A 57,671-nucleotide genomic window follows, 5' to 3' on the forward strand; every position below is an offset into this window, starting at 1 on the left:
GAAAACCTCGACGAGTGCCTGGATGATGCCCGAGCGTATTACCGAAGCCAGCGGCTCGATCTCTTTGCCGCCGTGGTTCCTCTAGGCAGGGCCGCCAAGGGGGCCAAGGGGCTCGCCGACTGCAAGTGCTTCCTGGCCGGCACCGACGTCCTCATGGCCGATAGCACCACCAAGGACATCGAGGACATCAAGGTCGGCGACAAGGTCCAGGCCACCGACCCCGAAACCAGCGAAACCGGACCACGCCAGGTGACCCGCCTCATCATCACCGAGGACGACAAGTACTTCAACGAACTCTCCCTCGCCACGGAAGACGGCGTCGAACACCTCACGGCAACCCACGAACACCCCTTCTGGTCACCATCCGAAGGCGACTGGATTGAAGCCGGAGCCCTCACCCCCGGCATGACCCTGCTCACCGACGACGGCGACACCGTCATCGTCACCGCCAACCGCCCCTACACCCAGCACGCCACCACCTACAACCTCACCGTGGACGACCTGCACACGTACTATGTGCTGGCGGGAAAGACTCCGGTCCTCGTTCATAACAGCAACTGCAATCTCAACGGGCTCACACGCGCGCAAGCCGACGACATTGCCAAGTACTTGGGATACACCAAGACCAAGCAAGTGTCCGCAGGTAAGACCGCAATCTGGGAGAATAAGAAAGCGGGGGGTGGCCAGCCTCGATACATCACCTTCGACCGGACCGGTCACAATAGGGATGCCGTGTTCAAGGGGGCGAATTTCCGGAACCCCTTCCAGTCGACTAAGGACTCGGCTCGAGATGGAACCTATGGACTGGACATCGGGCCTAATGGAGAGCTGCGGGGGCTGACATGGCTGGCAAAATGAGCAGGGAGTTGATCATCAGCCCTCGCAGTGAGCGAGTGAGAGAGGAGCTGGCAGACGCAGGTGCCTGGCGTTCGTATGCCGCGACACTGCGCCAGGTGCTCGGAGCGGTGATCGCGAAGAGTGGAATTGACTTCCTGGAGGTCGGCGATCTACTGGTGAGTGAACCCCTTCCTGACAGGCACCTCGGCCTTCGCAACGGCGCGGAGGTTCATTTCCCGCAAGCAATTGACCTTGTCGAGGGAATGGCAGCGGGGCGCGGGCCGTATTGTCAGCTTTCCATCCCGGGGCGGCTTCAGATCGAGTCGGGATGGGACGGGGCTATACACCTCTACATGACGCGAGCGGTAGCCGCTGATCTGGCAAGACTCCATTACCAGGACGCGATTCTTCAGTGGCGCGACGCAGCTCCTGAGCCCACAGCGATCTCGAAGCCCGTTGGTGCCGTAGCGGACGAGAGTTTCTGGGAGACGGTGGCGAAGGCCTCCGAGCGCTTCACCTTGTTGTGCGAGCGCTGGGCGGGCGGCGCCTACGGGTGCCGATGGTTCCGCGTGACTCGGGAGAACGTAGCCGAGCTGGCCCGACTCATGCGACCACGTTCACTGGTATGCGTGGCTAGCGATCCGGCGTTGCAACCCAGGTCTGAGCTATTGGAGGACGACTTCACGGCATTCAAAGCTCCGTTGCTGCCCGGCGAGTTGCTTTATCGGGCCTACCCCGGTGGCGCCGATGCGCTCTCTGAGGTCACGGGTGAGGGTTTCTCACTCATGCTGGCGGACAGATTGATGGGCGATTGGTGCGCCGTGGTGCCGGACTCAGACGGGGTGAACAGGGCGCAGTGGGAGAGCCCAGGGGAACCGTAGTCCGATTGCCCCCACCATAGGCCAACACGCCAAGCCAGCATCCCCAGCCAAATGCTCAACGTCGGCCTGACATCGGGTCGTAGCGGAGTGAGCCGGGTGGGATGTTCCGAATTCTTCTCCGTGACATCCGACTGGGTTGCCGAAGACTGATGGGAGCGCGACAGAGCCCTCATCGACAGCGACGTCGATGAGGGCTCTGCGACGTTTGAGGGCAACGCTGACGCTGCGGTTGAAAGGGTGGGTGTCAGGGTTACGGGGCTTCCAGAGCGATGCTCAGGACCTTCCCGAGTGATTGTAGTGAACGACGACGGCACAACCGCCAGCGGCTCCTCCTTGATCGACGAGATCCTCAGAAGGAGGGACGAAGGATGCCGGCCGTCGCGCTGGAAGCCGAAGTTAACCTCAATCTTTCGTGAGGCTCCGTCAGCTTGCCGGCGGGGTCGTTGTGCTCGGTCGGCGGGGGGATTTCCGTCTGCGGGCATACTTAGGGCCCGGCTGTCGCGTCGGGTGGGCGACGGGTTCCACGGTTCCGGTCAGGGTGCTGCTGGTGGTAGGGACGGGGCGTTGCTGGTCAGCCGGGATTCGGCAGGGCTGTGAGTCGTTATAGGGCATCGGTGATCACTTCCGTCCAGGGCCAGTGTCCGGCGAGGCGGAGGATCCGGCGCCGTCCGGTGATGACGAGCTGGCCGGCGGCGGAGAAGAGCCGCATCCGCAGGCGACGGGGCTCCCACCGGCGGATTTGGCCGCTCAGGGCAAGCATCGGCATCCAGGCCAGCAGGTCGAGGGCGAGCTGGACGATCTCCAGCCAGATCTGGTTCTGCGCGGCCTCGTGCAGGGCAGGCTACGCAGGCCGGTGGCCCGGGCGGCGCGAATGCGGTCCTCGGCCCTCGCGCGCTGGCGGTGCCGCAGTTCTAGTGGGCGATCGCCTCGCCTGTGGTGTTGGGTGGCGAAGCAGGTCAGCCGCAGTCCGTCGGCGTCGGTGAGGCGCAACTGCACGCCGGGATGCGGGCGTTCCTTGCGCACGATCAGCCGCATCCCCTTCGGCCAGCCCTTCAGGACGTCCCCGGCGAGCTCGGCGACCCAGGCGCTATGGCGGATCTCGCCGTTGCCTTCGACGGCCGGCGTCCAGGCGGAGGGCGGGATAGTGAGGACGGCCTGGTGGATGGCGTCGGTGATGGTCAGGCCGACCGAGTACGACAGCCACCGTCCGCGCTGGGCGAGCCAGGCGACGAACTCGTGGGTGCCGGCCCCGGAATCGGTGCGGATCAGCGTCTGCCGTCCGCGCCGGTACTTCTTCGGCAGCTGGGCCAGGGCCAGTTGGACGGTCGTGATGTAATCGGCAGCGGTGTTGGAGCCCGTGTTGCCGGGCCGTAACAGGGCGGCCACGGGTTCCCCGGATCCGCCCGGTCCGTGGTCGACGAACGCCATCAGCAGGTGATGAACGAAGGACTTCTTCCAGGTCACGGCCACATCCTGCTCCTCGGAGTGCGCCAGCACGAGGACCGCGTCGATGTCCACGATCACCGGGGCGTCGGCGTCCGCAGCTGCCACGCCGGCCAACTACCACACACGTGTGCGGACTTCGGCACGGGCCGCCCGGAGCGCGGCCAGCGCCCGCTGTCCGCCCGAGGCGAGGGTGTCGATCAGGCGGGAGACTGTCGGGTCGGAGGTTACCGGCCCGAACACGGACGGCTCGGCCCGCAGCACACCCACGTCCGCGAGGCAGTCCCCGCCCAGGGCTACCGCGAGTGCCACGTCCAGCAGGACCTTGCCCGGATCGTGCACCGCTCGCGGCTTGCGCCAGGGTGCGAGTGCCGCTGATATCGCGGCATCCAGGCCGGTCTTGCGGAGCGTCTCGACCTAGGAGGACCGCCCCGGCCTGCGAGGCGACGCCGCGACCGCCGCCCTCGACGCGGGCATGCGGATAGGACCCGATACGCTCCTTCACCTGGGAAGTGCCTCCGACGGCGGCGGGAACAAGGACCTCGATAATCCTCATTCTCGCTGGTCAGAGGCACTTTCTGCTGTTGACCACCTGCCGGACAGCCCGCTTCATGAAAGCCCGAGGTTAACGTCTAAATAGCCGAGTTGGCCGACGAGCGGAACGATCGCGGCCGACGGCTCGTGGTCCACAACGGCTATCACCAGCCCATGAAGGTCACCACCGCAGCCGACACAGTGGAGGTGAGGCGCCGCGCGTGAACGACAAGCGCCGCCGAGGCAGGTGTCCGGATCACCGGCAGGCGACCGATGGGACCCCGCGCCAGATGCGGACCGCCGTTCATGAACGGTTTGCCCCGCGCATGGTCTCCGGGTCGGGCCCGGTGCCCGCACCGCCGCTCAGCGCGCAGTCACCACAGCCACCGCCGCCGGGGCCGGCGCCGTACGGTCGTTCTTCTCGTCGTCGCCGTAGTCCACGACCCCACTGGCGATATGGCCGCCCACACCGAGCAGCAGGAAGAGGACGACGAGGACCTTGGCCGTGGTGTCCAGGAGGAGGGGCCGGGTGCCGGAGCGGACGGCTTCCCGCGGAACCGGCTCATCGCCGAAGAGCCGCTTGGGGTAGGCGGGGGTCAGCATCGTGGCATAGGCCGTGAACCGCATCTGATAGCGGGCGACGGCGGCCGTGGCGGCGAAGACCGGGGCGGGCAGCCGTCCCAGCACGATGCCGATGAGCCAGAAGATCCAGCCGATCGCGAACCAGCCTGCCTGCGCGAGGTTGTTGATGATGCCCGCCGGGATCATCAGGATCAGGCGGAAGAACACCGCGAGCCGGTTCAGGGGCGTGGCGCGCAGTTCGATCTGCACGGGGTGGTCGGGTGCGGAGAACGCGAACGGCGGATAGCGGTCGACCAGGAGCATCGAACTCACGCCGACCCGTGTCCGGTAGACGAGGACGGAGCCGAGGAAGGAGAAGATCCCCTCCGGCAGCCGTCCCATGAACAGCGCGGCGAACCATCCGACGACGGTCACGAAGAACGCCGCGATCGAGAGCAGGCACACCACCACGAACTGCGGCAGGAGCAGCAGCCAGCGCAGCAGGACGGTCCAGCGCCGCTGCCGCGCGGCAGGGGGGATGTCCAGGACGGGCAGCCACTCTCCGCCCTCGGAAACGGCACGAGGATCCCAGCCCGTCGCCATGAGCACTCCCAGTCGTCCCGGTTCCGCCTGACCTCTCCATGCTGTTCCGCCGCGGCGGAACCCGCGCCCTGCAGAGGCCCAAACGGAGGTAGCCCGCCTACCGGGAGGTCCGCGGCCGGGTGGACCACGCCTACAGTGAGGGTTCGAACCGCTGAGCAATCGCGACAATTCGAACGAGTGCGCTCTCATCACACACAGTTCCGGTCGATTATGATCTTCCAGGCGATGCCGTGACGGTGGCACCGTACGGTGATCGGTATGCAGCTTCGTTACCAGTACCGCGCCTGTCCGACACCGGGTCAGCGCATCCGCGCCGCCCGGGTGTTCGGCTGCAAACGCGTGGTCTGGAACGATGCGCTCGCGATCGTTACGCCGCGCAAGGCGTCGAACAAACGGCTCGGCAACCCGAAGAACCGTCTCGTGGCCGGCCCGTACTGGGGGATTCCGAAGGCTGCCGAGCTGGGCAAGCTGCTCATCACCGAGGCGAAGAGAACCACTGGGCGGTCCTTTTTATCGGATGCCCCAGTCGGCGTGCTCCAGCAGACCTTGAGGGACTTGGATGCGGCGTGGAAGGCGCACGAGGATTCCAAGACGGGCAAGCGTCCCGGGCCGGGGGTCGCGCCACCGAAGCGCAAGAGCCGCAAGGACAACCGGCAAACCGCCCGGTTCACCCTCTCCGACCGGTTCAGACTGCTGGACGACGGCAGGCTCCGGCTGCCGAAGATCGGCGACGTGCGGATCAGGTGGACCCGCGATCTTCCCTCACCGCCGTCATCCGTGACCCTGGTCAAGGATGCCTCCGGCCGGTACTGGGTGTCCTTCGTCGTCGAGGCCGAACCTGCAGCCGACGTGCTCCCGCCCGTGGACGCGGATCAGGGCATCGACCTGGGGCTGACCAGGTTCGCGGTCCTCGCGGACGGCTCGCACATCGCCTCGCCGAAGTACCTGCGGCGTGCGGAGAAGAAGCTGAAGAAGCAGCAGCGGGAGCTGTCGCGGAAAAAGAAAGGATCGAACAACCGGGACAAGGCCCGCATCAAGCTCGCTCGTGCCCACGCTGCCGTGGCCGATGCGCGCCGGAACTTTCACCATCAGTGGTCCCACAAGCTGACGCGCGAGAACCAAGCCGTCTACTGCGAGACTCTGAACGTGAGAGGGCTGGCACGCACACGGCTGGCCAAGAGCATCCACGACGCTGGCTGGGCCCAGTTCGTGACGCTGTTGGAGTACAAGGCGACCCGGCGCGGACGGCGGTTCGCCCGCGTCGCCCGGGACTATCCCAGCTCCCAGACATGTTCCGCCTGCGGACACCGCGACGGGCCCAAGCCGCTCCACGTCCGCACCTGGACCTGCCCGAACTGCGACATCCGACTCGACCGGGACTGGAACGCCGGTCGCAACATCCGCTATGAAGGGCGCCGCATCCTCGCGCCCTCACCAACCGAACCATCCACCCCCGGACCGGGGGCCCGAGGCCGGTAACGGCTGCGGTAAACGCCTGCGGAGCGCGCGTAGGACCTGGGGATGCCCTGGCAGTGCGCACAACCCCCACCCCACGTGGGGCGGAATCAGGAACCCACGCGGAGTGGGTGGCCCCGATCCAAAGAGGACCACCCACAGACGGAGAATCCTCACCCTCCAGGGTGACGGAGGAGGTCAACTCTACGCCCCGTATACCCTCACCGAGTCCCGGGTCCTGTACGAGCTCGCGCACTCCCCGCGTACGGACGCGGCCGACCTGCGGGCCGAACTCTCGCTGGACGCCGGGTACTTGAGCCGGATCCTGAACAAGTTCGAGCAGGACGGGCTCATCGAGCGCACCGCCTCCCGGGAGGACCCCCGGCGCCGGCGCGTCACGCTCACCGCGCGCGGCCGGGAGACCGGCAAGCTGCTGGAGGAGCGGGCCACCGAATCGGTCGGCTCGCTGCTGTCGACCGTGCCGGCCGCCGAACGGCCGCGCCTCGCCGAGGCGATGACGACCGTCCGTACGATCCTGTCCCACGGCCGCCCTCCCCCACTCTCGAATTCGCTCGAGCGGGGGGACCCCCATCGCCGCGAGGACGTCCTGCTGCGCGAGCCCGGCCCCGGCGACCTCGGCTGGATCGTGCAGCGCAACGCCGCGCTGTACGCCGCCGAGTACGGCTGGAACGCCGACTACGAGGGCCTGGTGGCGAGGATCGTCGCGGACTTCGCGGAGGACCACGACCCGCATCTGGAGCGGGTGTGGATCGCCGAGCTGGACGGCCGGCCGGTGGGCTGCGTGATGTGCGTACGGGACGAGGTGCCCGGCACGGCCCGGCTGCGGCTGCTGCTGGTCGAGCCCGACGCGCGCGGCCTCGGCATCGGCGACCGGCTCGTCGGGGCCGTCGTCGACTTCGCCCGCGGCGTCGGCTACCGCGACCTCGTGCTGTGGACCAACGACGTCCTGGCCGCCGCCCGCCGCGTCTACCAGCGACACGGCTTCGTCCTGGCCGCCGAGAAGCCCCACCGTTCCTTCGGCAGGGACCTGAACGGCCAGGACTGGCGCCTGGATCTGCACGGCACCCAGGAGTGAGGCCCCGCCCGTGCGCCTGCCGGATGGGCGCGCCCGCGTTTCCCTGGCAAGGTGGGGTGCATGAAACTGGCGTTCTCCACCCTCGGCGTCCCCGGTCTCCCCCTCCCCGACGTGCTGCGGCTCGCGGCCGCGCACGGCTATCACGGTGTCGAGTTGCGCACGCACCCGGAGGAGCCGGTCCACCCGGGCCTCGGGCCCGCCGAACGGGCCGACGTGGCGGCCGAGTTCAAGTCCGCCGGCATCGAGCTGCTGGGCCTCGCCGGGTACGCCCGGGTCGCCGCGCCCGGTGACGACGGGCCCGTGATCGAGGAGATCCGCACCCTCGTCGACCTCGCCCACGACCTGGGCGCGCCCTTCGTCCGCGTCTTCCCCGGCGCCGACCCCGAGCAGAGCCGGCAGCGGGCGGACGCCATCGCCGCGCGGCGGCTGGGTACGGCCGCGGAGTACGCCGCGGACATGGGCGTACGGATCCTGCTGGAGACCCACGACTCGCACCGCACCGCGGCCGACGCGATCCGCGTCCTCGGCATGGTCGGCCACCGCCACGTCGGCTCGCTGTGGGACGTGATGCACACCTGGCTGGGCGGCGAGCAGCCCTCGGAGAGCTACGCCGCGCTCGCCCCGTTCCTCGGCTACGTCCAGGTCAAGGACATCGCCTCCGCCGACGACACGACCCCGCTGCCGCTCGGCGCGGGGGTGCTGCCGCTCGCCGACTGCGTGGAGGTCCTCTCCCGGCACGGCTGGGACGGCTGGCTGTGCTGGGAGTACGAGAAGCGGTGGTACGAGGAGGCCGCGCCGCTGGACGGGCTGCTGGACGCCGGCAGGGAGCACTTGTCGCGGCTGCTGAACGAGTCGGCCTAGCGCCGGGGTCGGAGGCGGGGCGGGCGATCGGCGAGGCCGTCCTCCGCCCCGGTAATTCGGTGGTCCCGGGCGGAGCCCTCGGTATAGCGTGCCCCCTCGTGCCCGAGCCCCGTCCCGCCCTCCGCCCCGCCATGCCCTCATGAGCCTCGCCCGTACGTTCATCGACGTACGGCCGCTGCGTACCTCCCCCGTCTTCCGGCGGCTGCTGATCGGGCGGACGGTCTCCGTGCTCGGCGGCTTCATGACCTTGGTGACCGTCATGTACCAGGTGTGGGACATGACGCACAGCCCGGTGTGGAGCGGTGCCGTCGGGCTCGCGCAGGCGCTGCCCCTGGTGGGCGTGGGGCTGTTCGCCGGCTCGTGGGTGGATCGCGGGGACCGGCGGCGGATCTTCCTGGTGGCCACCGTCGGGCAGGCGGTCTGCGCGGCCCTGCTCGCGGTGCAGGGCTTCACCGGGGGCGTGCCGGTGGCCGGGGTCCTCGCGCTGGTGGCGGCCGGTTCCTGCTTCGGCGCGGTCGGCGGCCCGGCGGCGGGCGTGTTCGTGCCGCGGCTGCTGCCGAAGGAACAGGTGGCGGCCGGGCTGGCCCTCAACCACGCCAGCGGCCAGGTGATGATGCTGCTCGGCCCGGCGCTGGGCGGGCTGCTCCTCGGCTGGTTCGGCATCGGCCTGTGCTACCTGCTGGACGCGCTGAGCTTCGGTCTCGCCTTCTACGGCGCCTTCGGGCTGCCCGCGCTGCCGCCGGAGGGCGAGCCGTCGCGGGCCGGGCTGCACGGGGTCCTGGACGGACTGCGCTTCCTGGCCGGCCACCGGGTGGTGCGCGGCGCGCTCGTCACCGACCTCGCCGCGACGGTCCTCGCCATGCCGGTCAGTCTCTTCCCCCTGATCAACGCCGAACGCTTCGACGGCAACCCCCGCACGCTGGGCCTGTTCATGTCGGCCGTCGCGGTGGGCGGCATGGCGGCGACGGCCCTGTCGGGTTCGGTCACCCGCCTGGGCCGACCGGGCCTGGTGATGCTGTGCGGGGCGGGCATCTGGGGGGCGGCGCTCGCCCTCTTCGGCCTGACGACCAGCCCGTGGCTGGGATTCGCGCTGCTGATGGCGGCGGGCGCGGCCGACGCCCTCTCGGTCGTCTCCCGCGGCACGATCGTCCAGACCCGCACCCCCGACGCCCTGCTCGGCCGGGTGACGGCCGCCGAACAGATCGTCGGCCAGGCGGGCCCGCACCTCGGCAACCTCCGCGGCGGCCTGGTCGCCGGCTGGACCTCGGGCCCGGCCGCCCTGGTCACGGGCGGGCTGCTGTGCGTGCTGGCGGTGACCTGCGTGGGCACGAGTACGCCGGAGCTGCGGGACGGGAGGGTCACGCCGGACGAGGCGTGAGCGGCGCCGTGGGATCCAGACACCACCCCAGCACAGCCGGCCACGGCCCGTACCCGGCGTCCAGATCGAGGTGCGCGGCGCCCGGGAGGATGTCAGTCGGGAGCGCGAGCGGGGTGCCGTACAGGGTGTCGGCGCCCTCCTCGCAGTACGGGTCGTCGTCGCCCGCCACCAGCCGGGTCGGGCCGGGGAGGGTGAACTCCAGCGGCGGCGGGGCGAATTCGGCGACCTCCGGGTGCCGGGCGAGTACGGCACCGGACGGCGGGGCGACCAGCAGCACCCGGTCCACGGCGTCGAGCCCGGGCAGCCCGCGCGCGACCGCGTGCAGCCACAGCACGGCCGACAGGCTGTGCGCGACCACGACCCGTTCCGCACCGGCGTCGAGCGCGTCGAGGTGCCGGGCCGACTCCGCCAGCCAGACGTCGAGTTCGGGGTCGTCCGGGTCGGGCAGCTGCGGGTAGCCGACCTGATGGCCGATCGCGGTGAGACGGTCGGCGAGCCAGTGCTGCCAGTGGCCCTCGGGGCGGTGGTTCTGCCAGCCGTGCAGGATGAGGTAGGCGGTCATGGCACCGATGGTTTCCGATCATCGACGGGCCGGTCCAGCCCCACCGTCGGCCGGCGGCTCGGGTCCCGCGTCACCACCGTGCGCGCAGCGCCCCGAACTCCTCGTGGAAACCCGGGAAGGTCTTCCGTACACACCCGGGGTCGTCGAACGAGATACCCGGCACCCGCAGCCCGGTCACCGCGAAGGACATGACGATGCGGTGGTCGCCGTACGACTTGATCTCGGTGCCTGCCGGCGCGTCAGCGGCTGCCGGCTGCACCTCGATCCAGTCCGGGCCCGTCGTCACCCGCACGCCCAGCCGCCGCAGGTTCTCCGCGCAGGCCTCCAGCCGGTCGCACTCCTTGACCCGCGTGTTCGCCACGTCCTCGATCCGTACCGGGCCGGAGGCGAAGGGCGCGATGGCGGCGAGGGTCGGCATGGTGTCGGAGATGTCGCGCATGTTGACGGTGACGCCCCGCAGTTCGCCGGTGCCCCGGACCGTCGTCGCGTCCCGGCCCACCGTCACGTCCGCGCCCATCCGCCGCAGTACGTCGACGAAGCCCAGGTCGCCCTGGAGCGCGCCCTCGCCCAGGCCCGGGACGGTGACCTCGCCGCCCGTGACGGCCGCCGCGGCGAAGAAGTAGCTCGCGGTGGACGCGTCGGGCTCGACGGCGTAGGTCGTGGCGCGGTAGCCGCCCGGCGGAACCAGGAAGGAGTTGCCCTCCCGGCCGACCTCCACCCCGAACGCCCGCATCATCGCGATCGTGATCTCGACGTACGGCACGGAGACCAGGTCGGTGACCGTGATGCGCAGGCCCTCGCGGGTGAGCGGGCCGAGCAGCAGCAGGGCCGTCAGGTACTGCGAGGACTGGCCCGCGTCCAGGGTCACCTCGCCGCCCGCCACGCCGTCCGCCGTCACGGTCAGGGGGTGGTGGCCCTCCTGCGCCTCGTGGCGCAGGTCCACGCCGAGGTCGCGCAGGGCCCGGGTCAGCGGGAGCAGGGGGCGGCGACGCATCTGGGGCGAGGCGTCGAAGCGGTATGTGCCGTGGCCGGCGGCCGCCAGCGTGGGCAGGAAACGTGCCGTCGTCGCGCCGTCGCGGCAGTAGACGTCCGCCTCCGTCACCGCGGGGCCCTGCGGGCGGCCGTCGACCTGCCAGGTGTCCGGCGTCCGGCCGACCCGGTAGCCGAGCCGGGCCAGGCCCTCGGCGAAGCCCTCCGTGTCGTCCGAGCGCAGCGGCCGCACGAGCGTGGTGACCCCGTCGGCCGCGGCCGCCAGGAAGAGGGCGCGGGCGGTGACGGACTTGGATCCGGGGATGTCGACTACGGGCATGCCGCCATGATCGCCCGGCCCCGCGCTCCCGCGCCGCGCCGTCCACGAGATGGACCCGCCCCCGGCCGCCCCTACCCGTCCCATACCTGGGGGCTGCCGCCCCCCAGACCCCCGCTTCGGCCCTGCGGGCCTCGTCCTCAAGCGCCGGACGGGCTGAACAGCCCAGCCCCTCCGGCGTTTGAGGAGCGGGGTCTGGGGCGGAGCCCCAGAAGGATGGGACGGGTAGGGGCGGCGGGGGCGAGGAAACGTGGTCCCATCCACCCCACCCACCCCCGCCCTACCGACTTCGCCGATTCCAGCCATCCCCGGGAACCCTCCCCCACCCCCGCCCGTCCAACCCGCGAGCTGCCGGAGAGTCACCGTGGTGCGGTGTCGGCCCTCGCTGCTGGCTGCGATCGCTGACCAACCCTCTCCGCCGCACCCCGGCCGGCAGCCCGCCGTCATCGGCGCGCCCCCCTCCAACTGCGCCGATGGCGGCCCCTCCTTGGTTACGGTGCACTCCCTTGACTGGCAGAAACTTCCCCGTTATTGGTGACTTCTCGGAAGTTTCCTTCAGCGCACCACCTCCGGAAGGAGCGCACGTGCCCGACACCAGCACAGGAGACACCGCAACGCCCTCCAGACGTACGGTCCTCGCCGCCACCACCGGCCTCACCACCGCCCTCGCCCTCGGCGGCACCGCCCACGCCTCCGCCCCCGACGACAAGAGGCTGCGCGCCCTCGTCGCCCGGATGACCCTGCCGGAGAAGGTCGGCCAGCTCTTCGTCATGCGGGTCTACGGCCACTCCGCCACCACTCCCGACCAGGCCGACATCGACGCCAACCTCAAGGAGATCGGTGTCCGCACGGCCGCCGAGCTGGTCGCCAAGTACCGGGTGGGCGGCGTCATCTACTTCACGTGGGCGCACAACACCCGGGACCCGCATCAGATCGCCGACCTGTCCAACGGCATCCAGCGGGCCTCCCTCACCCAGCCGCGCGGCCTGCCCGTCCTCATCTCCACCGACCAGGAACACGGCATCGTCTGCCGCGTCGGCGAGCCAGCCACCCTGTTCCCGGGCGCCATGGCCATCGGTGCGGGCGGTTCGCGCTCCGACGCCCGCACCCTCGGCCGGATCGCCGGACAGGAACTCAGGGCGCTCGGCATCCGGCAGAACTACTCCCCCGTGGCCGACGTGAACGTCAACCCGGCCAACCCGGTCATCGGCGTCCGCTCCTTCGGCGCCGACCCGGACGCCGTCGCCGGCATGGTCGCCGCCGAGGTGGCCGGATACCAGCGCTACGCGCACGACCGGCAGGTCGCGGCCACCGCCAAGCACTTCCCCGGGCACGGAGACACGGCCGTCGACAGTCACTACGGCTTCCCGGTCATCACCCACACCCGTGCGCAGTGGGAGAGCCTGGACGCACCGCCGTTCCGGGCCGCCGTCCGCGCCGGCATCGACTCGATCATGACCGCCCACATCATGGTCCCGGCCCTCGACGACTCCGGCGACCCGGCTACCCTCTCCCGCCCCATCCTCACCGGCATCCTGCGCGAGGAACTCGGCTACGACGGACTGGTGGTGACCGACTCGCTCGGCATGGAGGGCGTCCGCACGAAGTACGGCGACGACCGCGTCCCCGTCCTCGCGCTCAAGGCCGGCGTGGACCAGCTCCTCAACCCGCCGTCCCTCGACATCGCCTGGAACGCGGTCCTGAAGGCCGTACAGGACGGGGAACTCACCGAGTCCCGGCTCGACGAGTCCATCCTGCGCATCCTGCGGCTGAAGGCGAAGCTGCGGCTGTTCGAGGAGCCGTACGTCAGCCAGAGCGGCGTCGAGCGCAACGTCGGCACCCGGTCCCACCTCGCGACCGCCGACCGTGTCGCCGAGCGGACGACGACGGTGCTGGTCAACGAGGGTCCGCTGCTGCCGCTGTCCCGCCGCAGCCACCCCAAGGTCCTCGTCGTGGGCGCCGACCCGGCCTCCCCGTCCGGCACGACGGGCCCGCCGACCGGTGTCCTCGCCGCCGCCCTCACCGAACTGGGCTTCACGGCGACCGCCCTGTCGACGGGCACCTCGCCTTCCGCCGCCACCATCGCCCGCGCCGTCGAGGCGGCCCGGACGGCGGACGCCGTGGTGGTCGGGACGTACAACGTCACCGCGAGCAGCACACAGAAGACGCTGGTCGAACAGCTGCTCGCGACGGGCCGACCGGTCGTGGCGGTCGCGATCCGCAACCCGTACGACGTGGCCCATCTGCCCACCGTCCGGGCCTGCTTGGCGTCGTACTCCTGGACCGACGTCGAGCTGCGCGCGGCCGCCCGGGTGATCGCCGGCCGGGTGGCACCGCGCGGAAGGCTGCCGGTACCGGTGCAGCGGGCGGACGATCCGACGCGGGTGCTGTATCCGGTCGGGCACGGGCTGTCCTACCGGAGCAGTTAGCACGGGGTAGCACTTGGACGTAGCGCCCGTACGTCACACAGCGGGCGCACTCACCCCCAACCGACGCAAAGGACCCCACACGTCTGGCGTGCGCCCGTTGTCGCGGGTCACGCTGGACGGGGGTACCAGGGGGGAGTGCGATGCGCGGGAGAAATGGTGCGGGGCCGGCCTGTGCGCTGCTGGTGCTGCTCAGCGCGTTGTTGACGGGGTGTCAGAATGCCTCGGCGGCGAAGGACGACGGGCGGCTCGACAGGACCGCGAGCCAGCAGCAGGTGGCGCCGACCCGGGCCGCGGGCTACGGCACGGTGTTCCTCGGCGTGGACGAGTGCAGCTCCTTCGGTACGACGAGCTTCACCGAGGTGTCCTGCACCAGCGAGCGGGCGGCGGCGCGGGTCGTGGCGCGGCACGAGGGCAAGGTGGGCGTGGGGCCGCTCTGCCCCGGGACCACGGACTTCGTGCTGCACATCAGCGAGCAGAGCCGCGGCTCCGACGAGGACGGCGACGGCACGGTCCCGCAGGGCTACGCCTGCATGCGCAACCTCGCCGCACCCCACCCCGGCGACCCCGGCGGCGGAGGCGGCCCCCGCACCATCGTGGGCGACTGCGTGTACAGCTCGGGCGACGGCCAGGTCCGCGAGACGTCCTGCGACGGCACGGCCGAGCGGAAACCGCAGTACAAGGTGACGAAGGCCGTCGACAAGCGAGCGGGATGCCCCTTGTCGACGGCCCTGTACGTCCAACTGGGCGGCGAGAAACCGGTGGGTTGCGCGCGGCCCGTGTGAGACGCACGTCAGCGCCGCGGCTGACGTACGGAACGCAGGGCTACGGGCGCAGGGTCGGCTCCCGCTCCACGTCGCGCACATCCAGCTTCGCGTCGTACTTCGCCAGCGGCTCCGCCCGGTTCACGGCGGTGGCCGGGACGCCCGCCCACTGCAGGATGCGGGCCGTGGCGAGGGCCTTCTCTTCACCGACCAGGCCGTCCACCCGGGCGCCGTGGTTGGCGCCGGGGGCGGTGAACACGTACGAGTCCTTCGCACCCTTGCCGAGGCGGAACGGCTCGGCGCCCCACGGGTCGTTCTGCCCGTAGACGAAGAGCATGTGGCGGGCGTTGTGCTTCACCCAGGTGTCCACGTCGCGCATGGCCCACGGCCGGAACTTCGTCGGGATGTCGCTCGGGACGAAGTTCCGCGGGGGCTGGTAGCCGTAGCGGAGGTACTTCTTCTCGATGTGCGGGAAGTGGATCGTCGGCGCGCCGAGCTGGGTGGCCGCCTGGTAGTAGTACGGCGTGTACGGCTCCAGGCCCTGGTCGGTGTAGAAGGAGAAGCCGGAGACCGTGTCGATGGACGTCCAGATCTGGTCGTCGGTGGCGTTCTTCGCGTCCGGCGGGATCAGGGTGTCGTTGACGCAGTTCTGGAGCAGGTTGTACTGCCAGAAGCCCCAGACGTAGTCCAGGACGACCGCCTCGTACGCCTTGTCCAGGCTGCCGATCGTGCGGAAGGTGTAACCGTTCTCGGCGGCGTACGCCGCGTACTTCTTCTCCAGCGGCTCCCGGCGCACCAGCGCCTCGCGCTGGACGGCGTTCAGCCGGTCGCGGCACTCCTTGGTGCCGACGCCCGCGAAGAAGCGGTCGTAGGCGGAGTCCTCGTGGTTCACCACGTCGTTGGGCGCGACGTAGGCGACGACACCGTCCATGTCCCTCGGGTAGAAGCGCTCGTAGTACGTGGCGGTCATGCCGCCCTTCGAGCCGCCCGTGGAGATCCAGTTCCGGTCGTAGACCTTCTTCAGCGCCTTGAAGATGCGGTGCTGGTCGCTGGCCGCCTGCCAGATGTCCAGCTTGGTCCAGTCGGCCGGGTCGGGACGGGACGGGGTGAAGAAGCGGTACTCCATGGATATCTGGTTGCCGTCCACGATCTGGGTCGGCTCGCGGCGGCTGGGTGTCGTGGAGACGTCGTAGCCGCTGGTGTAGAAGACCGTCGGCCGGCTGACGTCCTTGTGCAGCACGGTGACGCGCTGCTGGAACGTCCCCTTGGACGGGTGCCGGTGATCGACCGGCTGGGTGTAGTTGAGCACGAAGAAGCGGTAGCCGGTGTACGGCTTCTCCTCGATCAGGCTCATCCCCGGTATGGAGAGCAGCCGGTCCTTGATGTCGGTGGTGGTGGCCGCCGCCCGGGCGGTGGTGGCCGCCCCCGCGGTGCCCGCCGTTCCCGCCGTTCCCAACGTGCCGATCAGCACGCCGAGCGCCAGCAGCCATCTGAGCGCCTTCCGCATGCACCCTCCCTTGTGAGTCAGATGTGCGTGCGGAAGCTATCGGAGCAACTCCCCGACACACCAGGGGAGATGGAGAATTCCCGGAAGCCAAGGCGCGGCGGTGGCTCGGCAGGGGCGTGAATCAGCCGGTCAGCACAGGATCCAGCCCTTGCTCACCGACCCGCTCCCCACCCGGCCCTTCACCCACACGCACCGCTGGCCGGCATGGACGGTGACCGGGCCGGCCCGGCGGGTGTACAGGCCCTCGTCGGTCACCGGCTTGGCCCGGTACGCCTGCACACTGACCTTCATCGTCTGCTGTCGTCCGGGGCGCCTGGGGGTGACGATGGCGCAGACGTGGCCGCTCTTCTTGTAGACGTACAGGGTGCCGGTGGAGAACGGGTACGTCTTGACCTTGCGGCCCTCGCAGCGCGTGGGGGCCGCGGCCTGCGCCTGCGTCGGGGCCGCGACCGCGATAAGGCCGGACGCCGTCAGCACCGCCAGCCCGACGGCCAGTCGTCGGCGTATCGCACCACTGTCCACTTGGTTGTCCTCCCCGTACACCGGCAATGAGCGTACTGGTGTACGGACGCACGGCGTACGCCGGATGGTTGCACGGCAGTGCCCTCACGCCGCGGCGGCTTCGGCCTCCCCGGCGAAGGTCCGCCACAACTCCGCATACCGCCCGCCCCGCGTCAGCAACTCCTCGTGCGTCCCGTCCTCCGCGACCCGGCCGTGATCCACGACGACCACCCGGTCCGCGCGGGCGGCGGTGGTGAGGCGGTGGGCGACGACAAGCGTGGTGCGGCGGCCGGCGACGCGGTCCGTGGCCTGGTTGACCTGGGCTTCCGTGGCCAGGTCGAGGGCGGCGGTCGCCTCGTCGAGGAGCAGGATGTCGGGGTCGACCAGTTCGGCGCGGGCGAGGGCGATCAGCTGGCGTTGGCCGGCGGAGAGGTTGCGGCCGCGTTCGGCGACCTCGTGGAGGTAGCCGCCGTCGAGGGTGGCGATCATGTCGTGGGCGCCGACCGCACGGGCCGCCGCCTCCACGTCGGCGTCGGTGGCGTCCGGCCGGCCGTAGGCGATGGCGTCACGGACGGTGCCCTGGAAGAGGTACGCCTCCTGCGGGACGACGCCGAGACGGTGGCGGTACGACGTGAGGTCCAGGGCGCGCAGGTCCGTGCCGTCGACGGTCACCCGGCCGCCGGTCGGGTCGTAGAAGCGTGCCACCAGCTTGACCAGGGTCGACTTGCCCGCACCCGTCTCGCCGACGAACGCGACCGTCTGTCCGGCCGGGATGCGCAGGTCGACGCCGCTCAGCGCCTCCTCGTCCGCCCCGTACGCGAAGCGCACGTCCTCGAACGCGACCTCGCCGCGCAGCGACGGCACCTCCAGCGGCTCCTCGGCCGCCTTCGTCGAGGTCGGCTCCCGCAGGAGTTCCTGGATGCGGCCGAGCGAGACCGTGGCCTGCTGGTAGCCGTCGAAGACCTGGGAGAGCTGCTGGACCGGGGCGAAGAACAGGTCGATGTAGAGCAGGTACGCCACCAGCGCGCCGGTCGTCAGCGTCGCCGCCTCGATCCGGGCCCCGCCCACGATCAGCACCGCCGCCGCGGCCCCCGACGACAGGAACTGCACGAACGGGAAGTAGATCGAGATCAGCCACTGACCGCGGATGCGGGCCTGCCGGTAGCTGTCGCTGCGCTCGGCGAACCGCGCGCCGCCGTCCCGCTCGCGCCGGAAGGCCTGCACGATCCGCAGCCCGGACACCGACTCCTGGAGGTCGGCGTTGACCAACGACACGCGCTCACGGGCGAGTTCGTACGCCTTCACGCTCGCCCGGCGGAAGAAGTAGGTCCCGACGATCAGCGGCGGCAGCGTCGCGAAGACGACGAGCGCGAGCTGGAGGTCGAGGACCAGCAGGGCGACCATGATGCCGAAGAAGGTGACGACGGAGACGAAGGCGGTGACCAGGCCCGTCTGGAGAAACGTCGACAGCGCGTCGACGTCCGTCGTCATCCGGGTCATGATCCGGCCGGTCAACTCCCGCTCGTAGTAGTCGAGTCCGAGCCGCTGGAGCTGGGCGAAGATCTTCAGCCGGAGGGAGTACAGGACGCGCTCACCGGTGCGCCCGGTCATCCGCGTCTCGCCGATCTGCGCCACCCACTGGACGGTGACCGCGAGCAGTGCGAGCAGGGAGGCCGCCCAGACCGCGCCGAGGGCGACCTGCGTGACGCCGGAGTCGATGCCGTGCCGGATCAGGACGGGCAGCAGGAGACCCATCCCGGCGTCCATGGCGACCAGGCCGAGGCTGATCAGGAGCGGCAGCCCGAAGCCTCGCAGCAGCCGTTTCAGGCCGTACGACTCCTCCGGCCGGACCGCCTTGGCCTCGTCGATGTCGGGAGTGTCGGTCGCCGGTGGCAGCGCCGCCACCTGGGCGAGGAGCTCGGGGGTGGCCGGGGACTCCGTCAGCGCCAGGTCCTTGGGTTCGCGGTCGCCGGTCCACAGCCTCGGCGTCACCCCGCGTTCGGCGTCGAACTCGGCGTCCAGTTCGTCCCGTACGGAGGTGTCCTCCTGGGGGCAGACCGGCTGGGCGTGGCCGGGTGAGACGCCGCCGAGCTCGTCGGGGTCGGTGAGCAGGCGGCGGTAGAGGGCGGAGCGCTGCTGGAGTTCCTCATGGGTGCCGATGTCGGCGAGGCGGCCGGCGTCGAGGACGGCGATGCGGTCGGCGAGGTTGAGGGTGGAGCGCCGGTGGGCGATGAGGAGGGTGGTCCGGCCCTCCATCACCTGCTTCAGCGCCTCGTGGATCTCGTGCTCGACGCGGGCGTCCACCGCCGAGGTCGCGTCGTCGAGAACGAGCAGCCGGGGATCGGTGAGGATCGCGCGGGCGAGCGCGACGCGCTGGCGCTGGCCGCCGGAGAGGGTCAGGCCGTGCTCGCCGACCGTGGTGTCGTAGCCGTCGGGCAGCTCGGCGATGAACCGGTCCGCCTGGGCGGCGCGGGCGGCTGCGCGGATCTCCTCGTCGGTGGCGTCGGGGCGGCCGTACGCGATGTTGTTGCGGACCGTGTCCGAGAAGAGGAAGGAGTCCTCGGGGACCAGTCCGATCGCGGCCCGCAGCGAGTCGAAGGTCAGCTCGCGGACGTCGTGGCCGCCGACGAGGACGGCGCCGCGGGTGACGTCGTAGAAACGCGGCAGGAGGAGGGAGACGGTGGACTTTCCGGAGCCGGAGGAGCCGACGACCGCGAGGGTCTCGCCGGAGCGGATCTCGAAGCTGAGCCCGTCGAGGACGGGGCCGGAGGAGTCGTCGTAGCCGAAGGACACGTCGTCGAACTCGACGGTCGCGGGCGCGTCGGCGGGCAGCGTCCTGGTGCCCTCCTTGATCGACGGCTCGGTGTCGATCAGCTCCAGGACGCGCTCGGTGCCCGCCCGGGCCTGCTGCCCCACGGTGAGGACCATGGCGAGCATGCGCACCGGGCCGACCAGCTGGGCGAGGTAGGTCGAGAAGGCGACGAACGTACCCAGCGTGATGTGCCCGCGCACCGCCAGCCAGCCGCCGACCGCGAGCATGGCGACCTGGCCGAGCGCGGGGACCGCCTGGAGCGCCGGGGTGTACTTCGAGTTGAACCGGATGGTGCGCAGCCGCCCGGCGAAGAGCCGCCGGCTGACGTCCCTGAGCTTCCCGGTCTCCTGCTCCTCCTGCCCGAACCCCTTCACCACGCGTACGCCGCTGACGGCGCCGTCGACCACTCCGGCGACGGCGGCGGCCTGGGCCTGGGCGTACCAGGTGGAGGGGTGAAGCTTGGTCCGGCTGCGCTTGGCGATCCACCACAGCGCGGGGGCGACGGCGAGGGCGACCAGCGTGAGCGGCAGCGACAGCCACGCCATGACGACCAGGGATATCAGGAAGAGCGCGAAGTTCCCGATGGTCATCGGGAGCATGAAGAGCAGACCCTGGATCAGCTGGAGGTCGCTGGTGGCCCGCCCGACGACCTGCCCGGTGGACAGCTCGTCCTGCCGCCGCCCGTCGAGCCGGGTGATCGTCCCGAACATGTCGGTGCGCAGATCGTGCTGGACGTCGAGGGCGAGCCGGCCGCCGTAGTAGCGGCGGATGTAGGTCAGGACGTACACGGCGACGGCGGCGGCTATCAGCAGGCCGGCCCAGAGGGCCATGCCGCGGGTGTGGTCGCCGATCACGTCGTCGATGATCACCTTGGTGATCAGCGGGACGACGGCCATGACGGCCATACCGGCGAGGGAGGAGCCCAGGGCCAGGACGACGTCCCTGGGGTAACGCCACGCATACCCGGCCAGCCTGCGCGCCCAGCCCTTGGTCTCCCCCTGATGCGCTGCCACGCGGGTGCCCTCCGTTCGTCCTGATCTGCCGGAAGTCACCAACGCCGACGAGCGCCGATTTCATCCCGCAGCAACAAACGGGGGCGGTGCGCTCAGATCCGTACGCGCAGGTGGTAGAACCGTGTCGTCTGTACGGCGTTCTGGTTGTCGTCGCTGACCAGCAGCACCTTCAGGCGGTCGCCCGCACGGCGCGTGATCACCATGCCCTCGATGTTGTCGAGGAGCGGGTTCGGCTGGGGCTGCTCGGCGGTCGCTCCCAGTGACGGGCAGTTCACGATGTCGGCGAGCAGCGTCTTCTTGATCAGCCGTACGCCGTCCTGCCCGGTGAGGTGCTCGACACCGCTCGTGTCCGTGGCCCGGCGCGGGTCGGCGAGGTAGAGGCGGACCGTGTTGCCGACGCCCGCGGTGAAGCCGCGTTCCAGGACGAGGAGGCGGCCGTCGGGGGTCGCCTGGACCTCGGGGACGCCGAGGCCGGCGTCGGTGCGGTAGGCGTACTGGCGGGAGAGCCGGAAGTGACCGCTCTCGGTCCGCCGCCAGGTCTGGAAGCGGACGATGCCGGTGCCGTCCCCGGCGAGCGCGTACTCCATCGAGGCGAGCAGGGTGCGGCCGCCGGGCAGCAGGGTCAGACCCTCGAAGGTGCCGTTGGAGACGGCGCGGCCGGCCGGGGCGACCTTCAGGTCGTCCGGCACGGGGAGGCGGTCGAGGATCCTGCCGTCGCGGGAGTGACGGCGTACGGAGGGCTCGGTCTCGGAGGAGACCAGCCGGGTGCCGTCCCGGTCGACGACCAGGCCCTCGGAGTCGAGGGCGGCACCGCTCTCGTCGGCGAGCGGGACGACGGCCCGGGGCATGAGCGTCTTCCCGTCCAGGCCGAACAGGGCCGAACGGTCGGAGACGGCCGCGAGCGAGCCGTCCCGGTCCACGGCGAGGGCGGAGAAGTTCCCGACGAAGGTGCCGTCGTACGTCGTCTTGTCGAGCGCGTCGGAGAAGCGGTCGATGGAGACGGCGGGCGAACAGGCATGGCTGTCCGGCGTGTTGGCGGTGACGGCGGCGGTGACGGCGTGGACGTCGGCGTTCGCCGGGCCGGCGACGGTCAGGCAAGTGGCCGCCGCCAGGCCCGCGGTGGCGGTGGCGAGTACGGTTCTCAGGCGCATGGGGTCACCGTAGGACGGGTGGGTGACGCCAGGTGGGCCGCCTCGTGAAGCCTCAGCTCGCGGCCAGGTCCTTGTGGATGACCTTGGCGACGCCCTGAATGGTCGTGATGCCGTAGTTCATGGTGCTGTTGCCATGGGTCAGCACGGTGATCACGTAATCATGCCCGCGCCCCTTGAAGGCGCCGACGCTGTGCACCCGCCAGCCCTGGGTGGCGCGTTGCAGCCAGCCGTTCTTGACGGCGACGGTGACGCCGGACGGCACTCCGTACGGGGTGCCCCAGCGCTGCGAGGAGACGACCTGCCCCATCAGCTTCAGGATGTAGGCACGGGAGTTGTCGCTGAGTATGGCGTTCTTGGCCGTGATGAGCTTCAGCAGCTTCTGCTCGTCGGTGACGGTGATCTGGGTCAGGCCCCAGTAGCCGTTCGCGCCGGGCTTGGTTTGGGTCATGCCGGCGGCGCTGAGGAAGCCCTTGATCTTCGTCATGCCGAGCTGCTTCCAGAGCGTGCTGGTCGCGGCGTTGTCCGACTTGGTGATCATGGCCTTGGCGAGGGACGCCTCCCGGTCGGTGAGGTACCGGTTGTGCTTCTTCGCGTCCCACAGCAGCGCGGCGAGCACGGTGACCTTGACGACGCTGGCGGAGTCGTAGGCGCTGGAAGCCCGCAGCGCACAGGTCGTGTTGGTGGAACGGTCGTACAGGCCGACCGCGATGGTCCCCTTGCGGTTGGCCAGGGCGGCGGTGATGTCCTTCTTCAGCTTGGCGGCGAGTCCGGCCTTGGCGGACGTACAGCTGACGGTGGGGGCGGGGGCGGCGACGGCGGGGGTGGCGACGGCTATGGACGCCATGGCGACGCCGACGCCCACACCAGCCGCGACGCCCGCTCTCGCGCGTCCGCAAACGCGCCCTGACTTCTCGCTCTTGCTCGTTCTCCCGTGGGTCATGTCCCTCTGACCAACGAGCACGCATGAAAGGTTGTACGCATGATGACTGCTGACGGCGCACTGAGCCCGCGCCCTCGACCCGACTCGCCCCTTCCACCACCCCGCGTCGGCGTTCGTGACGGGCAGCATCGCGGGACGCCGGTCCCGTGTCTGTCGGCAGAACAGCAGGTCCAATTCCACCAGGGCTACGAGCCGGCGGACCGCGACTGGCATGACATGGCTCAGCTGCGGCGGGTGTCCGGGGTCGCCACGCATTTCTGATCCGTCCCGCGCTGTGCGGCCCCTCCGGACTACGGGGCTATGCGGTCCGTACAGGGGCCCTGAGGATCTCCGTCAGGGCGGAGACGCTGTGGTCGCCGTGGCCGGCTTCGACCGCACGCTCGAGCAGATCGTGGAACGGCCTGTGCCAGGCCATGTCGAGGTTCGCTTCCTTGCCGAGTTCCTCGTCGTGGGCGGCTCCGGCCAGGAAGAGGTTCACGGAGGAGGCGGGCCTGGTGTAGTCGCCGCGGTCGATCTCCTCGGCGAAGACCGGCAGTACCGAGTTGATCATTTCGAACCACTTGACGCTGAACCGGACCATCGAGGCCGCCGTGAGGCCCCGGGCCTGCAGGGCCGCAGCGCCCTGGAAGAAGCCGACGAGCGCGGGTAACAGGGTGCCGCCCACCGCCATCTCGTACAGGGCGGCGAGGTCGGGGTCCGTACCGAGATAGACGGTGTCGCCGCCCAGGACACGCAGCGTCGGGGCGAACTCCTCGAACACGCCGATGTCACCGCCGTAGTACAGGAGGGTGTCCTCGGCGCCCACGGCCGACGGCACGTTCTTGATCGCTCCCCCGAGATAGCGCGCTCCGCGCCCGAGCGCCCACTCGGCCAGCTGCCGGGCCCCGGCCGGTGAGCCGCTGTTCAGGGTCACCAGGGCCCGCCCCTTGAGCCCGGCGGCGGCCGGTTCGAGGGCCTCGACGGTGTTCTCGAACGTGGTCAGACAGGCGACGACCAGCGGACTCACCGCCACCGCCTCGTCCACGGTGCGCGCGTGAACAGCACCCCTGGCCACGAGGGGCGCGGCCTTGCCAGGTGTCCTGTTCCAGACGGTGGTCGGGTGCCCGGCGGCGATGAACGCCTCGGCCAGCGCGCTGCCCATCGAGCCCAGCCCGACGACGGTCACGGGAGTGCGGTGATGCCCGGTCATATGTTGCTCCTGCCTGGAACGGATCTTTCTGAGCACCTGAGGTGACGTCAAACACGAGTCTTGGGCGTGGAGTTGCCGCCATCCCGGTGCGCTGACTGCTCCATGCTGTGGGCGTACCACCACATCTGCAAGTACCTACAATTTTGTCGGGTACCCACATTTTTGTTAGGGAGGGCAGATGACGAAGCGGAGCTACACCTGCGGGCTGGACGCCGCCATCGACGTCATGGGAGGGAAGTGGAAGGGACTGATCCTGTTCTGGCTCGGCGAAGGACCACTGCGCTTCGGCGAGTTGCGCCGGACCGTGACCGGCATCAGTGAACGGATGCTGATCCTGCAACTACGGGAACTGGAGGCCAGCGGCCTGGTGCACCGCGAGGTCCATCACCAGGTCCCGCCGAAGGTCGAGTACTCACTGACCGACTTCGGCCGCTCGCTCATCACCGCTCTCGTCCCGCTCGGGCAGTGGGGGGAGGAGAACATGGAGCGTCTCGAAGGGCTCCGGTGAGGGGGCCCACGGCCTCCTTTGCCGACCCCTTTGCGAATCCACAGGAAAGATCCAGGTCCGGCACAGCCCGCACCCACCCCCGCCGCACACGATGCGCTGGTGACATCAGCCACCGATCCCCGCCCCCACACGACCGTGCCCGCCACCGACGTGTCCCCGCTGGCCCCACCGGAGGTCCCACCCCCGGCTCCCCTGGACAAGGCACCCCGCTGGTCGCTCCCCGCGCTGATCGCGATCCTGATCCTGGCGGCGGCGCTGTACTCCTGGAACCTCTCCGGCTCCAGCCTGAACAGCTTCTACAGCGCGGCCGTCCTGAGCGGCACGCAGAGCTGGAAGGCGTGGTTCTTCGGCTCGCTGGACGCGGGGGACTTCCTCACCGTCGACAAGCCGCCGTTCGCCCTGATGGTGATGGGGCTGTCGTGCCGAATCTTCGGTTACGGCACCTGGCAGATGATGCTGCCGATGATCCTGGTCGCGCTGGCGACGATCTGGATCGTGCACTCCTCGGTGAAGCGGGTGTGGGGCCACGGCGCGGCGACGGTGGCCGCGCTGGTCCTGGCCCTGACCCCGATCACGGTCGCCATCAACCGTGACAACAACCCCGACACGCTGCTGGTGTTCCTGATGGCCGGCGGCGCGGCGCTCGCCCTGCGCGCCGTCCACAACGGCAGGTTGCTGCCGCTGGTCGGTTCCGCGGTCTGCTTCGGACTGGCCTTCAACACGAAGATGCTCCAGGGCTACATCGCACTGCCCGCCGTCTTCGCGGTCTACCTGTACGCCGCTAAGCCGAAGCTCGTGAAGCGGATCGTGAACCTGCTGATCGCGGGCGTCGCCCTCGCCGTCTCCAGCTTCTGGTGGGCGGCCGCCGTCTCGCTCGTGCCCGCCGACGAACGCCCGTACATCGGCGGTTCGACGGACGGCACGGCCTGGGACCTGATCATGGGCTACAACGGCCTCGGCCGGATCCTCGGCGGCGAGGGCAACGGCGGAGGCGGCGGTGGAGGCGGCGGCGGCTTCTCCGGTACGGCGGGCATCGGACGGCTCTTCAACGACATCCTCGGCGGCCAGATCTCCTGGCTGATCCCCTTCGCGGCGCTCGCGTGCGTCGGCGGCCTCGTGCTGTGCGGCCGCGCCCCGCGCACCGACCTCACCCGTGCCGCGCTTCTGATGTGGGGCGGCTGGACGGCCCTGCACTACCTGACCTTCGCCATGGCCGAGGGCACGATGCACCCGTACTACACGACCGCGCTCGCCCCGGGCATCGCGGCCCTGTGCGGAGGCGGCGGCCTGATGCTGCTGCGCGCGTTCCGCGCCGACAAGCGGTGGGCATGGGTGCTGCCGGCGGGGCTGGCGGTCACCGCCGTCTGGGCGGTCGTACTCCTGCGGCGGGCCTCCGGCTGGAACACCTGGCTGTGGCCGGCGATCGCCGTCGTCATGGCGCTGGCGATCGTGGGCCTGCTCGTCTTCCGGTCCGCGTCGGGGAACCGGCTGCGGCTGCTGGCGGCCTCCGTGGTGGCGGCGATCGTCGCGGCGGTCGCGGGTCCCGCCACGTACGCCTGGTCGGTGCCGTCCGGTTCGGGCGGCGGCATGGGCGGTACGAACCCGACGGCCGGGCCCTCGACGGGCAGCGGCTTCGGCGGCGGTCCCGGTGGGGGCGGTGGCGGCGGCCGAGGTGGCTTCGGTGGCGGTCAGATGCCGAGCGGCGGCACACGGCAGAACGGTCAGAACGGCCAGGCTCCCGGCGGCATGGGCGGCGGAGGCTTCGGCGGTGGCGGCGCGAGCAGCGAGCTCATCACGTATCTCAAGAAGCACCAGGACGGCGCCAAGTGGCTGCTGGCGGTGTCGAGTTCGCAGAGCGCGGCCCAGCTGATCCTCAGCAGCGGTGAGCCCGTGATCTCCATGTGGGGCTGGTCCGGCAGCGACAAGGCGATGACGCCGGCCAAGCTGAAGGAGCTGGTGAAGAACGGCGAACTTCACTACGTCCAGATCGGTGGCGGCGGCATGGGCGGCGGCCCGGGCGGCGGCAGCACAGTGAGCTCCGAGGTCACGGCCTGGGTCCAGAAGAACGGGACGGCGGTGAAGGAGAGCGAGTACAGCAGCACGTCGCAGTCCTCCGCCTCCGACTCGAACTCCGACTCGTCCTCGTCCCAGACCAACCAGTCGACCATCTACCGCCTGGACCCGTCCGACCTCGGCTGACCCGGCCCCACCCACCCACAACTCCCCACCCCACGGCCCCCGACCTCACCGTCGGGGGCCGTTTCGGTGTCAACTACCTCACCCATGCCCCGATTTGCCGTTTCCCGTCACCCAATGGACACGCGTAAGCCCTCGACACCACCGCATGTCCATGCCACTCTCCCGTTTGCCGCCTCCATTCAACCCGCGTAGATGGGACACCCCACATGCTGGCGACACACATACGCCACCGCCGCTGGAAGTCCGTGGCGCTGACGACGGCAGCCGTCCTGGTCGGCCTCACCACCCCGGCGCTCATGGCCTCCCCGGCCGCGGCCACCACGACGGAGTACGACGACACGTACTACGCCGACGCGATCGGCAAGACCGGTACGGCCCTGAAGGACTCGCTGCACACGATCATCAGCGACCAGACGAAGATCTCGTACTCGGCGGTCTGGAACGCGCTGAAGGTCGCCGACCAGGACCCGAACAACAGCAGCAACGTGCTCCTGCTGTACAGCGGCGTCTCCCGCAGCAAGTCCCTCAACGGCGGCGACGTCGGCGACTGGAACCGCGAGCACACCTGGGCCAAGTCCCACGGCGACTTCGGCGAGGCCATCGGCCCCGGCACGGACCTGCACCACCTGCGCGCCTGCGACGTCCGGGTCAACAGCATCCGCGGCAACCTGGACTTCGACAACGGCGGCAGCGCCGTCACGGGCGGCGGCGGCAGCACCGTCGACTCCGACTCCTTCGCGCCCCGCGCCGCGGACCGGGGCGACGTGGCCCGCATGATCCTCTACATGGCCGTGCGCTACGAGGGTGACGACGGCTGGGCCGACCTGGAGCCCAACGAGAAGGTCGACAACGGCTCCAACCCCTACATGGGCAAGCTCTCCGTCCTCAAGGCATGGAACGAGGCGGACCCGCCGAGCGCCTTCGAGGAGCGCCGCAACGAGGTCATCTACGACTCCTACCAGCACAACCGCAACCCGTTCATCGACCACCCGGAGTGGGTCGAGGCGATCTGGTAGACGATCCGGCAGGCGCCCGGGCTCAGTCCGGTCGCCATGGACGCGCGGGGGCCCTCGTCGGGCCCCGGCGCGCTCGGTCACCACCTGTACAGCGGAATGACCTGCACCGATCCACCACCGTTGACCGGCTATGAAGAAGATCAGCGCGCTCGCCGCGCTCACCATGGCAGCCCTCGTACTCGCCACCCCGGCCCACGCCGACGACGGCGACCGGGGCCGTGTCACCATCGCCGGCTACACCACCCCCAACCTCTGCAGGCAGGCACTCGCGCTCGTCCCGATGGCGGCGCCGTGGACCGGCCCCGCGGTGGACGACGCCTGCTACAACCGCGACCACAACACGCAGGAGCAGGGCTCCTGGGTCATCATGTCGTGAGGTGCGTTGGCGCGAACATCCGCAGCACCGCCGGGAGGACGACCACCGACGGGCCGGGGGTCTGAAGCGCCTTCGTCAGATCCGCCTCCAGTGTCCCCGGGGCCGTACGGACCCCGGGGACACCGAAGGACTCGGCGAGCGCCACATAGTCCGGCCGCGCCAGTTCCGTCGCCGTCGCCTCGCCGAAGGCGTCCGTCATGTACTCGCGCAGGATGCCGTAGCCGCCGTCGTCGACGATGAGCCAGGTGACGTTCAGGTCGTACTGGCGGGCCGTGGCCAGCTCGGCGATCGAGTACAGGGCGCCTCCGTCGCCGGAGACCGCCAGTGCCGGGCGGGTCGGGTCCGCGACCGCCGCGCCGAGCGCCGCCGGGAAGCCGTAGCCGAGGCCGCCGGCGCCCTGGGCGGAGTGCATGTGGTTGGGGCCCTTGGCGTCGAAGGCCGACCACGCCCAGTAGGCGAGGATCGTCATGTCCCAGAAGGACGGGGAGTCGGCGGGCAGGGCGCGCCGGACCGATGCCAGCACATCCTGCTCCAGCGTGAGTTCCTGGCCGCCGATCCGCTCCGACACCTTGCCGAGCACCTCACGCACCCGCTCCGGCGCCGTGACGTCCTCCCGTTCCGACACCGTCTCCAGCAGCGCCTGCAACGCGAGGCGCGCGTCCGCGTGGATACCCAGCGCCGGGTGGTTGGACTCCAGCTTCCCGAGGTCGGCCTCGATCTGGATGACCCGGCCGCGCGGCTTGAACGTGTGGTAATTGGACGACAACTCCCCCAACCCCGAGCCGACGACGAGGAGTACGTCCGCGTCCTCCAGGAAGTCCGTGGTGTGCCGGTCCTCGATCCAGGACTGGAGGGACAGCGGGTGCGTCCAGGGGAAGGCGCCCTTGCCGCCGGGGGTGGTGACGACCGGGGCCTGGAGGGTCTCCGCCAGCTGACGGAGCTTCTTCGAGGCGTCGGCGCGGACCACTCCCCCGCCCGCGATGATCGCCGGGCGGGCGGCGTGGGACAGCAAGTGGGCGGCCACCGCCGTCAGTTCGGGGCGTGGCGGCAGCTCGTCGGGGAAGGCGTCGCCGCCCGTCACCACCGGGATCGATGTCTCGGCGAGCAGCACGTCCTGCGGGATCTCCACCCACACCGGGCCGTGCGGGGCCGACAGCGCCGACTTCCAGGCAGCCTCGATCGCGGAGGGGATCTGGGACTGGGTGCGGACGGTGTGCACCGACTTCACCACGCCCCGGAACGACGCCGCCTGGTCCGGGAGTTCGTGGAGGTAGCCGTGCCGGCCGCCGCCGAGCCCCGCCGTCGGGATCTGGCTGCTGATCGCCAGGACGGGGGCGGAGGCCGCCGCGGCCTCCTGGAGCGCGGCCAGCGACGTCAGCGCGCCGGGACCCGTCGACAGCAGCAGCGGGGCCGCCTCGCCGGTGATCCGGCCGTAGGCGTCCGCCGCGAAGGCGGCGTTGTTCTCCACCCGCAGCCCGATGTACCTGAGGTCGGAGCGCCGTAGCGCGTCGAACATGCCGAGCGCGTGCTGGCCGGGCAGTCCGAAGACGGTCGTCGCGCCGAGCCCGGCCAGCGTCTCCACGACCAGGTCTCCGCCGCCTCGGCCGGCGGGAGGGTTCAGCGCGGCTGCGGTCTGCGCCTCCGTCGGGCGGAGTACCAGGTCGTGGTCGTGGGTCACTTGCCCTCGTTCTCCTCACGGGCCGCCGCGATCTGGCGGGACATGATCGTGGTCAGTTCGTACGCCGTGTGGGACGCGGCCACCGACGTGATCTCGGCGTGATCGTACGCGGGCGCCACCTCGACGACGTCGGCGGAGACCAGGTTGCAGGACGCGAGGCCGCGCAGGATCTCCAGCAGTTCGCGGGACGTCATGCCGCCCGCCTCCGGCGTACCCGTGCCGGGGGCGTGGGCCGGGTCGAGGCAGTCGATGTCGATGGAGATGTAGAGGGGCCGGTCGCCGATGCGCTGACGCAACTGGTCGGCCACCTCGTCGGCGCCGCGCCGGTAGACGTCCGCCGAGGTGACGATGCCGAAGCCCATCTTCTCGTCGTCGGTGAGGTCCTGCTTGCCGTACAGCGGGCCGCGGATGCCGACGTGGGAGAGGGCGGAGGTGTCGAGGATGCCCTCCTCGACCGCGCGGCGGAACGGAGTGCCGTGCGTGTACTCGGCGCCGAAGTAGGTGTCCCAGGTGTCGAGGTGGGCGTCGAAGTGGAGCAGCGCGACAGGGCCGTGCTTCTTGGCGACCGAGCGCAGCAGCGGCAGCGCGATGGTGTGGTCGCCGCCCAGGGTCATCAGGCGGGCGCCGGTGCCGATCAGGTCGTCGGCGGCGGCCTCGACCGTCTCGACGGCCTCGTTGATGTTGAACGGGTTCACCGCGATGTCGCCGCCGTCCGCCACCTGCGCGAGGGCGAAGGGGGAGGCGTCCTGCGCCGGGTTGTACGGGCGCAGCAGCCGGGACGCCTCGCGGATCGCGTTGCCGCCGAAGCGGGCACCCGGCCGGTACGAGACTCCCGAGTCGAACGGCACGCCGACCACGGCCACGTCGGCGCGGCCGACCTCGTCGAGGCGGGGCAGCCGGGCGAAGGTGGCGGGTCCGGCGTAGCGCGGGATGCGGGAGGAGTCGACGGGGCCGCGGGGCGTCTCGTTGCCAGTCACGTGGAATGCCTTCTTTTCTACGCTTCATCGCGTATGCGGGTTTTATGCCTACGACTCTACGGGTGAGCCGGCGCCGGTTCCGAGGCCGGTTCGGGAGCCAACCTAGGTGTCCGGAAGGCGGCTGCGAAGTGTACGTTTCATCCATCCCGGGATGACTGGATGGAGGGAACGCACATATGCCGGAGCCGACCGTTCCCCCGACCCCACCGGTACCGCTCTCGGCCCTCCTGGCCCGCGAGGACCTGGGCCTGCGCCGGATCGCCGGGCCACCGGACGCGGACCCGGCCGTGCACTGGGCGCACACCTCGGAGATGGCCGATCCGTATCCGTATCTGCTGGGCGGCGAGCTGCTGCTGACGGCCGGGGTGCACATCCCGGAGGCGGCGGGCTCGGGGACGTACTTCGACGACTACGTGTCGAGGATCGTGGCGGCGGGCGGCGCGGCGCTCGGCTTCGGGCTCGCCCCCGTGCACGAGACGGTGCCGCACGCCCTGGTGGCCGCGTGCGACGCGTACGGCCTGCCGCTCCTGGAGGTCCCGCCCCGGACCACCTTCTCGGGCGTGGCCCGCGCGGTCTGGCAGTTGATGGCCCGGGCCCGCCACGCCGAACTGCGCCGTGTGACGGAGGCCCAGCAGAGCCTGGCCGCGGCGGCCTCCCGCCCCGACCCGGTCCGCGCGGTCCTGCGGCAGCTGGCCCAGCGAGTGGGCGGCTGGGCGGTGCTGTACGGGCCGGAGGGGGCGGTGATCGGGGAGGCGGGACGGGAGACTCCGGGCGACGTGGCGCGGGCGGCGCTGGCCGAGCTGGCGAGGGTGGTACGGCCGGTTGTGGGGGCGGGTGCGACTTCGACGGCGGCTTCGGCTCCGGGCGCATCCGACAGCGGGACCGCCCGGCGGACCACGCGGCCCGAAGCCCCACTCCCTGGCACCAGCGCGCCCGCCTCACCCACTCCCACCTCCGCCACCGACACCATCGCCGGCACCCACCTCGCCGCCTACGCCCTCGGCGCCGGCCGGGGCTTCGTCCTCGGGGTCGCCGCCCCGCGCCGGGACCCCGGTGACCACACCATCGCCTCCGTCGCAGCCGTGCTCCTCTCCCTCCTCACCGGCGAGCACCAGAGCGGCTCGGGGGCGGCTCGGTCGTCGGCGCTCGTACGGCTGCTGCTGGGCGCCGAGCCGCGGGCGGTGGCCCCGCTCCTCGGTGGCGACCGCTGGGTCGTGGTGCACGGCAGCCCCGACACCCAGCCCTGCGACCCGGTGGCGGCCTCGGCGCTGGGCGCGGCCCTCGGCTCCCCGCTGGTCGACCTCGCGCAGGACGTCGTACGCGTCCTCGCCCCCGCGGACCGCGAACCGGCCCCGCAGCCCGGCTGGACCCTGGGCGTGAGCGCCCCCGCGTCCGCGGCGGAGTGGCCGGCCGCCGACACCCAGGCGGCCCGCGCCCTGTCCCGCGCCCGGGCCACCCGCACGCCCCTGTTCCGGCACGGCAGCCATCGCCCGGCCCTCACGGACCTGCTCTCCCCGGACGAGGCGGAGTCGCACGCCCGCGCCCTGCTCGCGCCCCTCGCCTCGCCCCTGACGGAGACCCTGCGCACCTGGCTCTCCCTGCACGGCAGTTGGGACCGCACGGCCGTCGCCCTGTCCGTCCACCGCAACACGGTCCGCCAGCGGATCGCCCGTTGCGCGACGCTCCTCGGCACGGACCTGGACGACCCGGACGTACGGATGGAGTTGTGGTTCGCCCTGCGGCAGGGCGAAGGGTGATCCACACAGTGACCCGCGTCGCACGCGCCCCGGAGCCGGGCGTTCCCACAGTTGTCTGCCTCACAATGGGAGGCATGCCGATACCCGGGACACCCAGCCGCGCCGAGCTCGTCGACCACCTCGTCAGAACCCGTATCGCGGGCGACGTCGCCACTCCCCGCGAGAACAACCTCTCCCACTACCGCAAGCTGGCGAACGGCGACCGCCACTACTGGCTCGGGCTGGAGCTCGGCGACCGCTGGACCGACGAGCAGGACGTCCTCGCGGTGATGGCCGAGCGCGTCGGCGTGAACGACGACGCGGAGCACCGCCACGGCCAGGACACCATCGACCCCGAGCTGACGGTGGCCGCCCTGGAGCGCATGGCGGCCCGGCTGCGCAAGGCGGCGGACGGGCAGCAGCGGGTGCTGTTCGCGACGGGCCACCCGGGCGGCCTGCTGGACGTGCACCGCGCGACGGCGCAGGCACTGCGTGCGGTGGGCTGCGAGATCGTGGTGATCCCCGAGGGCCTCCAGACCGACGAGGGATACGTCATGCAGTTCGCGGACGTGGCCGTCCTGGAACACGGCGCCACCCTCTGGCACACCCACTCCGGCGAACCGATGAAGGCCATCCTGACGGGACTTGAGCGCGAGGGCCGCCCGCTGCCGGACCTGGTCGTCGCCGACCACGGCTGGGCGGGCTACGCCGGCCGGCACGGCGTGGACTCCGTGGGCTACGCGGACTGCAACGACCCGGCGCTGTTCCTCGCGGAGGCCGAGGGGACCGTACAGGTGGTGGTGCCGCTGGACGACCATGTGGTCAGCCCGCGCTACTACGACCCGATGACGGCGTATCTGCTGCGTGAGGCGGGCCTGGCCGAATAGGGGGTCGTGCTCGACCGCGAGCCGGCCGGTCGACGGGTCCGGCCCGAAGGCCGGCGGGCCGTCACCGCGGGACCCGGACCACGCCCTCCTGGATCACCGACACCGCCAGCTGCCCGTCCTGGGTGTAGATACGGGCCTGGCCGAGGCCGCGCCCGCCGTGGGCCGACGGCGACTCCTGGTCGTACAGCAGCCACTCGTCCGCGCGGAACGGACGATGGAACCACATCGCGTGGTCCAGCGAGGCACCGACGACGTCGCCGACGGCCCAGCCGCCCCGGCCGTGTGCGAGCAGGACCGAGTCGAGGAGCGTCATGTCGGAGACGTACGTGGCGAGGACGACGTGCAGGAGCGGATCGTCGGCCAGCTTGCCGTTGGTGCGGAACCAGACCTGGGAGTGCGGTTCGCGGGGCTCGCCGAACCGGCCGTACGGCGGCTCGTCGACGTAGCGCAGATCGACCGCCTGGCGTGCCTCCAGGAACCGCTCGACGACGTCCGCGTCCAGGTGGTCGTAGCCGCGCAGCCGCTCCTCGGAGGTGGGGAGCGCCGCCGGGTCGGGTGCGGGGGGCATGGGGGCCTGGTGGTCCATGCCCTCCTCGTGCACCTGGAACGAGGCGGACAGGGCGAAGATCGGCTTGCCGTGCTGGACGGCGACGACGCGCCGGGTGGTGAAGGAGCGGCCGTCGCGCATGCGGTCCACGTTGTAGACGATGGGCGCGCCCGGGTCCCCCATGCGCAGGAAGTACGCGTGGAGGGAGTGGGCGGGCCGGTCCGCGGGGACCGTGCGCCCGGCGGCGACGAGTGCCTGGGCCGCGACCTGACCGCCGAAGACGCGCGGGACGACGGCGGAGCGGGACTGGCCGCGGAAGATGTCCTCCTCGATCTGCTCCAGGTCGAGCAGATCGAGGAGACCCTGTAGTGCCTGGTTCATGGCACCTTTTCTACTGGCAGGAATTTCAGGAGCCTGACCGGCCCGGGTGCTGGGGGACCCGGATGCTTACAGGCCCATGTCCTTGGCGATGATCGACTTCATGATCTCGCTGGTGCCGCCGTAGATGCGGTTGACGCGGTTGTCCGCGTACAGGCGGGCGATCGGGTACTCGTTCATGAAGCCGTAGCCGCCGTGCAGCTGGAGGCAGCGGTCGATGACGCGGTGCGCGACCTCGGTGCAGAAGAGCTTCGCGGACGCGGCCTCGGCGGGGGTCAGCTCACCGGCGTCCAGGGCCTCCAGCGCGCGGTCGGCGACGGCCTCGGCGGCGTCGACCTCGGCCTGGCAGGCGGCCAGCTCGAACTTGGTGTTCTGGAAAGATGCAACAGATTTGCCGAAAACGGTGCGGTCCTGGACGTACTCCTTGGCGAACCGCACGGCGGCCTTGGCCTGCGCGTAGGCGCCGAAGGCGATGCCCCAGCGCTCGGAGGCGAGGTTGTGGCCGAGGTAGTAGAAGCCCTTGTTCTCCTCGCCGAGGAGGTCCTCGACCGGGACCTTGACGTCGACGAACGCCAGCTCGGCGGTGTCGGAGGTCTTCAGGCCGAGCTTGTCGAGCTTGCGGCCGACGGAGTACCCCTCGGACTTGGTGTCCACGGCGAACAGGGAGATGCCGTGGCGGCGGTCCTCGGCGCTGGGCGCGTCGGTGCGGGCGCAGACGATCACGCGGTCGGCGTGGACGCCGCCGGTGATGAAGGTCTTGGCGCCGTTGAGGACGTAGTGCGTGCCGTCCTCGCTCAGCTTGGCGGTGGTCTTCATGCCGGCGAGGTCGGAGCCGGTGCCGGGCTCGGTCATCGCCAGCGCCCACATCTCCTCACCGGAGACGAACTTCGGCAGGAAGCGCTTCTTCTGCTCGTCGGTGGCGAGCATCTTGATGTACGGCAGGCCGAGCAGCACGTGTACGCCGGAGCCGCCGAACTGCACACCCGCGCGGGCGGTCTCCTCGTACATCACCGCCTCGAACTTGTACGAGTCGATGCCGGCGCCGCCGTACTCCTCGTCGACGCGGATGCCGAAGACGCCGAGCTCGGCGAGCTTGTAGTAGAAGTCGCGCGGCGCCTGGCCGGCCGCGAACCACTCGTCGTAGACCGGGACGACCTCGGCCTCGATGAAGGCGCGGATGGTCTCCCGGAACGCCTCGTGATCCTCACTGAACACCGTACGGCGCACCGCCGCCACCTCCACACGTCCATGTCTAAGCGCTTGCTCACTCAACCGTACCGGCGAGTATCCACAGGCGTCCAGAGGCCAAGGTCCGTAACGCTCGTCACGCCCGCCGCACTCAGAGCCGTACGTCCTCCTCGGTGCGCCGGGCCGGACGCCGCCGCGTGCCACGCCCCGCCCGCAGCAGCCGTACGGCCACGAGGGCCAGGACCGCCACGACCACGGCCACCAGGATCACCTTGGAGTAGAGGCCGACGAGATCGGTGACCTCGTGCCAGCGGGCACCCAGCGCGTAGCCGCCGGCGATGAAGGCGGTGTTCCAGATGAGGCTGCCGGCCGCCGTGAGGGCGAGGAAGAGGGGCAGCCGCATGCGTTCGACGCCGGCCGGTATCGAGATCAGGCTGCGGAAGATGGGCACGAAGCGGCCGAAGAACACGGCCTTGGTGCCGTGCCGGAGGAACCACGCCTCGGTCCGCTCCACGTCGGCGACCTTCACCAGCGGCAGCCGTGCCGCCACCGCGATCAGCCGTTCCCGGCCGAAGAGCGCCCCCAGCAGATACAGGGCCAGCGCACCCACCACGGAACCCGCCGTCGTCCAGGCGACGGCCGCGACGACGTCCATCCGCCCCTGGCTCGCCGTGAACCCCGCCAACGGCAGGATCACCTCGCTCGGCAACGGCGGAAAGAGGTTCTCCAGAGCGATGGCCAGCCCCGCACCGGGACCGCCCAGCTTCTCCATCAGGTCGGCGGCCCAGCCGGCGACTCCGCCGACGGGGGCGTCGGCCGCAGCAGCAATGATCACGCCGCCACTTTACTAAGTCTTGACCTAAGGGCGGCGTGAGTGAACCCGGGACCGGCGGACGGCTCAAGCCACCCCGGCCGCCCCGAACGCCCCCCGCGCCATCCGGTGCAGCAGCTGCGCCGTGACCCCCCGGCCCGGCAGCGAGCCCGGGCGTCCCAGGTGCGGGGTCGAGTTGAGCAGGCCGAACACCGAGTGGACGGCGGAGCGGGCGGTCGGCTCGGTCAGGTCCGGGTAGACCTGGCGGACGATGTCCACCCACAGCTCGACGTACTGCCGCTGGAGCTGCCGCACGAGTTTGCGGTCGCTGTCGCGCAGGCGGTCCAGCTCGCGGTCGTGCAGGGTGATGAGGGGACGGTCGTCGAGGGCGAAGTCGATGTGGCCCTCGATGAGGGAGTCGAGGACCGCCTCGGCGGGCACGCCGTCGGCCTCCGCGAGGCGCCGCTTCGCACCCGTCAGCAACTGGCCGCTGATCCCGACCAGGAGCTCGGCGAGCATCGCGTCCTTGCCGGCGAAGTGACGGTAGAGACCGGGGCCGCTGATACCCACGGCGGCACCTATCTCGTCCACGCCGACGCCGTGGAAACCACGTTCGGCGAAGAGCCGCGCGGCCTCCTTGAGGATCTGCTCGCGGCGGGTGGGGGCGTCGGTTCTGGTGGCCATGGAAGCAATTCTAGACAGGGAGGTTAGCGGTCGTTAACCTGAAGGAAATGCGTTAACGCTCATTAACTGGTCGACCACTGGGTGAGGGGACCGCAGGATGCACGAGGCACCGGAGCTTGTGAGCGCGGCGGATCCCGCGTCTCAGGCCTGGCGGGCCAACGAGGAGGCCCATCGGGCGCTCGTGGAGGAGCTGCGCGGCAAGCTGGCCGCCGCCCGGCTGGGCGGCGGTGAGAAGGCCCGCGCCCGGCACACCGCGCGCGGCAAGCTGCTGCCGCGCGACCGCGTCGACACCCTCCTCGACCCCGGCTCCCCCTTCCTGGAGCTCGCTCCCCTCGCGGCCGACGGCATGTACGAGGGCCAGGCCCCGGCGGCCGGTGTCATCGCCGGGATCGGGCGGGTCAGCGGGCGCGAGTGCGTGATCGTCGCGAACGACGCCACGGTCAAGGGCGGGACGTACTACCCGATGACCGTGAAGAAGCACCTGCGCGCGCAGGAGGTGGCCCTGGAGAACCGGCTGCCGTGTCTCTACCTGGTCGACTCCGGTGGCGCCTTCCTGCCGATGCAGGACGAGGTCTTCCCCGATCGCGAGCACTTCGGGCGGATCTTCTACAACCAGGCCCGGATGTCGGGTGCCGGCATCCCGCAGATCGCCGCCGTGCTCGGCTCGTGCACCGCCGGGGGCGCGTACGTCCCCGCCATGAGCGACGAGGCCGTCATCGTCCGCAACCAGGGCACGATCTTCCTCGGCGGCCCTCCGCTGGTGAAGGCCGCCACCGGTGAGGTCGTCACGGCGGAGGAACTCGGCGGCGGCGACGTCCACGCGCGCGTGTCGGGTGTCACCGACCATCTCGCCGAGGACGACGCGCACGCCCTGCGGATCGTGCGGAACATCGTCGCGACCCTCCCCGCGCGCGGGGCGCTCCCGTGGCAGGTCCGGCCCGCCGTGGAGCCCAAGGTCGACCCCTACGGCCTCTACGGCGCCGTCCCGGTCGACTCCCGCACCCCCTACGACGTCCGCGAGATCATCGCGCGCGTGGTCGACGGCTCCCGTTTCTCGGAGTTCAAGGCCGAGTTCGGGCAGACCCTCGTCACCGGCTTCGCCCGGATCCACGGCCACCCGGTCGGCATCGTCGCCAACAACGGCATCCTGTTCTCCGAGTCCGCCCAGAAGGGCGCCCACTTCATCGAGCTGTGCGACCAGCGCGGCATCCCGCTGCTCTTCCTCCAGAACATCTCCGGCTTCATGGTCGGCAAGGACTACGAGGCGGGCGGCATCGCCAAGCACGGCGCCAAGATGGTCACCGCGGTGGCCTGTACCCGCGTGCCGAAGCTGACGGTGGTGGTCGGCGGGTCGTACGGCGCCGGGAACTACTCCATGTGCGGGCGGGCGTACTCGCCGCGCTTCCTGTGGATGTGGCCGGGCGCCAAGATCTCCGTCATGGGCGGCGAGCAGGCCGCCTCCGTCCTCGCGACGGTCAAGCGGGACCAGCTGGAGGCGCGGGGCGAGTCCTGGCCCGCGCAGGACGAGGACTCCTTCAAGGCGCCGATCCGCGAGCAGTACGAGCGCCAGGGCAACGCCTACTACGCCACCGCCCGCCTCTGGGACGACGGCGTCATCGACCCGCTGGAGACCCGTCAGGTGCTGGGCCTCGCCCTGACCGCCTGTGCCAACGCGCCCCTGGGTGAGCCCCAGTTCGGCGTCTTCCGGATGTGAGGGGGACGGAACCCATGTTTGACACAGTGCTCGTGGCCAACCGGGGCGAGATCGCGGTACGGGTCATCCGTACGCTCCGCTCGCTGGGTGTGCGCTCGGTGGCCGTCTTCTCCGACGCGGACGCCGACGCGCGGCACGTCCGGGAGGCCGACACGGCGGTACGGATCGGTCCGGCGCCGGCGGCCGAGAGCTATCTGTCCGTGGAGCGGCTGCTGGAGGCGGCCGCCCGCACCGGCGCCCAGGCCGTCCACCCCGGCTACGGCTTCCTCGCGGAGAACGCCGGTTTCGCGCGCGCGTGCGCCGAGGCGGGACTGGTCTTCATCGGGCCGCCCGCCGAGGCCATCTCCCTCATGGGCGACAAGATCCGCGCCAAGGAGACGGTGAAGGCGGCCGGGGTGCCGGTCGTGCCCGGCTCCAGCGGCAGCGGCCTGACTGACGCCGAACTGGCGGCCGCCGCCCGCGAGATCGGCATGCCCGTGCTGCTCAAGCCCTCCGCCGGCGGTGGCGGCAAGGGCATGCGGCTGGTGCGGGACGAGGCCGTGCTGGGCGACGAGATCGCCGCCGCCCGACGCGAGGCCCGCGCCTCCTTCGGCGACGACACCCTCCTCGTCGAGCGGTGGGTCGACCGGCCCCGGCACATCGAGATCCAGGTGCTGGCCGACGGCCACGGAAACGTCGTCCACCTCGGGGAGCGCGAGTGCTCCCTCCAGCGCCGGCACCAGAAGATCATCGAGGAGGCGCCGAGTGTGCTGCTCGATGAGGAGATCCGGGCGTCGATGGGCGAGGCGGCCGTGCAGGCGGCCCGCTCGTGCGGCTACCGGGGTGCGGGCACGGTGGAGTTCATCGTGCCGGGCGGCGACCCGTCCTCGTACTACTTCATGGAGATGAACACCCGCCTCCAGGTGGAGCACCCGGTCACCGAACTGATCACCGGGCTGGACCTGGTGGAGTGGCAGCTGCGGGTGGCGGCGGGCGAGGAACTGCCGTACGAGCAGGACGACATCACGCTCACCGGGCACGCGGTCGAGGCCCGTATCTGCGCCGAGGACCCCTCCCGCGGGTTCCTCCCCTCCGGCGGCACGGTGCTGCGGCTGCGCGAGCCCCAGGGCGACGGCGTCCGCACCGACTCCGGGCTCAGCGAGGGCACGGAGGTCGGCAGCCTGTACGACCCGATGCTGTCCAAGGTGATCGCGTACGGCCCCGACCGCGCGACCGCGCTGCGCAAACTCCGGGCGGCCCTCGCGGAGACGGTCACGCTGGGGGTGCAGACCAACGCCGGGTTCCTGCGGCGGCTGCTCGCGCATCCGGCGGTCGTCGAGGGCGAGCTGGACACCGGACTGGTCGAGCGCGTGGTGGACGACCTGGTCGCCACGGACGTACCCGACGAGGTCTACGAGGCGGCGTCGGCCGTACGCCGGGACGCGCTGCTGCCGAAGGGGGACGGCTGGACGGACCCCTTCTCCGTGCCGAGCGGCTGGCGTCTCGGCGGGGTGGCCAGGCCGGTCGGGTTCCACCTCCGGGTGCAGGACCCGGTGGAGTACGTCCCGCGCGGCTCCGCCGACGTCACGGACGACCGCGTGGCCGTCACCCTGGGCGGCGTCCGCCACACCTTCCACCGGGCGGGCGACTGGCTGGGCCAGGACGGCGACGCCTGGCATGTGCGCGACCACGACCCGGTGGCCGCCTCGCTCACCGGTGCCGCCCACGCGGGCGCCGACTCGCTCACCGCGCCCATGCCGGGGACGGTGACGGTGGTGAAGGTCGCCGTCGGGGACGAGGTGAGCGCCGGACAGAGCCTGTTGGTGGTGGAGGCGATGAAGATGGAGCACGTCATCTCCGCCCCGCACGCCGGCACGGTCGCCGAACTGGACGTCACGCCGGGCACCACGGTCGCCATGGACCAGGTGCTGGCGGTCGTCGCACCTCATGAGGAGGCGGAGGAATGACAGTCGAGGGTCTCCCCATGACCGTACCGGCCGCGGGCCTGCCCGCCCGGGTCCGGATCCACGAGGTCGGCGCGCGCGACGGCCTGCAGAACGAGAAGCCGACCGTCCCGACCGAGGTCAAGGCGGAGTTCGTCCGCCGGCTGGCCGAGGCGGGGCTGACCACCGTCGAGGCCACCAGCTTCGTCCACCCCAAGTGGGTGCCGCAGCTCGCGGACGCCGAGCAGCTCTTCCCGCTCGTCGCCGGCCTGACGGGCGTGCACCTGCCGGTCCTGGTCCCCAACAACCGGGGCCTGGACCGCGCCCTGGCCCTCGGCGCCCGGCGGGTCGCCGTCTTCGCCAGCGCGACCGAGTCCTTCGCCAAGGCCAACCTCAACCGGACGCTGGACGAGTCGCTGGCGTTGTTCGAGCCGGTCGTCAAGCGCGCGAAGGATGAGGGCCTGCACGTGCGCGGGTATGTCTCCATGTGCTTCGGCGACCCCTGGGAGGGGGCGGTCCCGGTCCACCAGGTGGTGCGAGTGTGCCGGGCGCTGCGGGACATGGGCTGCGACGAGCTGAGCCTCGGCGACACCATCGGCGTCGCGACACCCGGCCATGTGCTGGAGCTCCTCTCCGCTCTCGACGAGGAGGGCGTGCCGACGAACGTCATCGGCGTCCACTTCCACGACACCTACGGCCAGGCACTGGCCAACACCTACGCCGCTCTCCAGCACGGCGTCACCACGGTCGACGCCTCCGCGGGCGGCCTCGGCGGCTGCCCCTACGCCAAGTCCGCCACCGGCAACCTCGCCACCGAAGACCTCGTGTGGATGCTTCAGGGCCTCGGCATCGACACCGGGGTCGACCTGGACCGTCTCGTCGCCACGAGCGCGTGGATGGCCGAACGACTGGGCCGACCCAGCCCGTCCCGCACCGTACGAGCCCTCTCCCACAAGGAGCAGTGAACAGCCATGGACCACCGTCTCTCCCCCGAACTGGAGGAACTCCGCCGCACGGTGAAGGAGTTCGCCCACGACGTCGTGGCGCCGAAGATCGGCGACTTCTACGAGCGTCATGAGTTCCCGTACGAGATCGTGCGGGAGATGGGCCGCATGGGGCTGTTCGGCCTGCCGTTCCCGGAGGAGTACGGCGGCATGGGCGGCGACTATCTGGCCCTGGGCATCGCGCTGGAGGAGCTGGCCCGCGTGGACTCCTCGGTCGCCATCACATTGGAAGCGGGTGTCTCGCTCGGCGCGATGCCGATCCATCTGTTCGGTACGGAGGAGCAGAAGCGGGAGTGGCTGCCGCGGCTGTGCTCCGGTGAGGTCCTCGGCGCGTTCGGGCTGACCGAGCCCGACGGCGGCTCGGACGCGGGCGCGACCCGGACGACGGCCCGGCTCGACCCGGACACGGACGAATGGGTGATCAACGGCACCAAGTGCTTCATCACCAACTCCGGCACGGACATCACGGGCCTGGTGACGGTCACGGCGGTCACCGGCCGCAAGCCCGACGGCAAGCCGCTCATCTCGTCGGTCATCGTCCCGTCCGGCACCCCCGGCTTCACGGTCGCCGCCCCGTACTCCAAGGTCGGCTGGAACGCCTCCGACACCCGTGAGCTGTCCTTCGCCGACGTCCGCGTCCCGGCCGCCAACCTGCTGGGCGAGGAGGGCCGCGGGTACGCCCAGTTCCTGCGCATCCTGGACGAGGGCCGGATCGCCATCGCGGCACTGGCCACGGGCCTGGCGCAGGGCTGTGTGGACGAGTCGGTGAAGTACGCCAGGGAACGCCACGCCTTCGGCCGTCCCATCGGCGCCAACCAGGCCATCCAGTTCAAGATCGCCGACATGGAGATGAAGGCCCACACGGCCCGCCTGGCCTGGCGCGACGCGGCCTCCCGGCTGGTCGCGGGAGAGCCCTTCAAGAAGGAGGCGGCCCTCGCCAAGCTGTACTCGTCCACGATCGCCGTGGACAACGCCCGCGACGCCACCCAGGTGCACGGCGGCTACGGCTTCATGAACGAGTACCCGGTGGCCCGGATGTGGCGGGACTCCAAGATCCTGGAGATCGGCGAGGGCACGAGCGAGGTGCAGCGGATGCTGATCGCACGGGAGTTGGGGCTGGTGGGCTGAGCCGGCCGACCGCTTGAGCAAGGCTCAACGACCCTCGATTACAAGGTCGTTGGGCCTTGTTGGCTTATGTGGTGGCCTCACAGCCTGCGCACAACTTCGATCACAAGGGCCCCCACCCCTGGACATCAGCTCAGGTTAGGCTAACCTACCTTCGAATTGTCCGGCGCGTGATCCGCCCTGTTCGAAAGCAGCGTAGCCATGTCCAACGCCAGAGCCACCCACCTCACCCGCCGCGGCATCCTCGCCGCGGGCGGCGCACTCGGCCTCGGTGCCGTGCTCGCGGCCTGCGGAGACGACGACGCGAAAAGCGGTGGCTCCGGCGAGGAGACGACCGCCGCGAAGTCGGGCCCCTGGAGCTTCAAGGACGACCGTGGCACCACGGTGAAGCTCGACAAGGTGCCCACGAAGATCGTCGCCTTCGTCGGTGTCGCGGCCGCCCTGTACGACTACGGCATCGAGATCAAGGGCGTATTCGGCCCGACCAAGACGCAGGACGGCAAGGCCGACGTCCAGGCCGGCGACATGGACGTCAGCAAGCTGACCGTCTTCGGCAACGTCTGGGACCAGTTCAACGTCGAGAAGTACGCCGCCTTCGCCCCCGAGGTCCTCCTCAGCACGACCTTCGACAGCGCGGGCACCCTCTGGTACGTCCCCGAGGCGTCCAAGGACAAGATCGCCAAGCTCGCCCCGAGCGTCGCCATCTCCGTCTACGACCGCCAGCTGACCCAGCCGCTGGAGCGTATGTGGGCGCTGGCCGAGTCCCTCGGCGCGGACCTGAAGGCCGACAAGGTCGTGCAGGCCAAGAAGGAGTTCGAGGCCGCGGCCGAGCGGCTGCGCAAGGCCGCGAAGGCCCGCCCCGAGATCAAGGTGCTGGCCGGTTCCGCCAGCCAGGACATCTTCTACGTGTCCGGCACGAACCTCTCCATCGACCTGGAGTACTTCAAGGCCCTCGGCGTGAACTTCGTCGAGCCGCCGGAGAGTGCCAAGAAGGAGGGTGGCGGCTGGTTCGAGTCGCTGAGCTGGGAGAACGTCGACAAGTACCCGGCCGACATCATCATGATGGACGACCGGTCCTCGACGATTCAGCCCGCCGACATCACTGAGGCGACGTGGAAGAAGCTGCCTGCGGTGAAGGCTGGGCAGGTCATCGCCCGGTCGCCCGAGCCGATTCTGTCCTATGACAAGTGCACGCCGCTTCTTACCAGCCTTGCCGAGGCCATCGAGAAGGCCAAGAAGGTCGCGTAGGCGCTCCGCTGGGAGAGCCGGTTCAGCGCCGTAGGTCCACCGCACCGTGGTGAACTGCGCGTCCGCCGTGGCTGGTCGCGCAGTTCCCCGCGCCCCTTCGGGGCGCGTGACCTCAGGAGCACACATGACTACCGCCGTAGCCGCCCCGTTCCGCTTCTTCTCCCTCCAGGTCGTACGGACGCGGCGGCTCGGGCCGTCCATGGTCCGGGTCACCTTCGGCGGGGACGATCTGGAGTACTTCTTCTCCGACGGGCGCGACCAGTCCCTGTCGCTGTTCCTGCCGCACCCCCACCAGACGGAGCCGCAGGTTCCGCTGGAGCTCGGGGACGGGTGGTGGCAGGGCTGGCGGGAACTCCCGGACGACGTACGGGCCGTCATGCGGTCGTACACGCTCCGCACCCTGCGCCGGAACCCCGACGAGATCGACATCGACTTCGTGCTGCACACCCCGGCCGGGCCCGCGTCCGAGTGGGCCTCGCGGGCCGGCGCCGGTGACCGGGTCCTGCTGCTCGGGCCCGCGATCGCGGACAACCGGGCGATCCGGTTCCGGCCGCCCGAGGACACCGACCTCGTCGTCGTCTGGGGCGACGAGACCGCCGTGCCCGCCGCCTCCGCCATCCTCGAAGCCCTGCCGGCCGGCACCCGCGCCCGGGTGTGGCTGGAGGTGCATGACGCCGGGGACATCCAGGACCTGGTGACGGAGGCCGACGCCGAGATCACCTGGCTGGTACGGGAGGACGGGCTGGAGGCCATCCGCGCCGCCCAACTCCCGGACGTCGAGCACCCGTACGCCTGGATCGCGGGCGAGTCCGGCCGCGTGAAGGCGCTGCGCCGGCACTTCGTCGGCGAACGCGGGGTCGACCGGCGGCGGGTGACGTTCGTCGGCTACTGGCGGCACGGGATGACCGAAGAACAGCTGCGCGCCGCGGAGTAGTTGCTCCTGAGACCGGAGTGATCACAGTCACGGTCGAGGCTGCCCTCATTCCGAGTTACTTAGGTTAGGCTAACCTAAGTTGCACTCCGCCAGTCGCAACCCCGCACTTCACGGCCCGTCCCCACCGGAGGACCTCCCCATGCGCTCGCACCTGCTCAATGACACGACCGCGGAGCAGTACCGCCGCTCCGTGACCGAAGGTATAGAGCGGGTGGCAGCCAAACTCGCCGCCACCGACCGTCCGTTCACCGGCGTCACGGTCGACGCCCTCTCCCCCGCCATCGACGCGATCGACCTCGACAAGCCGCTGCTGGACACCGCCGCGGTCCTGGACGAGCTGGAGGACGTCTACCTCCGGGACGCGATCTACTTCCACCACCCCCGCTATCTCGCCCACCTCAACTGCCCGGTCGTCATCCCGGCCGTGCTCGGCGAGGCGATCCTCTCCGCCGTCAACTCCTCCCTGGACACCTGGGACCAGTCGGCGGGCGGCACCCTCATCGAGCGCAAGCTCATCGACTGGACGACGGCCCGCATCGGGCTCGGCGAGAACGCCGACGGTGTCTTCACCTCGGGCGGCACGCAGTCCAACCTCCAGGCGCTGCTGCTGGCGCGTGAGGAGGCCAAGAGCGACTCGTTCGCCAAGCTGCGCATCTTCGCCTCCGAGGTCAGCCACTTCAGCGTGAAGAAGTCCGCGAAGTTGCTGGGCCTCGGTCAGGACGCCGTGGTCTGCATCCCCGTCGACCACGACAAGCGGATGCAGACCGTCGCCCTCGCCCATGAGCTGGAGCGCTGCGGGCGGGACGGTCTCGTCCCCATGGCCGTCGTCGCCACCGCCGGCACCACCGACTTCGGTTCCATCGACCCGCTGCCCGAGATCGCCGAGCTGTGCGAGCAGTTCGGCACCTGGATGCACGTCGACGCCGCCTATGGCTGCGGGCTGCTCGCCTCCGTGAAGTACCGGGACCGCATCGACGGCATCGAGCGCGCCGACTCCGTCACCGTCGACTACCACAAGTCCTTCTTCCAGCCGGTGAGTTCCTCCGCCGTGCTGGTCCGCGACGCCTCGACCCTGCGTCACGCGACCTACCACGCCGAGTACCTCAACCCGAAGCGCATGGTCACCGAGCGCATCCCCAACCAGGTCGACAAGTCCCTGCAGACCACCCGCCGCTTCGACGCCCTCAAGCTGTGGATGACCCTGCGCGTGATGGGCGCCGACGGCATCGGGCAGCTCTTCGACGAGGTCTGCGACCTGGCGGTGGAGGGCTGGCGGCTGCTGGCCGCCGACCCGCGCTACGACGTCGTGGTCGAGCCGACCCTGTCCACCCTGGTCTTCCGCTACATACCGGCGGCCGTCACCGACCCCGCCGAGATCGACCGCGCCAACCTGTACGCCCGAAAGGCCCTGTTCGCCTCCGGCGACGCGGTGGTCGCGGGCACCAAGGTCCAGGGCCGCCACTACCTGAAGTTCACCTTGCTCAACCCCGAGACGACGACCGAAGACATCGCCGCCGTCCTCGACCTGATCGCCGGCCACGCCGAGCAGTACCTGGGAGAGTCCCTTGACCGCGCGTCCTGAAAACCCGACCAGAATTCATGATTTCGTGGGGATCGGGCTCGGCCCGTTCAACCTCGGTCTCGCCTGTCTGACCGAGCCGATCGACGAACTCGACGGCGTCTTCCTGGAGTCCAAGCCGGACTTCGAGTGGCACGCGGGCATGTTCCTGGACGGCGCCCACCTGCAGACCCCGTTCATGTCGGACCTGGTCACCCTCGCCGACCCGACCTCGCCGTACTCCTTCCTGAACTACCTGAAGGAGAAGGGCCGGCTGTACTCGTTCTACATCCGCGAGAACTTCTACCCGCTGCGGGTCGAGTACGACGACTACTGCCGCTGGGCCGCGAACAAACTGAGCAGCGTCCGCTTCGGCACGACGGTCACCGAGGTGACGTACGACGAAGAGGCCGGGCTGTACGTCGTGACGACGGCGGCCGGTGACACCTACCGCGCCCGTCACCTGGTCCTCGGCACGGGCACCCCGCCCTACATACCCGAGGCCTGCCAGGGCCTGGGCGGCGACTTCCTGCACAACTCCCGCTATCTCCAGAACAAGGCGGAGCTGCAGAAGAAGGAGTCGATCACGCTGGTCGGCTCGGGACAGTCCGCGGCCGAGATCTACTACGACCTGCTCAGCGAGATCGACGTCCACGGCTACCGGCTGAACTGGGTGACCCGCTCCCCGCGCTTCTTCCCGCTGGAGTACACCAAGCTCACGCTGGAGATGACGTCCCCGGAGTACGTCGACTACTTCCGCGAGCTGCCGGAGGCGACCCGCTACCGCCTCACCGCCGAGCAGAAGGGCCTGTTCAAGGGCATCGACGGCGACCTGATCAACGAGATCTTCGACCTGCTCTACCAGAAGAACCTCGGCGGTCCCGTGCCCACCCGCCTGCTCACCAACTCCTCGCTGAACGGCGCGCGGTACGAGAACGGCACGTACACCCTGTCCTTCCGCCAGGAGGAGCAGCAGAAGGACTTCGAGCTCGACTCGCAGGGCCTGGTCCTGGCCACCGGCTACAAGTACGCAGAGCCGGAGTTCCTGAAGCCCGTGCGCGACCGCCTGGTGTACGACTCCCAGGGCAACTACGACGTCGCCCGCAACTACGCCATCGACGTCACCGGCCGCGGGGTCTTCCTGCAGAACGCCGGCGTCCACACGCACAGCATCACCAGCCCCGACCTGGGGATGGGCCCGTACCGGAACGCGTACATCATCCGCGAGCTGCTCGGCACCGAGTACTACCCGGTGGAGAAGACGATCGCGTTCCAGGAGTTCTCGGTATGACGTTCACGTTCCGCACCCTCGACCCCCTGAAGGACGCCGAGCTCCTGCACGCCTGGGTCACCCACCCCAAGGCGGCGTTCTGGATGATGCAGGACGCGAGCCTGGTGGATGTCGAGCGCGCGTACATGGAGATCGCGGCCGACGAGCACCACCACGCCCTGCTCGGCCTCCAGGACGGCGTGCCCGCCTTCCTGATGGAGAAGTACGACCCCGCCCACCGCGAACTGGTCGGCCTGTACGAGCCGCGGCCCGGCGACATCGGCATGCACTTCCTGACGCCGCCCACCGACCGGCCCGTCCGGGGCTTCACCCGGTCCGTCATCACCGCCGTGATGGCGCACCTCTTCGAGGACCCGGCGGTGGAGCGCGTCGTAGTGGAACCGGACGTCTCCAACAAGGCCGTCCACGCCCTGAACGAGGCCGTCGGGTTCGTGCCCGAACGTGAGATCGACAAGCCGGAGAAGCGCGCGCTGCTGAGCTTCTGCACGCGCGAACAGTTCTTGGCTTCCCGAGGAGCAGCCGTATGACCCTGTCCGACGCCGTAGCGCATCTGTCCCCCCACCGCTGGGCGCGGGCCAACCGCCTCCTGATCCGCAAGGCAATCGCCGAGTTCGCCCACGAGCGCCTCATCACGCCGGAGGCCTCCGGCGACGGCACCTACGTCGTCCGCAGCGACGACGGTCTGACCCACTACACGTTCACGGCCGTGATCCGCGCCCTCGACCACTGGCAGGTCGACGCCGACTCGATCACCCGCCACCGCGACGGCGCCGAACGCCCGCTCGCCGCCCTGGACTTCTTCATCGAGCTGCAGAAGTCCCTGGGCCTGAGCGACGAGGTCCTGCCGGTCTACCTGGAGGAGATCTCCTCCACGCTCTCCGGCACCTGCTACAAGCTCACCAAGCCGCAGGTCCCGGTCGCCGAGCTGGTGAAAAGCGGCTTCCAGGGCATCGAGACCGGCATGACCGAGGGCCACCCCTGCTTCGTCGCCAACAACGGCCGCCTCGGCTTCGGCATCCACGAGTACCTGTCGTACGCCCCCGAGACCGCGAGCCCGGTCCGCCTGGTCTGGCTGGCCGCCCACCGCTCGCGCGCCGCGTTCACGGCCGGTGTCGGCATCGAGTACGAGTCCTTCGTCCGCGACGAGCTGGGCGCGGAGACCGTCGACCGCTTCGACGCCGTCCTGCGCGACCAGGACCTCGACCCCGCCGACTACCTCCTCATCCCGGTCCACCCCTGGCAGTGGTGGAACAAGCTCACCGTCACCTTCGCCGCCGAGGTCGCCCAGAAGCACCTGGTCTGCCTGGGCGAGGGCGACGACGAGTACCTGGCCCAGCAGTCCATCCGGACCTTCTTCAACACCTCCAGCCCCGAGAAGCACTATGTGAAGACGGCGCTGTCCGTCATCAACATGGGCTTCATGCGCGGCCTCTCGGCGGCGTACATGGAGGCGACCCCGGCCATCAACGACTGGCTGGCCCAGCTCATCGCCGGCGACCCGATCCTGCGGAACACCGGCCTGTCGATCATCCGCGAACGCGCCGCCGTCGGCTACCGGCACCTGGAGTACGAGGCCGCGACGGATCGCTACTCGCCGTACCGCAAGATGCTGGCCGCGCTCTGGCGCGAGAGCCCGGTCCCCTCCCTCCAGGACGGCGAGTCGCTGGCCACCATGGCCTCCCTCGTCCACGTCGACCACGAGGGCGCGTCCTTCGCGGGCGCGCTGATCGAGCAGTCGGGCCTCACCCCCACCCAGTGGCTGCGCCGCTACCTGAAGGCCTACTTCACCCCGCTCCTGCACAGCTTCTACGCCTACGACCTGGTGTTCATGCCGCACGGCGAGAACGTCATCCTCGTCCTGAAGGACGGCGTCGTCGAGCGCGCGATCTACAAGGACATCGCCGAGGAGATCGCCGTCATGGACCCGGACGCGGTGCTTCCGCCGACGGTCGAGCGGCTGCGCGTGGAGGTCCCCGAGGACAAGAAGCTCCTGTCCGTCTTCACGGACGTCTTCGACTGCTTCTTCCGCTTCCTCGCCGCGAACCTCGCCGCCGAGGGAATCCTGGAGGAGGACGACTTCTGGCGGACGGTCGCCGAGGTCACCCGGGACTACCAGCACTCGGTGCCCGAACTCGCCGACAAGTTCAAGCAGTACGACATGTTCACCCCCGAGTTCGCCCTGTCCTGCCTCAACCGCCTCCAGCTCCGCAACAACAAGCAGATGGTCGACCTCGCGGACCCGGCCGGCGCACTGCAGCTGGTGGGCAGCCTGAAGAACCCGATCGCGGGGCTGTAGGGCCCCTCAGACAGGCGTGCACCCCCGGAGTACGGTCCTCCGGGGGTGCACGTCTCTTCTTTCAGGGCGCGGGGCTGATCACCAAGGAACCTGAGGCGACCGGTAGAAGTCGATCCCCAACGCCTCCCACCGAGCACCCTGCGCAGCCAGCCGAACCTTGTAGGTGTCCCAGTCATGCGTGGCAGCCGGCGACCACCCCAACTCGGCCGCCCCCGCCAGCCTCGGGAACGCCATGTACTCGAGGTCGTCCGACTTGCCGAGCGTCTCCGTCCACATCGGCGCCTCGACACCCCGAATGGCCGAAGCGGGCGTCCCCGGCAGATAGTCGCCCGGATCCCAGTCGTACGACCGCTTCACCTCCACGAGCCCGGCCCAGTCCAGCCCCAGCGGAGTGTCGGCCGTGTACTTCATGTCGAGGTAGATCCGGTCGGCAGGCGACAGAACGATCCCGGTCCCGTTGCGTGCGGCGGCAGCGACCTGTTCCTTCTCCTCGGCACTCGTGCGGTCCAGCCCCCAGTACTGGGCGACAGCCCCCTTCGCCGGAGTACCTGCGGTCAGCTGGTGCCACCCCACCACCGTCTTCCCGTACTTGGCCACGATCGGCTGCACCCGATCCATGAACCGCACATAGTCCTCATGGCTGGTCGAGTGCGCCTCGTCACCCCCGATGTGCAGGTACCGGCCCGGCGTGAGCGCGGCGACCTCCCGGATCACGTCGTCGACGAAGTCGTACGTGATGTCCTTGCCGACGCACAGCGAGCTGAAGCCGACCTCGGTGCCGGTGTAGAGCGGAGGGGCGACGCCGTCGCAGTTCAGTTCGGCGTACGAGGCGAGCGCGGCGTTCGTGTGGCCCGGCATGTCGATCTCGGGGACGACCTCCAGATGGCGGGAGGAGGCGTACCGGACGATCTCCTTGTAGTCGGCCTTGGTGTAGTAGCCGCCGGGGCCGCCGCCCACCTGTGTCGAGCCACCGTACGAAGCCAGGCGCGGCCAGGATTCGACGGCGATGCGCCAGCCCTGGTCGTCGCTGAGGTGCAGATGCAGCTTGTTGATCTTGTAGAGGGCGAGCTGGTCGATGTAGCGCTTGACCTGGCCGACGGTCAGGAAGTGCCGGGAGACGTCGAGCATCGCGCCGCGCCAGCCGTAGCGCGGGGTGTCCTTGATCGTGCCGCCCGCGACCAGCCAGGGGCCGGGCTGGACGGAGTCCTTCTCGACGGCCGCAGGGAGGAGCTGGCGCAGGGTCTGCACTCCGTGGAAGAGGCCGGCGGCGCCCGCCGCGGTGATGGTGACGCCCTTGCGGCCGCTGTCCAGGCGGTAGCCCTCGGCGCCGTACGGGCCCTTGGTCAGGCGCAACCGGATGCCGCCGGAGCCGTGGGCGGTGACGGGGAGCCGGTAGCCGGTGGACGGGCGCAGGACGTCGGCGAGGTACTCGCCCACGCGGCGGATCTCGCGGGAGTCGTCCACGCGGATGTGGGTGTCGCGGGTGATCCGGTACGGGGATCCACCGGGGTCGACCGAGGCGGGTGCCGGGACGACCCGGTCCAGCGGGGTGGGCGATGCCGCCCGGACGGGAGCGGCTCCCGTCACCGAGGCGCCCGCCACGACCAGCAGCACCAAACCGAGAAGGAGAGACGTTCTGTGGTGCTGTCTGTGCGGTCTGACACAGCCGACTTTCACAAGCGTGTCCCTTCCTTGAGTCGTTGCCATGAGCCATTGCGCTTGAGCCATTGTGCTTGAGCGTTGCCCTCCAAGAGGTCTGGACCACTCTCTCGTGAGACTGGTGGAACAATCCACCCCATGGCGGAAATCATCCAGAAGGACGGCACGTGGGTCTTCGACGGCGACGCCCTGAGGCTGACCCCCGGACGGGACAAGAACGTCAGCCTGTTCCGCAAGACGCTGGGTGAACTGGTCGTCCCCCTGGGGGCGTTGGCGGGGGTCTCCTTCGAGCAGGGCAAGAAGGCCGGGCGGCTCCGGCTCCGGCTGCGCGACGGCGCCGACCCGCTGCTGCACGCCACGGGCGGCCGGCTCACCGAGCCCCACGACCCCTACCAGCTGATCGTCGAGGCCGACCGGTACGGCGTCGCCGAGTACTTCGTGGAGGAGGTGCGAGGCGCCCTGCTGCTGGACCAGGTCCCGGCCGGCCCGGTCGACGCCTATCTGCTGCCGGGGCCCTCGGTCCCGCTGTCGGTCTCGGCCGGGGACGGCACCGCGACCTTCGACGGTGAGCACATCCGGCTGGAGTGGAACTGGAAGACGGAGGACGCCAAGGCCGCCGCCGGCTCCCGCACCCTGACCCTCGCCGACATCACGGGGGTGGAGTGGCATCCGGCGGCGGGCCTGGAGAACGGCCACCTCCGCTTCACCGTGAAGAACGCCCCGACCAAGACCCCGCCCAAGTACGACCCCAACGCCGTGGAACTGTGGGGCTTCAAGAAGGACCCGCTGATGGCCCTGGTCGCGGCGGCGGTCCAGGTCCGCCTCCCGCACCCGGCCAGGGCCACCGCCACGGACGTACCGGGACCGCGACCGGAGCTGCCTTCCCCTCCGGTCGCGTCCGCCGAGGACGACCACGACGCCCTGCTGCGCCGGCTGCGCGAACTCGGTGAGCTGCACCGCACGGGTGTGCTGACGGACGACGAGTTCACGATGGCCAAGCAGGCGGTGCTCAAGCGGATGTAGTCCCGCACAGGGTCTGTACGGCCCCCGTACGGGCGCTACTTGGCCCGGCGGGCCACCGTGAAGTGGTCGATCCGCTCACCGGTCTCGGCGATGCCCTGCACCTTGAGGGTCGTGTAGCGGCCCCTCGGCGCCGGGGCGACGTCCACCCGCAGGAACGAGTAGTCGAGGTAGCGCACCCGGGACCAGGAGACCGTCTCGTTCTGCTTGCCGTCCTTGAGGTTGACGAACGAGGCCACGGAATCCTGCTCGTGCTCGTGCCCCTCGTAGGAATCCGGCGCGCTGAACGCGTACAGACTGCGGCCCGCGGCGCCCGCGGTCACGTAGACCACGCCCTCGCTCTCGGGGTACGCCGTGCCGCCGATCGGCAGTTTCCTGGCCACCTCGTTCTTCTTGATCACATCCGTCCGCTCGTACTGGTGGTTGTGGCCGTTGATGACGAGGTCCACCTGGTACTTCTCGAACAGCGGCACCCACTCCTGGCGCACACCCCCCTCCGAGGCGTGCGCGGTGGAGGTGCAGTACGCGCAGTGGTGGAAGAAGACGATGACGAAGTCGATGTCGTGCGCGGCCCGGTACTTCCTCAGCTGCGCCTCGAACCACGTGGTCTGGGTGCCGCCGGAGAGGCCGAGGTTGGCGGGGATCTCGTACGACACGTCGTTCGGGTCGAGCGAGACGACCGCGGTGTTGCCGTAGACGAAGGAGTAGACGCCCGGCAGGCTCTTCTTGTCCGGCCCGTTGTCGGGCAGCGTGAAGCGGGCCTCCTGGCCGCCGTAGCCGCCCGGCGAGTACCAGGCCTCCATGTCGTGGTTGCCGTACGACACCATCCACGGGACCGACTTGGCGACGGACTCGGTCTGCGCCAGGAACTGGTCCCAGGTGCGCGAGTCGAAGCCGGTGTCGGACGGCTTGCCCTGGCCGGCCGGGTCGCCGTACGCGATGTCACCGGCATGCAGATGGAAGACCGGGTTCTGGCCGAGGATCAGGCTGTCGTTGGCGAGCGCGTGGTAGCTGACGCCCTGGTCGCCGAAGGCGGTGAAGGTGAACGGCGCCATGGGGGTCCCCCCGCTCGAGCGAAGTCGAGAGTGGGGGAGGGCGGGGGCGGTGGTGAAGGTGCCGAGGGTGCCGAGGAGGTGCGGCTCGGCGGGGTCGAAGCCGTCGTGGCCGACGCCGTAGTAATAGGTCCGGCCGGGGCGCAGACGGGCCAGCTGGGCGTGGACGTAGTACTGCGTGTGGTCGGCGCTGGTGCCGACGCCGGCCGGTGTGTAGAGGGAGCGGACCTCGGCCTCGATCTTGCGGGAGAGGTCCCAGGGGTGGGCGCCGATCCGGATGAACGGCTTCTTCACGGCGACCGGGACCTGCCACGAGACGGTCATCTCGGTGCGCGGGTCGTTGCCGTAGGCGAGATGGCGGCCGAACGGGGCGACGAGCGCGCCGTCGACCGTCTCGGTGCGCGGGGCCGTCCGCGTCGGAACGGCCTGGGCGGTGGCGGCCCGGGCGGTGACGCCCGGTACGAACGCGCCACCCGCGACGGCGCCGAGCGTGACGGCGCCGCCTCTGATCATGTTGCGCCGCGAGAACTTGGCGCGCAGGTACTCGTGCTGTTCGGCCATGCTCATGCGCTCGGCCAGCTGCTGGGGTACCCCCATGCGAGGAATGTCCATGGCGCCACAAGCTGGTCGGTGCACACATCCCCCGGCGGAACAACCGCCCAACGAACACCCATGGGCGTTCCATAACTCTCCCAAAGCCCACTGACACTCCCTTGCCCGAAATCGGGCAGGATTCTTGCGAAGCGGTCTCCGATGCCCCAGGATCTACCGAGTGCACGACGACCTTGTTGATCACCTGACCCGCAGCACGCCCCTCAGCAGGGGCGAGGCGACGCGGGTGATCCAGGACGTGCTCGCCTACTTCGACGAGACGACCGAGGAGTTCGTCCGTCGCCGCCACCGCGAACTCCAGGCCCAGGGCCTGGTGAACGCGACGATCTTCGAACGGATCGAGGCGGACCTGAAATACCGGACGGTGGCACCGCCGGAGCTCACGCTCCGCCAGTTGCGCCGGATCGTCTACGGCTAGGGATACCTATATATATGTGCGGAATCGTCGGATACATCGGGAAGCGTGACGTGGCTCCCCTCCTCCTGGAGGGCCTCCAGCGCCTGGAGTACCGGGGCTACGACTCTGCCGGCGTGGTCGTCTCCTCCCCGAAGGCACCTGCCCTGAAGATGGTCAAGGCCAAGGGCCGGGTCCGCGACCTGGAGGCCAAGGTCCCGGCGCGCTTCAAGGGCACCACCGGCATCGCCCACACCCGCTGGGCCACCCACGGTGCCCCCTCCGACGTGAACGCCCACCCGCACCTGGACGCCGAGGGCAAGGTCGCCGTCGTCCACAACGGCATCATCGACAACGCCGCCGACCTGCGCCGCAAGCTGGAGGCGGACGGCGTCGAGTTCCTGTCCGAGACCGACACCGAGGTCCTCGTCCACCTCATCGCCCGCTCCCAGGCGGAGAAGCTGGAGGACAAGGTCCGCGAGACCCTGCGGGTGATCGAGGGCACGTACGGCGTCGCCGTCATGCACGCCGACTTCCCGGACCGCATCGTCGTCGCCCGCAACGGTTCCCCGGTCGTCCTCGGCATCGGCGAGAAGGAGATGTTCGTCGCCTCGGACATCGCCGCCCTGGTCGCCCACACCCGGCAGATAGTGACGCTGGACGACGGCGAGATGGCCACGCTGAAGGCCGATGACTTCCGCACGTACACCACGGAGGGCACGCGCACCACGGCCGAGCCCACCACGGTCGAGTGGGAGGCCGCGTCGTACGACATGGGCGGCCACGACACCTACATGCACAAGGAGATCCACGAGCAGGCCGACGCCGTGGACCGCGTGCTGCGCGGCCGCATCGACGACCGCTTCTCCACCGTGCACCTCGGCGGCCTGAACCTGGACGCCCGTGAGGCCCGGCAGATCCGCCGCGTGAAGATCCTCGGCTGCGGCACCTCGTACCACGCGGGCATGATCGGCGCCCAGATGATCGAGGAGCTGGCCCGCATCCCCGCGGACGCCGAGCCGGCCTCCGAGTTCCGCTACCGCAACGCGGTCGTCGACCCCGACACCCTCTACATCGCCGTCTCCCAGTCGGGCGAGACGTACGACGTCCTGGCGGCCGTCCAGGAACTGAAGCGCAAGGGCGCCAGGGTGCTGGGCGTCGTCAACGTCGTCGGCTCGGCCATCGCCCGTGAGGCCGACGGCGGCATCTACGTCCACGCCGGCCCCGAGGTCTGCGTCGTCTCCACGAAGTGCTTCACCAACACCACGGTCGCCTTCGCACTCCTCGCCCTGCACCTGGGCCGCACCCGCGACCTCTCGGTCCGCGACGGCAAGCGCATCATCGAGGGCCTGCGCAAGCTGCCCGCCCAGATCGCCGAGATGCTGGAGCAGGAGGAGGAGATCAAGAAGCTGGCCCAGGAGTACGCCGAGGCCCGCTCGATGCTCTTCATCGGCCGCGTCCGGGGCTACCCGGTCGCCCGCGAGGCCTCCCTGAAGCTCAAGGAGGTCTCCTACATCCACGCCGAGGCCTACCCGGCCTCCGAGCTCAAGCACGGCCCCCTGGCCCTCATCGAGCCCGCCCTCCCCACGGTCGCGATCGTCCCCGACGACGACCTCCTGGAGAAGAACCGCGCCGCCATGGAGGAGATCAAGGCCCGCAGCGGCAAGATCCTCGCGGTCGCCCACCAGCCCCAGGAAAAGGCCGACCAGACGATCGTCGTCCCCAAGAACGAGGACGAACTCGACCCCATCCTGATGGGCATCCCCCTCCAACTCCTCGCCTACCACACGGCCTTGGCCCTGGGCCGGGACATCGACAAGCCGCGCAACCTCGCAAAGTCGGTAACGGTCGAGTAGCGCCCTTCAGGGGCGCGGGGAACTGCGCGACAAGCCCCCACCGGCCTGCAGAGGCCAACGAAACAGAGACGGACCCCCACGTGATGCCACCACTCACGGGGGGTCCGTCTTCCATCGCCGGGGGCCGCCCAACCCCCAGCCGGCGGCAGCTACCCGGTGGCCGTCACACCCCGCCCGGCAGCCCGCCGCGGAAGCGCGGTCGGCCAGTGCGCCAGAGCCGCGGTGGCCGCATACCAGGCCACCGCACCCGCACCAACGGCGAACCAGCCGCCCACCTTGGTGAGCCCGTCACTGCCGGCGAAGTCGGCGACAGCCATGAGCACCAGGGCGACGAAGAACAGCCCGTACGCCCCCTGCCCGAGCTGATCCCCGCCCGCGAGAGTCAGAGACAGCGCCACCAGGGCGAACAGCAGCAGGAACAACCCGGCGGCGTTGGCGGAGACTTGGGCGTCCGCGGAGACGGCCCAGGTGAACCACAGGGCGCCGAGCACCACGAACGCGGTCCCGTTCGCGGAGTCACGGTCTCGGAGGGCCATCAGGCCGGCGAGGAAGAGGGCTATGCCGCCCACATACTGGGCGATTGATACGGCGTCAGCAGCCGACACACCGTCGATCACGCCGGTGTACCCCAGCCCGAAGGCCAACAGGGTGATTCCCAGGGCGAGTCGGCCGAGCACGGTGGTGATTCCGCTTCCCGCAGAGACGTCGTTGTCCACGGCGGGCTCCCTTCATGCATGTGCAGTTGTGCGGTGAGCGTTATATGCCCTTCACAAGGGCACAAACACCTCTACGCGCGAGTAGATTTGCACATCTCACCTGGGAGAACGGCGAGTTACGGAATGACAACGACGGGACGCTTGGCCCGCTTCGCGAGCCGCCCCGCGACGGAACCGAAGATCCGCCCGACGATCCCGTGCGTGGAGCCCACGACGATCGCGTCCGCCTCGTACTCCTGACCGACCTCTTCGAGCTCATGGCAGATGTCCCCGCCGCGCTCGACGAGGATCCAGGGCACCTCGGCGAGGTAGTCGGCGCACGCGAGTTCGAGGCCGAGCACCTCGGTGCGGTGGTCCGGTACGTCGACGAAGACCGGCGGCTCGCAGCCGGCCCACACGGTGGTGGGCAGCCGGTTGGCGACGTGGACGATGATCAGGCCCGACCCGGAGCGATGAGCCATGCCG

At 70.2% G+C, this 57,671-nt stretch carries 47 protein-coding genes and 2 pseudogenes (2 of these 49 cut by a window edge); 29 read left to right on the forward strand and 20 right to left on the reverse strand.

The features are described 5' to 3' along the window. A protein-coding gene (locus ACZ4UU_RS14415) for a polymorphic toxin-type HINT domain-containing protein (protein WP_468039762.1) crosses the window boundary here: on the forward strand, positions 1-858 show its final stretch. 6,090 nt of this gene lie to the left of the window's left edge; the window shows 858 of its 6,948 coding nt (coding positions 6,091-6,948); the start codon falls outside the window, past its left edge; its stop codon occupies positions 856-858. Between the two features lie 35 nt (positions 859-893). Then, entirely contained in the window at positions 894-1,718 is an 825-nt protein-coding gene (locus ACZ4UU_RS14420; RefSeq protein WP_468039764.1) for a hypothetical protein, read from the forward strand. Between the two features lie 601 nt (positions 1,719-2,319). On the opposite strand, the pseudogene ACZ4UU_RS14425 reads toward ACZ4UU_RS14420, so the two are convergent. After that, positions 2,320-3,666, reverse strand: a pseudogene (locus ACZ4UU_RS14425) (IS1380 family transposase). A 131-nt stretch (positions 3,667-3,797) separates the two neighbouring features. On the opposite strand from ACZ4UU_RS14425, the pseudogene ACZ4UU_RS14430 reads away from it, so the two are divergent. Next, positions 3,798-3,931, forward strand: a pseudogene (locus tag ACZ4UU_RS14430) (IS256 family transposase); the annotation flags it as partial. Positions 3,932-4,058: 127 nt separating this feature from the next. Here ACZ4UU_RS14430 and ACZ4UU_RS14435 read toward each other — a convergent pair. Continuing rightward, entirely contained in the window at positions 4,059-4,859 is an 801-nt protein-coding gene (locus ACZ4UU_RS14435) for a DUF4389 domain-containing protein (protein ID WP_468039765.1), read from the reverse strand. Positions 4,860-5,117: 258 nt separating this feature from the next. Here ACZ4UU_RS14435 and ACZ4UU_RS14440 point away from each other — a divergent pair, with 258 nt between their 5' ends. From ACZ4UU_RS14440 to ACZ4UU_RS14455, 4 genes are all read left to right on the forward strand, one after another. After that, a complete protein-coding gene (locus ACZ4UU_RS14440) occupies positions 5,118-6,338 on the forward strand; it encodes an RNA-guided endonuclease InsQ/TnpB family protein (RefSeq protein ID WP_468039767.1) in 1,221 nt (406 codons plus the stop codon). A gap of 103 nt (positions 6,339-6,441) precedes the next feature. Then, complete coding sequence (locus tag ACZ4UU_RS14445) at positions 6,442-7,410, forward strand: bifunctional helix-turn-helix transcriptional regulator/GNAT family N-acetyltransferase (protein WP_468039769.1); 969 nt, start codon at positions 6,442-6,444, stop codon at positions 7,408-7,410. Between the two features lie 60 nt (positions 7,411-7,470). Further along, positions 7,471-8,271, forward strand: coding sequence for a sugar phosphate isomerase/epimerase family protein (locus ACZ4UU_RS14450; RefSeq protein WP_468039770.1), 801 nt, complete (start codon positions 7,471-7,473; stop codon positions 8,269-8,271). Between the two features lie 139 nt (positions 8,272-8,410). Beyond that, positions 8,411-9,649, forward strand: a complete 1,239-nt coding sequence (locus tag ACZ4UU_RS14455; RefSeq protein ID WP_468039771.1) for an MFS transporter — start codon at positions 8,411-8,413, stop codon at positions 9,647-9,649. Here the strand turns inward: ACZ4UU_RS14455 and ACZ4UU_RS14460 are convergent. Further along, positions 9,630-10,211 (reverse strand): alpha/beta hydrolase, encoded by a 582-nt coding sequence (locus ACZ4UU_RS14460; protein ID WP_468039772.1) that lies wholly within the window; start codon positions 10,209-10,211, stop codon positions 9,630-9,632. The two genes, ACZ4UU_RS14455 and ACZ4UU_RS14460, sit on opposite strands and share 20 nt — an antisense overlap. A gap of 70 nt (positions 10,212-10,281) precedes the next feature. Further along, the gene (gene aroA / locus ACZ4UU_RS14465) at positions 10,282-11,520 is read right to left on the reverse strand and encodes a 3-phosphoshikimate 1-carboxyvinyltransferase (RefSeq protein ID WP_468039774.1); all 1,239 of its coding nucleotides are present in this window, start codon (positions 11,518-11,520) and stop codon (positions 10,282-10,284) included. 581 nt (positions 11,521-12,101) lie between these two features. Between aroA and ACZ4UU_RS14470 the strand changes: the two genes are divergently transcribed. Then, the gene (locus tag ACZ4UU_RS14470) at positions 12,102-13,946 is read left to right on the forward strand and encodes a glycoside hydrolase family 3 protein (RefSeq protein ID WP_468039775.1); all 1,845 of its coding nucleotides are present in this window, start codon (positions 12,102-12,104) and stop codon (positions 13,944-13,946) included. Positions 13,947-14,086: 140 nt separating this feature from the next. Continuing rightward, positions 14,087-14,728, forward strand: a complete 642-nt coding sequence (locus tag ACZ4UU_RS14475) for a hypothetical protein (RefSeq protein WP_468039777.1) — start codon at positions 14,087-14,089, stop codon at positions 14,726-14,728. Between the two features lie 40 nt (positions 14,729-14,768). Here ACZ4UU_RS14475 and ACZ4UU_RS14480 read toward each other — a convergent pair whose 3' ends face one another. The 5 genes from ACZ4UU_RS14480 to ACZ4UU_RS14500 form a co-directional block, all read right to left on the reverse strand. Continuing rightward, complete coding sequence (locus tag ACZ4UU_RS14480) at positions 14,769-16,214, reverse strand: S28 family serine protease (RefSeq protein WP_468039778.1); 1,446 nt, start codon at positions 16,212-16,214, stop codon at positions 14,769-14,771. A 129-nt stretch (positions 16,215-16,343) separates the two neighbouring features. Next, on the reverse strand, positions 16,344-16,736 hold the full coding sequence (locus ACZ4UU_RS14485; RefSeq protein ID WP_468039780.1) for a hypothetical protein: 393 nt from the start codon (positions 16,734-16,736) through the stop codon (positions 16,344-16,346). An 84-nt stretch (positions 16,737-16,820) separates the two neighbouring features. Beyond that, positions 16,821-20,540: an ABC transporter ATP-binding protein gene (locus tag ACZ4UU_RS14490; protein ID WP_468039782.1), complete on the reverse strand. Its 3,720-nt coding sequence runs from the start codon at positions 20,538-20,540 to the stop codon at positions 16,821-16,823. A 92-nt stretch (positions 20,541-20,632) separates the two neighbouring features. Continuing rightward, a complete protein-coding gene (locus ACZ4UU_RS14495; RefSeq protein ID WP_468039784.1) occupies positions 20,633-21,691 on the reverse strand; it encodes an esterase-like activity of phytase family protein in 1,059 nt (352 codons plus the stop codon). Positions 21,692-21,743: 52 nt separating this feature from the next. Next, positions 21,744-22,535 (reverse strand): serine hydrolase, encoded by a 792-nt coding sequence (locus ACZ4UU_RS14500; protein WP_468039786.1) that lies wholly within the window; start codon positions 22,533-22,535, stop codon positions 21,744-21,746. 138 nt (positions 22,536-22,673) lie between these two features. Between ACZ4UU_RS14500 and ACZ4UU_RS14505 the strand changes: the two genes are divergently transcribed. Next, entirely contained in the window at positions 22,674-22,892 is a 219-nt protein-coding gene (locus tag ACZ4UU_RS14505; RefSeq protein ID WP_468040207.1) for a nucleotidyltransferase domain-containing protein, read from the forward strand. Positions 22,893-22,929: 37 nt separating this feature from the next. Here the strand turns inward: ACZ4UU_RS14505 and ACZ4UU_RS14510 are convergent, their stop codons facing one another. Further along, positions 22,930-23,820, reverse strand: a complete 891-nt coding sequence (locus ACZ4UU_RS14510; RefSeq protein ID WP_468039787.1) for an NAD(P)-dependent oxidoreductase — start codon at positions 23,818-23,820, stop codon at positions 22,930-22,932. Between the two features lie 178 nt (positions 23,821-23,998). On the opposite strand from ACZ4UU_RS14510, the gene ACZ4UU_RS14515 reads away from it, so the two are divergent. The 4 genes from ACZ4UU_RS14515 to ACZ4UU_RS14530 all read left to right on the forward strand — a co-directional run bounded on the left by ACZ4UU_RS14515 (position 23,999) and on the right by ACZ4UU_RS14530 (position 27,919). Next, on the forward strand, positions 23,999-24,328 hold the full coding sequence (locus ACZ4UU_RS14515) for a winged helix-turn-helix transcriptional regulator (RefSeq protein ID WP_468039789.1): 330 nt from the start codon (positions 23,999-24,001) through the stop codon (positions 24,326-24,328). 99 nt (positions 24,329-24,427) lie between these two features. After that, the gene (locus ACZ4UU_RS14520; protein WP_468039790.1) at positions 24,428-26,527 is read left to right on the forward strand and encodes an ArnT family glycosyltransferase; all 2,100 of its coding nucleotides are present in this window, start codon (positions 24,428-24,430) and stop codon (positions 26,525-26,527) included. 206 nt (positions 26,528-26,733) lie between these two features. After that, complete coding sequence (locus ACZ4UU_RS14525; protein WP_468039792.1) at positions 26,734-27,543, forward strand: endonuclease I family protein; 810 nt, start codon at positions 26,734-26,736, stop codon at positions 27,541-27,543. Positions 27,544-27,673: 130 nt separating this feature from the next. After that, entirely contained in the window at positions 27,674-27,919 is a 246-nt protein-coding gene (locus ACZ4UU_RS14530) for a hypothetical protein (RefSeq protein WP_468039794.1), read from the forward strand. On the opposite strand, the gene ACZ4UU_RS14535 is transcribed toward ACZ4UU_RS14530, so the two are convergent. Together ACZ4UU_RS14535 and speB are read right to left on the reverse strand one after the other, a co-directional pair. Next, the gene (locus tag ACZ4UU_RS14535) at positions 27,909-29,597 is read right to left on the reverse strand and encodes a thiamine pyrophosphate-binding protein (RefSeq protein ID WP_468039795.1); all 1,689 of its coding nucleotides are present in this window, start codon (positions 29,595-29,597) and stop codon (positions 27,909-27,911) included. The two genes, ACZ4UU_RS14530 and ACZ4UU_RS14535, sit on opposite strands and share 11 nt — an antisense overlap. Further along, positions 29,594-30,574, reverse strand: a complete 981-nt coding sequence (gene speB / locus ACZ4UU_RS14540) for an agmatinase (RefSeq protein WP_234767506.1) — start codon at positions 30,572-30,574, stop codon at positions 29,594-29,596. The genes ACZ4UU_RS14535 and speB overlap by 4 nt, the downstream gene beginning before the upstream one ends. 176 nt (positions 30,575-30,750) lie before the next feature. On the opposite strand from speB, the gene ACZ4UU_RS14545 reads away from it, so the two are divergent. Next, entirely contained in the window at positions 30,751-32,331 is a 1,581-nt protein-coding gene (locus ACZ4UU_RS14545) for a helix-turn-helix domain-containing protein (protein ID WP_468039797.1), read from the forward strand. Positions 32,332-32,405: 74 nt separating this feature from the next. Further along, the gene (locus ACZ4UU_RS14550; protein ID WP_468039799.1) at positions 32,406-33,197 is read left to right on the forward strand and encodes a phosphatase; all 792 of its coding nucleotides are present in this window, start codon (positions 32,406-32,408) and stop codon (positions 33,195-33,197) included. A 61-nt stretch (positions 33,198-33,258) separates the two neighbouring features. Here the strand turns inward: ACZ4UU_RS14550 and ACZ4UU_RS14555 are convergent, their stop codons facing one another. The 4 genes from ACZ4UU_RS14555 to ACZ4UU_RS14570 all read right to left on the reverse strand — a co-directional run bounded on the left by ACZ4UU_RS14555 (position 33,259) and on the right by ACZ4UU_RS14570 (position 36,805). After that, positions 33,259-34,125, reverse strand: a complete 867-nt coding sequence (locus tag ACZ4UU_RS14555) for an acyl-CoA thioesterase (protein ID WP_468039801.1) — start codon at positions 34,123-34,125, stop codon at positions 33,259-33,261. Positions 34,126-34,191: 66 nt separating this feature from the next. After that, positions 34,192-35,349 (reverse strand): acyl-CoA dehydrogenase family protein, encoded by a 1,158-nt coding sequence (locus ACZ4UU_RS14560; protein ID WP_468039803.1) that lies wholly within the window; start codon positions 35,347-35,349, stop codon positions 34,192-34,194. Between the two features lie 112 nt (positions 35,350-35,461). Beyond that, positions 35,462-36,082 carry a DedA family protein gene (locus ACZ4UU_RS14565; RefSeq protein WP_468040209.1) on the reverse strand — a complete coding sequence of 207 codons (621 nt, stop codon included), beginning with the start codon at positions 36,080-36,082 and terminating at the stop codon, positions 35,462-35,464. Between the two features lie 126 nt (positions 36,083-36,208). Then, positions 36,209-36,805 carry an SACE_7040 family transcriptional regulator gene (locus tag ACZ4UU_RS14570; RefSeq protein WP_468039805.1) on the reverse strand — a complete coding sequence of 199 codons (597 nt, stop codon included), beginning with the start codon at positions 36,803-36,805 and terminating at the stop codon, positions 36,209-36,211. A 97-nt stretch (positions 36,806-36,902) separates the two neighbouring features. Between ACZ4UU_RS14570 and ACZ4UU_RS14575 the strand changes: the two genes are divergently transcribed. The 10 genes from ACZ4UU_RS14575 (at position 36,903) to ACZ4UU_RS14620 (ending at position 49,897) form a co-directional block, all read left to right on the forward strand. Beyond that, complete coding sequence (locus ACZ4UU_RS14575) at positions 36,903-38,519, forward strand: carboxyl transferase domain-containing protein (RefSeq protein WP_468039807.1); 1,617 nt, start codon at positions 36,903-36,905, stop codon at positions 38,517-38,519. 14 nt (positions 38,520-38,533) lie between these two features. After that, a complete protein-coding gene (locus tag ACZ4UU_RS14580; RefSeq protein ID WP_468039809.1) occupies positions 38,534-40,465 on the forward strand; it encodes an acetyl/propionyl/methylcrotonyl-CoA carboxylase subunit alpha in 1,932 nt (643 codons plus the stop codon). Next, positions 40,462-41,406, forward strand: coding sequence for a hydroxymethylglutaryl-CoA lyase (locus tag ACZ4UU_RS14585; protein ID WP_468039811.1), 945 nt, complete (start codon positions 40,462-40,464; stop codon positions 41,404-41,406). Before ACZ4UU_RS14580 ends, ACZ4UU_RS14585 begins: the two co-directional genes overlap by 4 nt. A gap of 6 nt (positions 41,407-41,412) precedes the next feature. Further along, complete coding sequence (locus tag ACZ4UU_RS14590; protein ID WP_468039812.1) at positions 41,413-42,573, forward strand: acyl-CoA dehydrogenase family protein; 1,161 nt, start codon at positions 41,413-41,415, stop codon at positions 42,571-42,573. Between the two features lie 198 nt (positions 42,574-42,771). Next, a complete protein-coding gene (locus ACZ4UU_RS14595; protein WP_468039814.1) occupies positions 42,772-43,818 on the forward strand; it encodes an ABC transporter substrate-binding protein in 1,047 nt (348 codons plus the stop codon). A 124-nt stretch (positions 43,819-43,942) separates the two neighbouring features. Next, positions 43,943-44,752, forward strand: a complete 810-nt coding sequence (locus ACZ4UU_RS14600) for a siderophore-interacting protein (RefSeq protein WP_468039816.1) — start codon at positions 43,943-43,945, stop codon at positions 44,750-44,752. 139 nt (positions 44,753-44,891) lie between these two features. Next, the gene (gene desA, locus ACZ4UU_RS14605; protein ID WP_468039818.1) at positions 44,892-46,334 is read left to right on the forward strand and encodes a lysine decarboxylase DesA; all 1,443 of its coding nucleotides are present in this window, start codon (positions 44,892-44,894) and stop codon (positions 46,332-46,334) included. Next, positions 46,318-47,601: a lysine N(6)-hydroxylase/L-ornithine N(5)-oxygenase family protein gene (locus tag ACZ4UU_RS14610; protein ID WP_468039820.1), complete on the forward strand. Its 1,284-nt coding sequence runs from the start codon at positions 46,318-46,320 to the stop codon at positions 47,599-47,601. Before desA ends, ACZ4UU_RS14610 begins: the two co-directional genes overlap by 17 nt. After that, on the forward strand, positions 47,598-48,128 hold the full coding sequence (locus tag ACZ4UU_RS14615; protein WP_468039821.1) for a GNAT family N-acetyltransferase: 531 nt from the start codon (positions 47,598-47,600) through the stop codon (positions 48,126-48,128). The genes ACZ4UU_RS14610 and ACZ4UU_RS14615 overlap by 4 nt, the downstream gene beginning before the upstream one ends. After that, positions 48,125-49,897: an IucA/IucC family protein gene (locus ACZ4UU_RS14620; RefSeq protein WP_468039823.1), complete on the forward strand. Its 1,773-nt coding sequence runs from the start codon at positions 48,125-48,127 to the stop codon at positions 49,895-49,897. The genes ACZ4UU_RS14615 and ACZ4UU_RS14620 overlap by 4 nt, the downstream gene beginning before the upstream one ends. 78 nt (positions 49,898-49,975) lie before the next feature. Here ACZ4UU_RS14620 and ACZ4UU_RS14625 read toward each other — a convergent pair whose 3' ends face one another. Then, positions 49,976-51,604, reverse strand: coding sequence for a beta-N-acetylhexosaminidase (locus ACZ4UU_RS14625; protein ID WP_468039825.1), 1,629 nt, complete (start codon positions 51,602-51,604; stop codon positions 49,976-49,978). A gap of 90 nt (positions 51,605-51,694) precedes the next feature. Between ACZ4UU_RS14625 and ACZ4UU_RS14630 the strand changes: the two genes are divergently transcribed. Then, positions 51,695-52,579, forward strand: coding sequence for a DUF4429 domain-containing protein (locus ACZ4UU_RS14630; RefSeq protein WP_468039827.1), 885 nt, complete (start codon positions 51,695-51,697; stop codon positions 52,577-52,579). Positions 52,580-52,614: 35 nt separating this feature from the next. Here the strand turns inward: ACZ4UU_RS14630 and ACZ4UU_RS14635 are convergent, their stop codons facing one another. Further along, entirely contained in the window at positions 52,615-54,225 is a 1,611-nt protein-coding gene (locus ACZ4UU_RS14635) for a purple acid phosphatase family protein (RefSeq protein WP_468039829.1), read from the reverse strand. A 175-nt stretch (positions 54,226-54,400) separates the two neighbouring features. Between ACZ4UU_RS14635 and ACZ4UU_RS14640 the strand changes: the two genes are divergently transcribed. Both ACZ4UU_RS14640 and glmS read left to right on the forward strand, forming a co-directional pair. Next, a complete protein-coding gene (locus tag ACZ4UU_RS14640; protein WP_062720825.1) occupies positions 54,401-54,658 on the forward strand; it encodes a hypothetical protein in 258 nt (85 codons plus the stop codon). A 14-nt stretch (positions 54,659-54,672) separates the two neighbouring features. Continuing rightward, complete coding sequence (glmS, locus tag ACZ4UU_RS14645; protein ID WP_468039831.1) at positions 54,673-56,490, forward strand: glutamine--fructose-6-phosphate transaminase (isomerizing); 1,818 nt, start codon at positions 54,673-54,675, stop codon at positions 56,488-56,490. Positions 56,491-56,639: 149 nt separating this feature from the next. On the opposite strand, the gene ACZ4UU_RS14650 is transcribed toward glmS, so the two are convergent. Together ACZ4UU_RS14650 and ACZ4UU_RS14655 are read right to left on the reverse strand one after the other, a co-directional pair. Continuing rightward, the gene (locus tag ACZ4UU_RS14650) at positions 56,640-57,206 is read right to left on the reverse strand and encodes a GPR1/FUN34/YaaH family transporter (RefSeq protein ID WP_468039833.1); all 567 of its coding nucleotides are present in this window, start codon (positions 57,204-57,206) and stop codon (positions 56,640-56,642) included. Between the two features lie 116 nt (positions 57,207-57,322). Further along, on the reverse strand, positions 57,323-57,671 hold the 3' portion of the coding sequence (locus ACZ4UU_RS14655; protein WP_468039835.1) for a universal stress protein. The gene runs 179 nt beyond the window's last position; only the last 349 of its 528 coding nucleotides appear in the window; the start codon falls outside the window, past its right edge; its stop codon occupies positions 57,323-57,325.

The organism is Streptomyces sp. NPDC028907 (assembly GCF_055564995.1).

Bases quoted from the DNA above. Each gene is read 5' to 3' on its own strand.
- ACZ4UU_RS14585 (WP_468039811.1), top strand. From the start codon at position 40,462: ATGACAGTCGAGGGTCTCCCCATGACCGTACCGGCCGCGGGCCTGCCC.
- ACZ4UU_RS14480 (WP_468039778.1), bottom strand. From the start codon at position 16,214: ATGCGGAAGGCGCTCAGATGGCTGCTGGCGCTCGGCGTGCTGATCGGC.
- ACZ4UU_RS14595 (WP_468039814.1), top strand. From the start codon at position 42,772: ATGTCCAACGCCAGAGCCACCCACCTCACCCGCCGCGGCATCCTCGCC.
- ACZ4UU_RS14570 (WP_468039805.1), bottom strand. From the start codon at position 36,805: ATGGCCACCAGAACCGACGCCCCCACCCGCCGCGAGCAGATCCTCAAG.
- ACZ4UU_RS14550 (WP_468039799.1), top strand. From the start codon at position 32,406: ATGCCGATACCCGGGACACCCAGCCGCGCCGAGCTCGTCGACCACCTC.
- ACZ4UU_RS14590 (WP_468039812.1), top strand. From the start codon at position 41,413: ATGGACCACCGTCTCTCCCCCGAACTGGAGGAACTCCGCCGCACGGTG.
- glmS (WP_468039831.1), top strand. From the start codon at position 54,673: ATGTGCGGAATCGTCGGATACATCGGGAAGCGTGACGTGGCTCCCCTC.
- ACZ4UU_RS14580 (WP_468039809.1), top strand. From the start codon at position 38,534: ATGTTTGACACAGTGCTCGTGGCCAACCGGGGCGAGATCGCGGTACGG.
- ACZ4UU_RS14505 (WP_468040207.1), top strand. From the start codon at position 22,674: ATGACTGCTGACGGCGCACTGAGCCCGCGCCCTCGACCCGACTCGCCC.
- ACZ4UU_RS14555 (WP_468039801.1), bottom strand. From the start codon at position 34,125: ATGAACCAGGCACTACAGGGTCTCCTCGATCTGCTCGACCTGGAGCAG.
- aroA (WP_468039774.1), bottom strand. From the start codon at position 11,520: ATGCCCGTAGTCGACATCCCCGGATCCAAGTCCGTCACCGCCCGCGCC.
- ACZ4UU_RS14475 (WP_468039777.1), top strand. From the start codon at position 14,087: ATGCGCGGGAGAAATGGTGCGGGGCCGGCCTGTGCGCTGCTGGTGCTG.
- ACZ4UU_RS14500 (WP_468039786.1), bottom strand. From the start codon at position 22,535: ATGGCGTCCATAGCCGTCGCCACCCCCGCCGTCGCCGCCCCCGCCCCC.
- desA (WP_468039818.1), top strand. From the start codon at position 44,892: ATGCGCTCGCACCTGCTCAATGACACGACCGCGGAGCAGTACCGCCGC.
- ACZ4UU_RS14515 (WP_468039789.1), top strand. From the start codon at position 23,999: ATGACGAAGCGGAGCTACACCTGCGGGCTGGACGCCGCCATCGACGTC.
- ACZ4UU_RS14530 (WP_468039794.1), top strand. From the start codon at position 27,674: ATGAAGAAGATCAGCGCGCTCGCCGCGCTCACCATGGCAGCCCTCGTA.
- ACZ4UU_RS14460 (WP_468039772.1), bottom strand. From the start codon at position 10,211: ATGACCGCCTACCTCATCCTGCACGGCTGGCAGAACCACCGCCCCGAG.
- ACZ4UU_RS14630 (WP_468039827.1), top strand. From the start codon at position 51,695: ATGGCGGAAATCATCCAGAAGGACGGCACGTGGGTCTTCGACGGCGAC.
- ACZ4UU_RS14510 (WP_468039787.1), bottom strand. From the start codon at position 23,820: ATGACCGGGCATCACCGCACTCCCGTGACCGTCGTCGGGCTGGGCTCG.
- ACZ4UU_RS14450 (WP_468039770.1), top strand. From the start codon at position 7,471: ATGAAACTGGCGTTCTCCACCCTCGGCGTCCCCGGTCTCCCCCTCCCC.
- ACZ4UU_RS14575 (WP_468039807.1), top strand. From the start codon at position 36,903: ATGCACGAGGCACCGGAGCTTGTGAGCGCGGCGGATCCCGCGTCTCAG.
- ACZ4UU_RS14615 (WP_468039821.1), top strand. From the start codon at position 47,598: ATGACGTTCACGTTCCGCACCCTCGACCCCCTGAAGGACGCCGAGCTC.
- ACZ4UU_RS14495 (WP_468039784.1), bottom strand. From the start codon at position 21,691: ATGCGCCTGAGAACCGTACTCGCCACCGCCACCGCGGGCCTGGCGGCG.
- ACZ4UU_RS14455 (WP_468039771.1), top strand. From the start codon at position 8,411: ATGAGCCTCGCCCGTACGTTCATCGACGTACGGCCGCTGCGTACCTCC.
- ACZ4UU_RS14600 (WP_468039816.1), top strand. From the start codon at position 43,943: ATGACTACCGCCGTAGCCGCCCCGTTCCGCTTCTTCTCCCTCCAGGTC.
- ACZ4UU_RS14440 (WP_468039767.1), top strand. From the start codon at position 5,118: ATGCAGCTTCGTTACCAGTACCGCGCCTGTCCGACACCGGGTCAGCGC.
- ACZ4UU_RS14625 (WP_468039825.1), bottom strand. From the start codon at position 51,604: ATGGCAACGACTCAAGGAAGGGACACGCTTGTGAAAGTCGGCTGTGTC.
- ACZ4UU_RS14635 (WP_468039829.1), bottom strand. From the start codon at position 54,225: ATGGGGGTACCCCAGCAGCTGGCCGAGCGCATGAGCATGGCCGAACAG.
- ACZ4UU_RS14545 (WP_468039797.1), top strand. From the start codon at position 30,751: ATGCCGGAGCCGACCGTTCCCCCGACCCCACCGGTACCGCTCTCGGCC.
- ACZ4UU_RS14565 (WP_468040209.1), bottom strand. From the start codon at position 36,082: ATGGAGAAGCTGGGCGGTCCCGGTGCGGGGCTGGCCATCGCTCTGGAG.
- ACZ4UU_RS14525 (WP_468039792.1), top strand. From the start codon at position 26,734: ATGCTGGCGACACACATACGCCACCGCCGCTGGAAGTCCGTGGCGCTG.
- ACZ4UU_RS14620 (WP_468039823.1), top strand. From the start codon at position 48,125: ATGACCCTGTCCGACGCCGTAGCGCATCTGTCCCCCCACCGCTGGGCG.
- ACZ4UU_RS14435 (WP_468039765.1), bottom strand. From the start codon at position 4,859: ATGGCGACGGGCTGGGATCCTCGTGCCGTTTCCGAGGGCGGAGAGTGG.